The 55,417-nt window shown below is 72.0% G+C and carries 52 protein-coding genes and 1 tRNA gene (2 of these 53 only partly in view); 24 read left to right on the plus strand and 29 right to left on the minus strand.

Annotated elements, in window-relative coordinates:
• Positions 1–209 carry the beginning of a TetR/AcrR family transcriptional regulator gene (locus ACIP4O_RS03755; RefSeq protein ID WP_043255687.1) on the minus strand. Its footprint begins 394 nt before the window's first position, so 209 of the gene's 603 nt are visible here — the first part of the coding sequence; it begins with the start codon at positions 207–209; its stop codon lies beyond the left edge, outside the window.
• A gap of 85 nt (positions 210–294) precedes the next feature.
• Positions 295–1,275: an acyl-CoA desaturase gene (locus ACIP4O_RS03760; protein ID WP_361320170.1), complete on the minus strand. Its 981-nt coding sequence runs from the start codon at positions 1,273–1,275 to the stop codon at positions 295–297.
• A gap of 426 nt (positions 1,276–1,701) precedes the next feature.
• On the opposite strand from ACIP4O_RS03760, the gene ppc reads away from it, so the two are divergent.
• Positions 1,702–4,443, plus strand: a complete 2,742-nt coding sequence (ppc, locus tag ACIP4O_RS03765) for a phosphoenolpyruvate carboxylase (RefSeq protein ID WP_401571125.1) — start codon at positions 1,702–1,704, stop codon at positions 4,441–4,443.
• 151 nt (positions 4,444–4,594) lie between these two features.
• Here the strand turns inward: ppc and pth are convergent, their stop codons facing one another.
• The 6 genes from pth to ACIP4O_RS03795 form a co-directional block, all read right to left on the minus strand.
• On the minus strand, positions 4,595–5,203 hold the full coding sequence (gene pth / locus ACIP4O_RS03770) for an aminoacyl-tRNA hydrolase (RefSeq protein WP_401571128.1): 609 nt from the start codon (positions 5,201–5,203) through the stop codon (positions 4,595–4,597).
• A gap of 106 nt (positions 5,204–5,309) precedes the next feature.
• Positions 5,310–5,900, minus strand: a complete 591-nt coding sequence (locus tag ACIP4O_RS03775; RefSeq protein WP_401571130.1) for a 50S ribosomal protein L25/general stress protein Ctc — start codon at positions 5,898–5,900, stop codon at positions 5,310–5,312.
• A gap of 270 nt (positions 5,901–6,170) precedes the next feature.
• On the minus strand, positions 6,171–7,154 hold the full coding sequence (locus ACIP4O_RS03780; protein ID WP_007825819.1) for a ribose-phosphate diphosphokinase: 984 nt from the start codon (positions 7,152–7,154) through the stop codon (positions 6,171–6,173).
• Between the two features lie 141 nt (positions 7,155–7,295).
• Entirely contained in the window at positions 7,296–8,744 is a 1,449-nt protein-coding gene (gene glmU, locus ACIP4O_RS03785) for a bifunctional UDP-N-acetylglucosamine diphosphorylase/glucosamine-1-phosphate N-acetyltransferase GlmU (RefSeq protein WP_401571133.1), read from the minus strand.
• 129 nt (positions 8,745–8,873) lie between these two features.
• Positions 8,874–8,946: transfer RNA gene (locus ACIP4O_RS03790), tRNA-Gln, on the minus strand.
• Positions 8,932–9,678: a hypothetical protein gene (locus ACIP4O_RS03795; RefSeq protein WP_401571135.1), complete on the minus strand. Its 747-nt coding sequence runs from the start codon at positions 9,676–9,678 to the stop codon at positions 8,932–8,934. Before ACIP4O_RS03795 ends, ACIP4O_RS03790 begins: the two co-directional genes overlap by 15 nt.
• 145 nt (positions 9,679–9,823) lie before the next feature.
• Between ACIP4O_RS03795 and ACIP4O_RS03800 the strand changes: the two genes are divergently transcribed.
• The gene (locus ACIP4O_RS03800; protein ID WP_401571136.1) at positions 9,824–11,116 is read left to right on the plus strand and encodes a sensor histidine kinase; all 1,293 of its coding nucleotides are present in this window, start codon (positions 9,824–9,826) and stop codon (positions 11,114–11,116) included.
• Between the two features lie 7 nt (positions 11,117–11,123).
• Here ACIP4O_RS03800 and ACIP4O_RS03805 read toward each other — a convergent pair whose 3' ends face one another.
• Both ACIP4O_RS03805 and ACIP4O_RS03810 read right to left on the minus strand, forming a co-directional pair.
• Entirely contained in the window at positions 11,124–11,675 is a 552-nt protein-coding gene (locus ACIP4O_RS03805; protein ID WP_401571139.1) for an SUKH-3 domain-containing protein, read from the minus strand.
• A gap of 18 nt (positions 11,676–11,693) precedes the next feature.
• Positions 11,694–12,278, minus strand: coding sequence for a YwqJ-related putative deaminase (locus ACIP4O_RS03810; protein WP_401571141.1), 585 nt, complete (start codon positions 12,276–12,278; stop codon positions 11,694–11,696).
• Between the two features lie 439 nt (positions 12,279–12,717).
• Between ACIP4O_RS03810 and ACIP4O_RS03815 the strand changes: the two genes are divergently transcribed.
• The 4 genes from ACIP4O_RS03815 (at position 12,718) to ACIP4O_RS03830 (ending at position 17,992) form a co-directional block, all read left to right on the plus strand.
• The gene (locus tag ACIP4O_RS03815) at positions 12,718–13,737 is read left to right on the plus strand and encodes an HNH endonuclease (RefSeq protein WP_401573805.1); all 1,020 of its coding nucleotides are present in this window, start codon (positions 12,718–12,720) and stop codon (positions 13,735–13,737) included.
• A gap of 5 nt (positions 13,738–13,742) precedes the next feature.
• On the plus strand, positions 13,743–16,049 hold the full coding sequence (locus ACIP4O_RS03820; RefSeq protein WP_401571144.1) for an SUKH-4 family immunity protein: 2,307 nt from the start codon (positions 13,743–13,745) through the stop codon (positions 16,047–16,049).
• Positions 16,050–16,160: 111 nt separating this feature from the next.
• Positions 16,161–17,153, plus strand: a complete 993-nt coding sequence (locus ACIP4O_RS03825) for a response regulator receiver protein (RefSeq protein ID WP_401571147.1) — start codon at positions 16,161–16,163, stop codon at positions 17,151–17,153.
• Positions 17,154–17,326: 173 nt separating this feature from the next.
• On the plus strand, positions 17,327–17,992 hold the full coding sequence (locus tag ACIP4O_RS03830; RefSeq protein ID WP_401571149.1) for a vancomycin high temperature exclusion protein: 666 nt from the start codon (positions 17,327–17,329) through the stop codon (positions 17,990–17,992).
• A 164-nt stretch (positions 17,993–18,156) separates the two neighbouring features.
• Here the strand turns inward: ACIP4O_RS03830 and ACIP4O_RS03835 are convergent, their stop codons facing one another.
• Complete coding sequence (locus ACIP4O_RS03835; protein WP_401571151.1) at positions 18,157–19,011, minus strand: MerR family transcriptional regulator; 855 nt, start codon at positions 19,009–19,011, stop codon at positions 18,157–18,159.
• 133 nt (positions 19,012–19,144) lie between these two features.
• On the opposite strand from ACIP4O_RS03835, the gene ACIP4O_RS03840 reads away from it, so the two are divergent.
• A complete protein-coding gene (locus ACIP4O_RS03840; protein WP_401571154.1) occupies positions 19,145–19,534 on the plus strand; it encodes a nuclear transport factor 2 family protein in 390 nt (129 codons plus the stop codon).
• A gap of 88 nt (positions 19,535–19,622) precedes the next feature.
• On the opposite strand, the gene ACIP4O_RS03845 is transcribed toward ACIP4O_RS03840, so the two are convergent.
• Positions 19,623–21,278, minus strand: a complete 1,656-nt coding sequence (locus tag ACIP4O_RS03845; protein WP_401571156.1) for a penicillin-binding transpeptidase domain-containing protein — start codon at positions 21,276–21,278, stop codon at positions 19,623–19,625.
• 65 nt (positions 21,279–21,343) lie between these two features.
• Between ACIP4O_RS03845 and ACIP4O_RS03850 the strand changes: the two genes are divergently transcribed.
• The 3 genes from ACIP4O_RS03850 to ACIP4O_RS03860 all read left to right on the plus strand — a co-directional run bounded on the left by ACIP4O_RS03850 (position 21,344) and on the right by ACIP4O_RS03860 (position 23,745).
• On the plus strand, positions 21,344–22,387 hold the full coding sequence (locus ACIP4O_RS03850) for a LysR family transcriptional regulator (protein WP_401571159.1): 1,044 nt from the start codon (positions 21,344–21,346) through the stop codon (positions 22,385–22,387).
• On the plus strand, positions 22,384–23,295 hold the full coding sequence (locus ACIP4O_RS03855; RefSeq protein ID WP_401571161.1) for a serine hydrolase: 912 nt from the start codon (positions 22,384–22,386) through the stop codon (positions 23,293–23,295). The genes ACIP4O_RS03850 and ACIP4O_RS03855 overlap by 4 nt, the downstream gene beginning before the upstream one ends.
• Positions 23,296–23,421: 126 nt before the next feature.
• Positions 23,422–23,745, plus strand: coding sequence for a hypothetical protein (locus tag ACIP4O_RS03860; RefSeq protein ID WP_401571164.1), 324 nt, complete (start codon positions 23,422–23,424; stop codon positions 23,743–23,745).
• A gap of 74 nt (positions 23,746–23,819) precedes the next feature.
• Here ACIP4O_RS03860 and ACIP4O_RS03865 read toward each other — a convergent pair whose 3' ends face one another.
• The 3 genes from ACIP4O_RS03865 to ACIP4O_RS03875 all read right to left on the minus strand — a co-directional run bounded on the left by ACIP4O_RS03865 (position 23,820) and on the right by ACIP4O_RS03875 (position 26,249).
• Positions 23,820–24,839 (minus strand): sporulation-delaying protein SdpB family protein, encoded by a 1,020-nt coding sequence (locus ACIP4O_RS03865; RefSeq protein ID WP_401571167.1) that lies wholly within the window; start codon positions 24,837–24,839, stop codon positions 23,820–23,822.
• Positions 24,830–25,432, minus strand: a complete 603-nt coding sequence (locus ACIP4O_RS03870; protein ID WP_164288719.1) for an SdpA family antimicrobial peptide system protein — start codon at positions 25,430–25,432, stop codon at positions 24,830–24,832. The genes ACIP4O_RS03865 and ACIP4O_RS03870 overlap by 10 nt, the downstream gene beginning before the upstream one ends.
• 151 nt (positions 25,433–25,583) lie before the next feature.
• Positions 25,584–26,249 (minus strand): sporulation delaying protein family toxin, encoded by a 666-nt coding sequence (locus ACIP4O_RS03875; RefSeq protein WP_401571170.1) that lies wholly within the window; start codon positions 26,247–26,249, stop codon positions 25,584–25,586.
• Positions 26,250–27,375: 1,126 nt separating this feature from the next.
• Here ACIP4O_RS03875 and ACIP4O_RS03880 point away from each other — a divergent pair.
• Complete coding sequence (locus ACIP4O_RS03880) at positions 27,376–28,167, plus strand: ABC transporter ATP-binding protein (protein ID WP_361320220.1); 792 nt, start codon at positions 27,376–27,378, stop codon at positions 28,165–28,167.
• A complete protein-coding gene (locus ACIP4O_RS03885; protein WP_401571173.1) occupies positions 28,164–30,731 on the plus strand; it encodes an ABC transporter permease in 2,568 nt (855 codons plus the stop codon). The genes ACIP4O_RS03880 and ACIP4O_RS03885 overlap by 4 nt, the downstream gene beginning before the upstream one ends.
• A 258-nt stretch (positions 30,732–30,989) precedes the next feature.
• Here the strand turns inward: ACIP4O_RS03885 and ACIP4O_RS03890 are convergent, their stop codons facing one another.
• The gene (locus tag ACIP4O_RS03890) at positions 30,990–31,889 is read right to left on the minus strand and encodes an alpha/beta fold hydrolase (RefSeq protein ID WP_401571175.1); all 900 of its coding nucleotides are present in this window, start codon (positions 31,887–31,889) and stop codon (positions 30,990–30,992) included.
• An 85-nt stretch (positions 31,890–31,974) separates the two neighbouring features.
• On the opposite strand from ACIP4O_RS03890, the gene ACIP4O_RS03895 reads away from it, so the two are divergent.
• Entirely contained in the window at positions 31,975–32,589 is a 615-nt protein-coding gene (locus tag ACIP4O_RS03895; RefSeq protein ID WP_401571178.1) for a TetR/AcrR family transcriptional regulator, read from the plus strand.
• A 334-nt stretch (positions 32,590–32,923) separates the two neighbouring features.
• Here ACIP4O_RS03895 and ACIP4O_RS03900 read toward each other — a convergent pair whose 3' ends face one another.
• A complete protein-coding gene (locus ACIP4O_RS03900) occupies positions 32,924–33,421 on the minus strand; it encodes a winged helix-turn-helix transcriptional regulator (protein ID WP_401571180.1) in 498 nt (165 codons plus the stop codon).
• A gap of 101 nt (positions 33,422–33,522) precedes the next feature.
• On the opposite strand from ACIP4O_RS03900, the gene ACIP4O_RS03905 reads away from it, so the two are divergent.
• Positions 33,523–34,167 (plus strand): dihydrofolate reductase family protein, encoded by a 645-nt coding sequence (locus tag ACIP4O_RS03905; protein WP_401573807.1) that lies wholly within the window; start codon positions 33,523–33,525, stop codon positions 34,165–34,167.
• A gap of 94 nt (positions 34,168–34,261) precedes the next feature.
• Here the strand turns inward: ACIP4O_RS03905 and ACIP4O_RS03910 are convergent, their stop codons facing one another.
• Both ACIP4O_RS03910 and ACIP4O_RS03915 read right to left on the minus strand, forming a co-directional pair.
• Complete coding sequence (locus ACIP4O_RS03910) at positions 34,262–34,987, minus strand: hypothetical protein (protein WP_401571183.1); 726 nt, start codon at positions 34,985–34,987, stop codon at positions 34,262–34,264.
• 409 nt (positions 34,988–35,396) lie between these two features.
• Positions 35,397–36,227: a DUF6461 domain-containing protein gene (locus tag ACIP4O_RS03915; RefSeq protein ID WP_401571185.1), complete on the minus strand. Its 831-nt coding sequence runs from the start codon at positions 36,225–36,227 to the stop codon at positions 35,397–35,399.
• Between the two features lie 173 nt (positions 36,228–36,400).
• Between ACIP4O_RS03915 and ACIP4O_RS03920 the strand changes: the two genes are divergently transcribed.
• Positions 36,401–37,102: an alpha/beta fold hydrolase gene (locus ACIP4O_RS03920; RefSeq protein ID WP_401571188.1), complete on the plus strand. Its 702-nt coding sequence runs from the start codon at positions 36,401–36,403 to the stop codon at positions 37,100–37,102.
• Positions 37,103–37,147: 45 nt separating this feature from the next.
• Here the strand turns inward: ACIP4O_RS03920 and ACIP4O_RS03925 are convergent, their stop codons facing one another.
• From ACIP4O_RS03925 to ACIP4O_RS03940, 4 genes are all read right to left on the minus strand, one after another.
• Positions 37,148–37,336 carry a DUF397 domain-containing protein gene (locus ACIP4O_RS03925; RefSeq protein WP_401571190.1) on the minus strand — a complete coding sequence of 63 codons (189 nt, stop codon included), beginning with the start codon at positions 37,334–37,336 and terminating at the stop codon, positions 37,148–37,150.
• A gap of 118 nt (positions 37,337–37,454) precedes the next feature.
• Positions 37,455–37,646 (minus strand): DUF397 domain-containing protein, encoded by a 192-nt coding sequence (locus tag ACIP4O_RS03930; RefSeq protein WP_401571193.1) that lies wholly within the window; start codon positions 37,644–37,646, stop codon positions 37,455–37,457.
• 155 nt (positions 37,647–37,801) lie between these two features.
• Positions 37,802–37,996, minus strand: a complete 195-nt coding sequence (locus ACIP4O_RS03935) for a DUF397 domain-containing protein (protein ID WP_401571195.1) — start codon at positions 37,994–37,996, stop codon at positions 37,802–37,804.
• Entirely contained in the window at positions 37,993–38,814 is an 822-nt protein-coding gene (locus tag ACIP4O_RS03940; RefSeq protein WP_401571198.1) for a Scr1 family TA system antitoxin-like transcriptional regulator, read from the minus strand. The genes ACIP4O_RS03935 and ACIP4O_RS03940 overlap by 4 nt, the downstream gene beginning before the upstream one ends.
• Positions 38,815–38,936: 122 nt before the next feature.
• Here ACIP4O_RS03940 and ACIP4O_RS03945 point away from each other — a divergent pair, with 122 nt between their 5' ends.
• Both ACIP4O_RS03945 and ACIP4O_RS03950 read left to right on the plus strand, forming a co-directional pair.
• A complete protein-coding gene (locus ACIP4O_RS03945) occupies positions 38,937–39,131 on the plus strand; it encodes a hypothetical protein (RefSeq protein ID WP_401571200.1) in 195 nt (64 codons plus the stop codon).
• Positions 39,128–40,408, plus strand: a complete 1,281-nt coding sequence (locus tag ACIP4O_RS03950; protein ID WP_401571203.1) for a peptide deformylase — start codon at positions 39,128–39,130, stop codon at positions 40,406–40,408. Before ACIP4O_RS03945 ends, ACIP4O_RS03950 begins: the two co-directional genes overlap by 4 nt.
• 19 nt (positions 40,409–40,427) lie before the next feature.
• On the opposite strand, the gene ACIP4O_RS03955 is transcribed toward ACIP4O_RS03950, so the two are convergent.
• Positions 40,428–40,820 carry a VOC family protein gene (locus ACIP4O_RS03955; protein WP_401573809.1) on the minus strand — a complete coding sequence of 131 codons (393 nt, stop codon included), beginning with the start codon at positions 40,818–40,820 and terminating at the stop codon, positions 40,428–40,430.
• A 392-nt stretch (positions 40,821–41,212) separates the two neighbouring features.
• On the opposite strand from ACIP4O_RS03955, the gene ACIP4O_RS03960 reads away from it, so the two are divergent.
• A complete protein-coding gene (locus ACIP4O_RS03960; protein WP_401571206.1) occupies positions 41,213–42,454 on the plus strand; it encodes an MFS transporter in 1,242 nt (413 codons plus the stop codon).
• A 152-nt stretch (positions 42,455–42,606) separates the two neighbouring features.
• Here ACIP4O_RS03960 and ACIP4O_RS03965 read toward each other — a convergent pair whose 3' ends face one another.
• Positions 42,607–42,750 carry a hypothetical protein gene (locus ACIP4O_RS03965; protein WP_401571207.1) on the minus strand — a complete coding sequence of 48 codons (144 nt, stop codon included), beginning with the start codon at positions 42,748–42,750 and terminating at the stop codon, positions 42,607–42,609.
• Between the two features lie 309 nt (positions 42,751–43,059).
• On the opposite strand from ACIP4O_RS03965, the gene mfd reads away from it, so the two are divergent.
• The gene (gene mfd, locus ACIP4O_RS03970; protein WP_401571210.1) at positions 43,060–46,596 is read left to right on the plus strand and encodes a transcription-repair coupling factor; all 3,537 of its coding nucleotides are present in this window, start codon (positions 43,060–43,062) and stop codon (positions 46,594–46,596) included.
• A gap of 76 nt (positions 46,597–46,672) precedes the next feature.
• Here mfd and ACIP4O_RS03975 read toward each other — a convergent pair whose 3' ends face one another.
• Together ACIP4O_RS03975 and ACIP4O_RS03980 are read right to left on the minus strand one after the other, a co-directional pair.
• Positions 46,673–47,107: a VOC family protein gene (locus ACIP4O_RS03975; protein WP_401571212.1), complete on the minus strand. Its 435-nt coding sequence runs from the start codon at positions 47,105–47,107 to the stop codon at positions 46,673–46,675.
• A 136-nt stretch (positions 47,108–47,243) separates the two neighbouring features.
• On the minus strand, positions 47,244–47,510 hold the full coding sequence (locus ACIP4O_RS03980; RefSeq protein WP_401571215.1) for a DUF6199 family natural product biosynthesis protein: 267 nt from the start codon (positions 47,508–47,510) through the stop codon (positions 47,244–47,246).
• A 118-nt stretch (positions 47,511–47,628) separates the two neighbouring features.
• Here ACIP4O_RS03980 and ACIP4O_RS03985 point away from each other — a divergent pair, with 118 nt between their 5' ends.
• A complete protein-coding gene (locus tag ACIP4O_RS03985; RefSeq protein WP_401571216.1) occupies positions 47,629–48,384 on the plus strand; it encodes an HNH endonuclease family protein in 756 nt (251 codons plus the stop codon).
• A 217-nt stretch (positions 48,385–48,601) separates the two neighbouring features.
• Here the strand turns inward: ACIP4O_RS03985 and ACIP4O_RS03990 are convergent, their stop codons facing one another.
• Complete coding sequence (locus ACIP4O_RS03990) at positions 48,602–49,447, minus strand: SDR family oxidoreductase (RefSeq protein WP_401571218.1); 846 nt, start codon at positions 49,445–49,447, stop codon at positions 48,602–48,604.
• A gap of 144 nt (positions 49,448–49,591) precedes the next feature.
• On the opposite strand from ACIP4O_RS03990, the gene ACIP4O_RS03995 reads away from it, so the two are divergent.
• The 4 genes from ACIP4O_RS03995 (at position 49,592) to ACIP4O_RS04010 (ending at position 53,185) form a co-directional block, all read left to right on the plus strand.
• Positions 49,592–50,140, plus strand: coding sequence for a TetR/AcrR family transcriptional regulator (locus ACIP4O_RS03995; RefSeq protein WP_401573811.1), 549 nt, complete (start codon positions 49,592–49,594; stop codon positions 50,138–50,140).
• A 165-nt stretch (positions 50,141–50,305) separates the two neighbouring features.
• A complete protein-coding gene (locus ACIP4O_RS04000; protein WP_401571221.1) occupies positions 50,306–51,154 on the plus strand; it encodes a glycoside hydrolase domain-containing protein in 849 nt (282 codons plus the stop codon).
• Between the two features lie 198 nt (positions 51,155–51,352).
• On the plus strand, positions 51,353–52,096 hold the full coding sequence (locus tag ACIP4O_RS04005; protein WP_401571224.1) for a SurA N-terminal domain-containing protein: 744 nt from the start codon (positions 51,353–51,355) through the stop codon (positions 52,094–52,096).
• Between the two features lie 36 nt (positions 52,097–52,132).
• Positions 52,133–53,185 carry a nucleoside triphosphate pyrophosphohydrolase gene (locus ACIP4O_RS04010; protein ID WP_401571226.1) on the plus strand — a complete coding sequence of 351 codons (1,053 nt, stop codon included), beginning with the start codon at positions 52,133–52,135 and terminating at the stop codon, positions 53,183–53,185.
• 67 nt (positions 53,186–53,252) lie between these two features.
• Here ACIP4O_RS04010 and ACIP4O_RS04015 read toward each other — a convergent pair whose 3' ends face one another.
• A protein-coding gene (locus tag ACIP4O_RS04015; protein ID WP_401571228.1) for a GH92 family glycosyl hydrolase crosses the window boundary here: on the minus strand, positions 53,253–55,417 show its 3' portion. 205 nt of this gene lie beyond the right edge of the window; 2,165 of the gene's 2,370 nt are visible here — the last part of the coding sequence; the start codon falls outside the window, past its right edge; its stop codon occupies positions 53,253–53,255.

The raw sequence follows: 55,417 nt of genomic DNA on the forward strand, positions 1-55,417 counted from the left end.
CCCGTCACCATGTCCAGGAGCTGCCGCATCTCGCGGTCCACCACGACCGCGTACAGCCCCTCCTTGCCACCGAAGTGCTCGTAGACCACCGGCTTGGAGACCCCGGCCTTCGCCGCGATCTCCTCCACCGACGTCCCCTCGAAGCCCTTCGCCGCGAAGAGCGTGCGCCCGATGTCGAGCAACTGCTCCCTGCGTTGCGCACCCGTCATGCGGGTACGGCGCGAGCGCCGTGACTTCTCCGTACCCGAAGAACCACCAGAGACCCCTGAGACCGCATCCGTCGCCACGGCCCCATCATGCCGGTTCGGCCGCCTTGTCCCTGCGGCGGGAGCGAATGCGTTCCGCCGAGGGCCAGCGCACGTCGTGCACCCAGCCCAACTGCTCCATCCAGCGGATGACGCGCGCCGAGGAGTCGATCTGACCCCGCTCCACGCCGTGCCGCGCCGAGGTCGGGTCCGCGTGGTGCAGGTTGTGCCACGACTCCCCGCACGACAGCACCGCCAGCCACCACACGTTCCCCGAACGGTCCCGCGAACGGAAGGGGCGCTTGCCCACCGCGTGGCAGATCGAGTTGATCGACCACGTCACGTGGTGCAGGAGCGCGACCCGGACGAGCGACCCCCAGAAGAACGCGGTGAACGCCCCCCACCACGACCACGTCACCAGACCCCCGACCAGCGGCGGCGTCAGCAGCGAGACCAGCGTCCACAGCGCGAACTGCCGCGACACCCGGCGGATCGCCGGGTCCTTCACCAGATCGGGCGCGTACTTGTGCTGCGGCGTCTGCTCCTCGTCGAACATCCACCCCAGGTGCGCCCACCACAGCCCCTTCATCAGAGCCGGCAGCGTCTCCCCGTACCGCCACGGCGAGTGCGGATCGCCCTCCGCGTCGGAGAACTTGTGGTGCTTGCGGTGATCCGCCACCCAGCGCACCACCGGCCCCTCCACCGCCATGGACCCCGCGATCGCCAGCGTCACCCGCACCCACCGCTTCGCCTTGAACGAACCGTGCGTGAAGTACCGGTGGAACCCGATCGTGATCCCGTGGCAGCCCAGGAAGTAGAAGAAGACCATCAGGCCCACGTCGAGCCAGCTCAGCCCCCAGCCCCAGGCCAGCGGCACCGCCGCCACCACCGCCGCGAACGGCACCACGATGAAGGCCAGCAGCGCGAACTGCTCCACCGAACCCTTGCGGTCGCCCCCCATCGTCGCCACCGGAGCGGCGCCCGGCTTCTCTTCCGTCCCCGCCTCGGCGGGCGATGCGGTCGAGGTCATATGAGCCCCTTGAGTCTGTCGAGTCCTGTGTGTCCGGAGGGCCGTGTGCCGGGAGCCGGTACACGGCCCGCCCCCTACGTCTACCCACGGCGTGAACCGTGTGACGAGGTCGTGCGTGTGGGAAGCCGTGCGACCGGGAAGATCCCGTTCCGTAGACCCGTACACGTAGATACGCCCGAGCGACGGCAGACTCACGGCACCACGCCACGGCGCGGCCACGCACAGCTCCGCTCCTACGGATACGTAACCTACGGTGACGTAAGTATGGCAGCGCGCAGCGCTCCGGCAAGAGGCCGAACGCCCGTGCTACCACCGCGCCACCTATTGTGGGGACGGTCGGACAGCGCGGTCCGCTCGGAAACCCACCCGGGCCCCACCGCCCGGGTTCCCTCCTCTTCAGCCACCACACTGCAAGGAGCCGCACCTGTGAGCAGTGCCGACGACCACCGTCTTCCCGCCCCGGCCGCCGCGCCGGAACTGCGCGCCGACATCCGCAGGCTCGGCGACCTCCTCGGCGAGACCCTCGTCCGCCAGGAAGGCCCCGAACTCCTCGAACTCGTCGAACGCGTACGCCACCTCACCCGCAGCGACGGCGAAGCCGCGGCGCGTCTGCTCGGCGAAACCGAACTGGAGACCGCGGCGCGGCTCGTGCGCGCCTTCTCCACGTACTTCCACCTCGCGAACATCGCCGAGCAGGTCCACCGCGGACGCGAACTGCGCGAACGCCGCGCCGAGGAAGGCAGCCTCCTCGCCCGCACCGCCGACCGCCTCAAGGACGCCGACCCCGAACACCTGCGCGAGACGGTCGCCCACCTCAACGTCCGCCCCGTCTTCACCGCGCACCCCACCGAGGCCGCCCGCCGCAGCGTCCTCAACAAGCTCCGCCGCGTCGCCGAACTCCTCGACACCTCCGCGAACCCCACCGACCGCCGCCGCGTCGACACCCGCCTCGCCGAGAACATCGACCTCGTGTGGCAGACCGACGAACTCCGCGTCGTCCGCCCCGAACCCGCCGACGAGGCCCGCAACGCCATCTACTACCTCGACGAACTCCACGCCGACGCCGTGGGCGACGTCCTCGAAGACCTCAGCGCCGAACTGAGCCGCATCGGCGTCAAGATCCCCGACGACACCCGCCCCCTCACCTTCGGCACCTGGATCGGCGGCGACCGCGACGGCAACCCCAACGTCACCCCCCAGGTCACCTGGGACGTCCTGATCCTCCAGCACGAGCACGGCATAAACGACGCCCTCGAACAGATCGACTACCTCCGCGGCCTCCTCTCCAACTCCATCCGCTACACCGGCGTCACCGAGGAACTCACCGCATCCCTGGAGAACGACCTCGCGCACCTGCCCGAGATCAGCCCCCGCTACAAGCGACTCAACGCCGAGGAGCCCTACCGGCTCAAGGTCACCTGCGTCCGCCAGAAGCTGGAGAACACCAAGAACCGCCTCGCCAAGGGCACCCCCCACGAGCCCGGCCGCGACTACCTCGGCACCAGCGAACTCCTCACCGACCTCGCCCTCGTCCAGGACTCCCTGCGCGCCCACCGCGGCGGCCTCTTCGCCGACGGCCGCCTCAGCCGCATCATCCGCACCCTCGCCGCCTTCGGCCTCCAACTCGCCACCATGGACGTCCGCGAACACGCCGACGCCCACCACCACGCCCTCGGCCAGCTCTTCGACCGCCTCGGCGAGGAATCCTGGCGCTACGCCGACATGCCCCGCGAGTACCGAGCCAAGCTCCTCGCCAAGGAACTCCGCTCGCGCCGCCCCCTCGCCCCCACCCCCGCGCCCCTCGACGCGGCCGGCGAGAAGACCCTCGGCGTCTTCCACACCATCCACCGCGCACTCGACGTCTTCGGCCCCGAAGTCATCGAGTCCTACATCATCTCCATGTGCCAGGGCGCCGACGACGTCTTCGCCGCCGCCGTCCTCGCCCGCGAGGCCGGCCTCATGGACCTCCACTCCGGCTGGGCCAAGATCGGCATCGTCCCCCTCCTGGAGACCACCGACGAACTGCGCGCCGCCGACACCATCCTCGACGACATGCTCTCCGACCCCTCCTACCGCCGCCTCGTCTCCCTGCGCGGCGACGTCCAGGAGGTCATGCTCGGATACTCGGACTCCTCCAAGTTCGGCGGCATCACCACCAGCCAGTGGGAGATCCACCGCGCCCAGCGACGCCTGCGCGACGTCGCCCACCGCCACGGCGTACGCCTGCGCCTCTTCCACGGCCGCGGCGGCACCGTCGGCCGCGGCGGCGGCCCCAGCCACGACGCCATCCTCGCCCAGCCCTGGGGCACCCTCGAAGGCGAGATCAAGGTCACCGAACAGGGCGAGGTCATCTCCGACAAGTACCTCGTCCCCTCACTCGCCCGCGAGAACCTCGAACTCACCGTCGCCGCCACCCTCCAGGCCAGCGCCCTGCACACCGCACCGCGCCAGTCCGACGAGGCACTCGCCCGCTGGGACGCGGCCATGGACCTCGTCTCCGAGGCCGCCCACACCACCTACCGCGACCTCGTCTCCGACCCCGACCTCTCCGCCTACTTCCTCGCCTCCACCCCCGTCGACCAGCTCGGCGACCTCCACCTCGGCTCCCGCCCCTCGCGCCGCCCCGACTCCAGCGGCGGCCTCGACGGACTGCGCGCCATCCCCTGGGTCTTCGGCTGGACCCAGTCCCGCCAGATCGTCCCCGGCTGGTACGGCGTCGGCTCCGGCCTCAAGGCCCTGCGCGAAGCCGGGCTCGACGGCGTGCTCGACGAGATGCACGAGCACTGGCACTTCTTCCGCAACTTCCTCTCCAACGTCGAGATGACGCTGGCCAAGACGGACCTGCGGATCGCCCAGCACTACGTCGACACCCTCGTCCCCGACGAGCTGAAGCACATCTTCGACCTCATCAAGGCCGAACACGACCTCACCGTCGCCGAAGTCCTCAAGATCACCGGCGGCGAGCAACTCCTCGACTCCAACAAGCCCCTCCAGCAGACCTTCAACATCCGCGACGCCTACCTCGACCCGATCTCCTACCTCCAGGTCACCCTCCTCGCCCGCCAGCGCGCCGCCGCCGAGGCCGGCGAGGAACCCGACCCGCTCCTCGCCCGCGCCCTCCTCCTCACCGTCAACGGCGTGGCCGCGGGCCTCAAGAACACGGGCTGAGCGGGGACATACGGGCACGAGCGCGCGTCAGGCACGAGCGCGCACACGGGTACGGGCCCGCCCCGCACACGGGCAGCACCCCGCCCCGCACAAGAAGCCGGCCCCGGCGACACCACGTCGCCGGGGCCGGCCCCGTACCCGCAACAGCTCCTCAGGAGTGATACGAACCCTGCGCCCGCTCCAGCCCCTGCGTCACCAGCGCCTCCACCGCGTCCGCCGCCCGGTCCACGAAGTAGTCCAGCTCCTTGCGCTCGGCCGACGAGAAGTCCTTCAGCACGAAATCAGCGACCTGCATCCGCCCCGGCGGCCGACCGATCCCGAACCGCACCCGGTGGTACGCCGGACCCATCGCCTTCGTCATCGACTTCAGCCCGTTGTGCCCGTTGTCCCCGCCCCCCAGCTTCAGCCGCAGCACCCCGTAGTCGATGTCCAGCTCGTCGTGCACCGCCACGACCCGCTCCAGCGGCACCTTGTAGAAATCACGCAGCGCCGTCACCGGACCACCCGAGAGATTCATGTACGAGAGCGGCTTCGCGATCACCACCCGCGTACTCGACACCCCCGGCACCCCGAGCCGCCCCTCCACCACCTGCGCCTGCGCCCGCGCCGCGCGCTTGAAGCGCCCGCCCACCCGCGCCGCGAGGAGATCGGCGACCATGAACCCCACGTTGTGCCGGTTGCCCGCGTACTCGGGGCCCGGATTGCCGAGCCCCGCCACCAGCCACGGCGCGTTCTCGTCCGCGCCCGCGTTCGCTGCCATTGCGTCCTCCACCGCTGTTCGTACGTACGACGGCGGGGTGGCACGCCCACCGGACGCACCACCCCGCCACAACGATCCGAGAGAGCCCCGAGGCCCTCGCGAAGGCTCAGCCCTCCTCGGAGGTCTCCTCCTCGGCACCCTCGGCCGGGGCCTCCTCGGCCTGCGCGGCCAGGACCTGGATGACGACCGCGTCGGGCTCGACGGCGAGCGAGACACCGTTGGGGAGCTTGATGTCCTTCGCCTCGATCGAGGCACCGGCCTCCAGGCCCTGCACCGACACGGTGACGGACTCGGGGATGTGCGTCGCCTCGGCCTCGACGGGCAGCGCGTTGAGCACGTGCTCCAGGAGGAACTGGCCCGGGGCCAGCTCGCCCTCGGTCATGACCGGGACCTCGACCTGGACCTTCTCGCCACGCTTCACGAGGAGGAGGTCGACGTGCTCCAGGAAGCCCTTCAGCGGGTCGCGCTGCACGGCCTTCGGGATGACCAGCTCGTTCTTGCCGTTCAGCTCGATGGCGAGCAGCACGTTCGAGGTCTTCAGGGCCATCATCAGCTCGTGACCCGGGACGGTCACGTGGACGGGCTCGGTGCCGTGACCGTAGACAACGGCGGGCACCTTGCTCTCGCGGCGGATACGGCGGGCCGCACCCTTGCCGAACTCCGAGCGGGTCTCTACGGCGAGCTTGACCTCGGCCATGGCTCTTCTCCTCAACAGACGGTTCACAGGGGTGGTCACCCGGCCACGAACGGCCTGCTACGAAGAGCGCGTCGATAACGGAGCGCCGGACCCGCGTCCGAGAAACGGACGGGGCGGCCTCCCTCGCCGAGCAACTCTCGCGAGTCTACCCGGCCAGGGGGCCGCCCCAGAAATCGATCACCACGCGCGTGCAGAACCGTTCCTGCACGCCGTTCGGCAACAGCGGTCACACCGCACCGGGGGCCTCGGCCCGCCGGGCACCAGAGGGCCTCAGCCCACCGGCTCCTCCTCGAACAGGCTCGTCACCGAACCGTCCTCGAAGACCTCACGCACCGCACGCGCGATCGTCGGCGCGATCGACAGCACCGTGATCTTGTCCAGCTCCAGCTCACCCGGCGTCGGCAGCGTGTTCGTCAGCACGAACTCACTCACCTTCGAGTTCTTCAGCCGGTCCGCCGCCGGACCCGACAGCACCCCGTGCGTCGCCGTCACGATGACATCCGCCGCACCGTGCGCGTACAGCGCGTCCGCCGCCGCGCAGATCGTCCCGCCCGTGTCGATCATGTCGTCCACCAGGACACACACACGGTCCTTCACGTCACCCACGACCTCGTGCACCGTCACCTGGTTCGCGACGTCCTTGTCACGCCGCTTGTGCACGATCGCCAGCGGCGCCCCCAGCCGGTCGCACCACCGGTCCGCGACCCGCACCCGGCCCGCGTCGGGCGACACGATCGTCAGCTTCGAACGGTCCACCTTCGCACCCACGTAGTCCGCCAGGATCGGCAGCGCGAACAGGTGGTCCACCGGACCGTCGAAGAACCCCTGGATCTGGTCCGTGTGCAGGTCCACGGTGAGAATCCGCGTCGCCCCCGCCGTCTTCAGCAGGTCCGCCATCAGACGCGCCGAGATCGGTTCACGACCCCGATGCTTCTTGTCCTGCCGCGCGTAACCGTAGAACGGCACGATCACCGTGATGGAACGCGCGGAAGCCCGCTTCAGCGCGTCCACCATGATCAGCTGCTCCATGATCCACTTGTTGATCGGAGCCGTGTGGCTCTGGATCACGAAGCAGTCCGCACCGCGCGCGGACTCACGGAACCGCACGTAGATCTCGCCGTTGGCGAAATCGAAGGCCTTGGTCGGAACTATGCCGACACCCAGCTGGTGCGCCACTTCCTCCGCCAGCTCCGGGTGGGCGCGGCCGGAGAAGAACATGAGCTTCTTCTCGCCGGTCGTCTTGATTCCGGTCACAGCACTTGTCTCCTCGGACGAGTTCTATCGCTGCTGCACCCGTCGGGCATCCCGGACCCCATCACGACACCCAGAACCAACGAGCCAGCCGAATCGCGTGCATCTATCACGGTACGCCGTGAAGGACGCACCTGTTTTCGGTCAGCTTTCGCTTTCCGACCCCTGGGAAGAGTCCTCAGCGGCCTTCGCCGCCGCGCTCCCAGGACGCTTACGGGCCACCCAGCCCTCGATATTCCTTTGCTGGCCACGGGCCACGGCGAGCGCACCCGCCGGCACGTCCTTCGTGATCACCGAACCCGCCGCCGTGTACACGCCGTCCCCGATCGTGACCGGTGCCACAAACATATTGTCCGAACCGGTACGGCAGTGAGAGCCGATCGTCGTGTGGTGCTTGTTCACCCCGTCGTAGTTCACGAAGACACTCGCCGCCCCGATGTTCGTGTGGTCCCCGATCGTCGCGTCCCCCACGTACGACAGGTGCGGCACCTTCGTCCCCGCACCCACGGTCGCGTTCTTCATCTCCACGTACGTCCCCGCCTTCGCGCCCGTCCCCAGCCGCGTCCCCGGCCGCAGGTAAGCGAACGGCCCCACGCTCGCCTCGGCACCGATCTCCGCCCCGAGGGCCACCGTGTTGTCCACCCGCGCGCCCGCACCCACGACCGTGTCCGTCAGCCGCGAGTTCGGCCCCACCTCGGCACCGTCCTCGACCCGCGTCGCGCCGAGCAGCTGCGTCCCCGGGTGCAGGACCACGTCCCGCCCGAAACCGACCGTCACGTCCACGAAGACGCTCGCCGGGTCGATCACCGTCACGCCCCCCAGCATCGCCGCCTCGAGCAGCCTCTCGTTGAGCACCCGGCCCGCCTGCGCGAGCTGCACCCGGTTGTTGATCCCCGCGATCTCCCGGTGATCACCCGCGAGCGCCGCCCCGACGCGGTGGCCCGCCCCGCGCAGGATGCCCAGCACATCGGTCAGGTACTCCTCGCCCTGCGCGTTGTCGGTGCGGACCTGCCCCAGCGCCTCGGCGAGCAGCCGCCCGTCGAAGGCGAAGACCCCCGAGTTGATCTCCCGGATCGCCAGCTCCTCCGGGCTCGCGTCCTTGTGCTCCACGATCGCGGTGACGGCGCCCGAGCCGTCCCGCACGATGCGCCCGTAGCCGCTCGCGTCGGGCATCTCGGCGGTGAGAACGGTGACGGCGTTGCCGTCGGAGGTGTGCGTACGGCACAGGGCGTCCAGCGTCGCGGCGGTGAGCAGCGGGGTGTCGCCGCACAGCACGACGACCGTGCCCTCGACGGTGCCGCCCAACTCGGCGAGCGCGGTGCGGACCGCGTGGCCGGTGCCGCGCTGCTCCTCCTGCACGGCGGTACGGACGGCCGCGTCGCTCTCGGCGAGGTGCGCGGTGACCTGCTCGCGGCCGTGCCCGACGACGACCACGACCTCCTTGGGCTCCAGCTCGCTCGCGGCCTGGAGCACGTGACCGACGAGGGTGCGGCCCGCGAGGCGGTGCAGGACCTTGGGCGTGGCGGACTTCATGCGGGTGCCCTCACCCGCTGCGAGGACGACGACGGCTGCCGGGCGATTGGTGGCACTCACGAGCGGGCCCTTCGGCTTCGGTGCGGATGACACCGGAACAATACCGGGGGGTGTGCGGGGGAACGCGGAGAAGGCCCTGACCTGGGGTGGTCAGGGCCTCGGGGTGGTGCGGGGTGTCATTCGAACCTGCTCCCCCGCCAGGACTCGAACCTGGACAATCAGAGTCAAAGTCTGACGTGCTGCCTGATTACACCACAGGGGATTGCATAGCGGGCCAATCGGACATCCTGTCCGCCCGCCATTGTGCGCCCCCTACTATGCCGTACCAAGCTCCTTCCACGCGACGGTACAAGTCGGCGCTCTTGGCGACTTTCACGACAAGGCAGCCGCGATATGCCTCGCCGGTGTTCTTGCGGACCGTGAGCGGGTTGTGACGCTTGAGTGTGGTCTTGAGGAAGTCCGAGCGCGGGATGCCGGTGATCTCCGCCCAGAAGGCTTCGGCGCCCTCCACGTCGGCCGACTCGTGGATCATCAGGGACAGGCGGCGATCCGCGCGGGGGACGTCGAGCAGGTCGAGCCACCTCATGAAGAGCCCGATCATGTCCGGGTCGCTGTTGACGAAGACGAGTCGCTCGCGCCGTGCGTATGCCTTGTCCTTCGTTCCCTCGGCCCAGTACAGCCCCACTCCCACCAGGAACAGCTCCCTGTCGCTGAGCTGCCCGACTTCGGCCCGCGCCTCCTCCTTCACCCGCTTCCGGTGTTCCTCGCGCTCCGCGAGGACCGGGTCCCAGCGGGTCCGGGCCGCCTTGCGGGCGCGCTCGGCGGAAGTGAAGTTCGGCGCCGGTCTCGGCAAGTCCCTCACCCACAGCGACACCGAGCTCTTCGCGCACCCCACCTCCTCCACGATCTGGTCATAAGTCCACCCCTTCAGGCGAAGCTCTCGCGCTCTGTCTCGTGCGTCTGTGCGTGCCGCGACCATGGGGACGATCTTCATGGCGGAATCACAGGTTCCGGTGTGGTTCGGAGGGGTTTCGCCTGATCGGGTGAAGGGTGGGGGGTGTGCGCGGCGCGCCGGTGGCGCGTTGTGGGGTGCCGCACTCCCCCGGGATTCGGGACGGATCGCCCGTACGCTGGGGGCCATGACCACGACGGGGGAAGAGCGCCGGACGGCCGGGGGGCCGTGGTGGTGGCAGCGGCGGCGCAGTGCCGTGCTTGATGTGGGGCTGGCGGGGGTCTCGGCGCTGGAGTGCTGTGTCGAGGGGGCGGTGTTCACGGACCGGGTGGGGCTCGGCGCGTTGCTCGGGGTGGTGCTCGGGCTCGTGGTCGGTTCCGTGCTCGTCCTGCGGCGACGGTGGCCCGTGGCCGTCGTGCTCGTGGCGCTGGCGGTCTCGCCCGCCGAGATGGGGCTGGTCCTCGGCTTCGTGGGGCTCTACACGCTCGCCGCCTCGGATGTGCCGCGCCGGATCACCGCTGTGCTCGCGTCGATGTCGGGCCTCGGCTCGCTCGTCGTCTCGCTCGTGCGCATGGGGCAGCACGTGGACGGGAACGGCTCGCCGATGACGCCGTGGTTCACGCCGTCGATGGCGGTGCTGATGGCGCTGGGGATGACCGCGCCGCCGGTCCTGCTCGGCCTCTATGTCGGGGCGCGGCGGCGGTTGATGGAGAGTTTGCGGGAGCGCGCGGATTCGCTCGAACGGGAGCTTCAGCTGCTCGCGGAGCGGGCGGAGGAGCGTGCGGAGTGGGCGCGGGGTGAGGAGCGGCGGCGGATCGCGCGCGAGATGCACGACGTGGTGGCGCACCGGGTGAGTCTGATGGTGGTGCATTCGACGGCTTTGCAGGCGGTGGCGCTGAAGGACCCGGAGAAGGCGGCGAAGAACGCGGCGCTCGTGGGGGACATGGGGCGGCAGGCGTTGACGGAGTTGCGGGAGATGCTCGGGGTGATGCGGGCGTCGTCGGGGGTGCCGGTGGCGCGGGCGGCGGAGCCGGAGCCGGTGGTGGCGGTGCCAAAGCCGCGTGCGGTGCTCGTGGAGGAGGAGCAGGGGCCTTCGCTGGCGGAGCTGGACGAGTTGGTGGGGCAGTCGCGGGCGGCCGGGATGGCGGTGGAGTTCTCGGTGGAGGGGGAGGGTTCGGGGTACGGGGCGCGGGTGGAGCGTGTGGCGTACCGGGTGGTGCAGGAGGCGTTGACGAACGCGCACAAGCACGCGGCGGGCGCGGCGACGCGGGTGCGGCTCGCGCGGCGGCCGGAGGAGGTCGCGATGCAGGTGGAGAACGGTCCGCCGCCGGAGGGTGGTGTGGACGCGCATCTGCCGAGTGGGGGGAACGGGCTCGTGGGGATGCGGGAGCGGGTGCTGGCGCTCGGCGGGGTGTTCGTGGCGGGGCCGACGGACGCGGGGGGTTTCCGGGTGTCGGCGGTGCTGCCGGTGGGGGAGTAGGGGCGGTTCAGTCGTCGGTGACGGTGAGGCGTTCGGGGGCGGTGCCGGTCAGGAGGGTGGTGAGGCCCTGGTCGATGTCGGTGCCGAGGTACCAGTCGCCGGTGTGGTCGAGGGCGTAGACGCGGCCTTCGTCGTCGATGGCGAGGGCGGCGTGGGTGGTGGTGTCGAGGCCGAGGGGGCACAGGTGGGTGCCGAGGGCGTGGCCGAGGTCGCCGAGGGTGCGGGCGAGGTGGAGGCCGTGGAGGGGGTCGAGGTCGAGGGCGGCGGGGGCGAGGTGGCGGCCCTTGGTGGTGGGGTGCGGGGTGAGTCCGCCGAATTCGGCCCAGGCCTCGACGGCGGCGGGGGAGACGTGGTGCCGGTGGCCGGCGGGTGAGGTGTGGGCGCGCAGGGTGTCGGCCCAGATCTCGGCCTGGGCGATGTCCCAGCGGCCGGGGGTCCAGCCGGCGGTGCGCAGGGCGGTGTCGGCGGCTTCGGGGAAGCGTCCGGTGGGGGCTTCGCCGAGGGCGTCGAGTCCTTCGAGGCGGGTGAGTTCTTCGAGGGGGTGGGGTGGAGTCTTCATGGGTTCGCCGGTCCGGGTTCAGTCCTGGAGGGTGGGGTCGATGACGGTGACGCCGAAGTGTTCGGCGAGGGCGGTGCAGGAGCGGCAGGGCGGGGCGAAGGCGCCGTGGAGCGGGTCGCCGTCCTCGCGGATGTGCCGGGTGGTGAGTTTGGCGCCTTTGAGTGCTTTGCGGGCTTCGCCGGGGGTCATGGGGCGGCGGGCGGCGCGTTTGGAGCGGGCGGTGCGGGCGGCGTCGGCCTCGGTGAGGTGGCGGGAGAGGAGGACGGCTTCGGCGCAGCGTCCGGTGAAGCGTTCGCGTCTGTCGCTGGTGAGGGTGTCGAGGAAGTCCTGTACGAGGGGGTGCAGGGTGGGTGGCTGGTCGCCGCGGGCGCCGGTTCCGGTGAGGGTGGTGCCGCGTACGGAGAGTGCGGCGGCGACGGCGGGGAGGATGCCGTCGCGGCGGTGGCGCAGGGCGGGGGGCCGGTTGCCGTCGTGGCTCCAGTCGACGCGGGGGTCGTGGGCGGGGAGGAGGGAGGAGGGGCGCGGGGTGCGGGGGCCGGGGGGTGTGGGGGCCTCGGGGGCGGTGTGCGCGGTGGCCTCGGGGCCTGGTTGTGCGGTGTGCATGGCGGTGCTTTCCCCTCCGTACCTTCCCCCGTGTCGTTCTCCCGGGTGGACCGTGGTGTGCCCTGGCCGGCCCTGGAGAGCGCTGACAGCCTGCCAAACGCGCGCTTCCGGGTGGTGGTGGGGGTGTCCTGCCGGGGTTACAGCTTCGCACGTGGTGGCTGCGGGAACGGTTCGGCGCGGGTGGGGGCGGGCGCGTACGGCGGGTGGGGGCGGGCGCGTACCGCGGGTGGTACCGGGCTCGTGCGGTGGGTGGCGCCGGGCTCGTACCGTCGTCGGCCCTGTGTGCGTGCCGGGGCCACCGCATAGGCTGTGGCGACCGCTTGCGGCGCGGTGCGCGTGTGTCGCGGCGGGGCCCGCGGGGTGGCGAGCGGGTGTGGTGTCCGGTTGGTGTCCATTGGTGTCAGTGTTGGTGTCAGCGAGGGTGCAGGGGGCTACCGCCATGACGACAGGTCGGCTCGGTGAGGGGGTGCCCGCGCAGGGTTTCCCGGTGCGGGCGGCGTCTTCGGACCGCGTGCCGCCGAACGCGGCGTACGCGGGGCAGTCGGTGCGTTTCCCGGACCCGGTGCGGGCCGCGCGTTATCCGGCGGGTGTCGCGGTGGACGGTGGGGGGCGGCCGGTGTTCACGCCGTACGCGCGGGCCGCTGTGGAGATCGCGGAGCCGCCCTCGGGTTTCGGTGTGGACGAGTTGCGGCTGACGGACTACGTGTCGGCGAACGCGGCGATGGCGGCTTCGGGTGACGAGTTGTGGGAGGGCCTGCCCGCGGTGGCGACTCCGCACGGCTGGACGTGGCATCACGTGGCGGATTCGCGGCGGCTCGAACTCGTGCCCGTGGAGGTGAAGGCCCTGCTGCGGCATCACGGGGGACTGGCGACGGCGCGGGTGGAGCACGGGCGGCGCGGGACGCGTCCGCTTCAGCAGACGAGGCCGGCGCATTTCGGTCTGCCGCGGGAGCTGGTGGCGGTGGAAGAGCGGCAGGTGCTGGCGCTGGAGGAGGACTTGGGGTACCGCTTGCCGGGTGCGTACCGCTCGTTCCTGAAGGCGGGTGGCGGGTGTGCGCCGGTGGGGGTGGCGCTGGACGCGGAGCTGGGGCTGCTCGTGGATCAGCCGTTCTTCACGGTGCGTGAGGAGGCGGCGGTCAACGACCTCGCGTACATCAACAAGTGCTTGCGTGATCATGTGACGAAGGACTACCTGGGGGTGGCCTTCGTGCAGGGCGGGCTCCTGGTGGTGAAGGTGAGGGGTGAGGCGCCGGGGTCGGTGTGGTTCTGCCCGTACGACGACGCGCGGGACCGGGACGGGTTCGATGTGGCGGCGCGGGTGCGGGAGTTGCTGCTGCCGTGCGGTGCGGATTTCGACGCGTTCCTCTCAAGGCTGGCGGGGAGTCCGCCGGAGCTGGAGACGGTGGCGCGGTTGATGGTGGACGGTGGGTTCGCGCGTGTGGTCCCGGTGGGGGAGTGAGTGACGTGGTGACGTTCGCGCAGGCGCAGGAGCGCGGGGAGCGCTGGATCAACGGGGACGTGCCGCGCTATCTGCACCGTGAGGTGCGGGTGCGGGAGTTCGGGCTCGGTTTCGTGGTGTGGGCGGAGGACCGTGCGGAGGCGGGGCCCTCGGACGGTGGCGGGCAGCGGGCCGTGATCGCGCGGGACGGGCGTGCGGTGACGTTGTGGCCGGATCTGCCGGTGGCGGAGGTGATCCGGCGGTACGAGGAGGAGTACGGCGTGGCGGCGGACGAGGCGCCGCCGGAGCCGGCGGAGCGGATCGACCTGAACCAGACGTCGTTCCTGTTGTCGCCGCCGGAGTGGTTGCAGGAGGCGGCGGACCAGCTGGGCATTCCGGGCGGGCGCGGGGACGCTTCGCGGGGCGGGGACGGTGCGTCCGGCGGGGAGGTTGCGTCCGGCGGGGATGCGGCCGCGGGTGGTTCCTCCGCCGCGGGCGGTGCGCGGCCCCCCGAGCCGGTCGCGGGTGCGGGCACGTGGGAGGCGGCGGACACGACGGGGGCGGCGCAGGGCCGTGTGGTCGTACCGCCGGACACGGTGTACACGCAGGGCGACGAGGAGACGGCGGCGGGTGGACCGGGTGCCGCGGCGTCCGAGGCGCGGACGCGGTTGCTGGACGGGACCGTGCCGGCGCCGCCCGGTTTCCCGGAGGCGTCGGGTGCGCCCGCGAGTCCGGGCGTGCCCGCGCCCGGTGTGCCGCCCCGTCCCGCTCCGGGGGCGGAGGACCTGAGCGAGGTCGCGACGAGCAAGGCGACGCCGCGGCGTTCCGGTCGGGGCCCGGTGCCGCCACCCGGTCCGGCCCCGGCGGGCCCGGGCACCGGTCCCGGCGGTACGGCTGGAGGCGGTGCCGATCAGGGCGCTACGGGCCAGGGTGATCCTACGGGCCAGGGCGCCGGTACGGGTCAGGGTGCCGGTACGGGTCAGGGTGCCCCCGGTGCCGGGGTGCACCACGCCCCCACCGTCTTCGCGCCCCCGCCTCCCGGCCCCGTCGGCGGCACCCCGTCGACACCGCCGCCCCCGCCGGCGCCCACCACCCCGCCGGACGGCGTCGCGCACGCGGCCACCGTCCTGTCGCGCCCCTCGGGCCCGGCCACGCCCCCGCCGCCCCCGGGACCCGCCCCGCAGGCGCCCGCCGCCCCCGTACCCCCGCGCAGCGCGACCCCGCAGACCCCGCCGCCCCCGCCGGGCCCCGTACCGCAGACCCCGCCGGGCCCGCCCGGTCCCGTACCGCAGAACCCGCCCGGTCCCGTCCCGCCGCCCCAGCCCCCGCAGGGGTACGGCTATCCGCGCCCGGGTGTGCCGACGGTCGGGCCGGGTTACCAGGCGGTGCTGCGGTTCCGGGCACCGGACGGTTCCGAGCAGCAGCTCATCCGGCGTTCGGCGCCGGGGCTGCCGCACCCGGAGTGGCAGATCCTGCACGAGCTGCGGGCGAGGAACGTGCCGCCGCAGCAGGTGCTCGAACTCCACACGGAGCTGGAGTCGTGCGAGCTGCCCGGGGCGTACTGCGCGCGGATGATCAGGGAGACGTTCCCGCGGGCGCGGATCACGTCGATCGCGCCGTACGGCACCGATCACGCGAGCAGGCAGCACGGCATGGCGCAGTTGCTCGCGCACCAGGGCGAGCTGCACCAGGTCGCGGACGGTCCGGCGCGTCCGGCGCCCGTGCGGGTGCCGCTGCCGCAGGTGCCGCAGGCGCCCGCCGTGCCGCCGCAGGAGGTGGCGCGGGAGCTGGCCGGGGCCTTCGGGCCGCAGGGCGTGTTCCGTTTCGAGCCGCAGGCGGTGGCGCGGGCCGGGGTGCCCGAGGTGGTCGCGGCCTCGCTGACGACGGCGGGGCTGCCGTTCGACATGGGACCGTTCTTCTGGGCGCAGGCGCAGCCGGGCCGCCCGGTGCCGACGCTCGCGGAGCTGGCGGCGGAGCGGGGTGTCGCGGCGGCTTCGGACGCGGGGACGTACCTCGTCGTGGGCAGCGATTTCGGCAAGGCCCTGTGCGTGCAGTACGGGACGGGGCACATCGTCGCGGTACCGGTGGAGGCCGGACCCGGCGGGGCCCCGGTGCCGCCGCAGTTCGTGAACTCGGGGCTCGTCGAGTTCACGCGGTGCCTGGCGATGCTGGGCCGCATGTGGCGGCTGCGCTACGGCCTCACGCAGGAGCAGGCGGGCCGCTGGACGGTCGATTTCCAGGCGGAGCTGGCGACGCTGGACCCGGCGGCGCTGGCCTCGGCGGAGTCGTGGTGGTCGGTGGTCCTGGAGCAGTTGTGGGACGGCCTGCTGTAGGGCAGGCCACAGGTCTCGCGGTGTGCCGTGGGGCTCACTCGCCCGGGGCGCTTCCGCCGCCCTGATGACGCATCCTTGGAGGTGTCATCAGTGGAGACGGAGGCCCCAGGCGTGAGCAGCGACGAGTACGGTTTCCCGCCCGCGCCTCCCTCCGTCCGCCCCCGCGCCTACCGCCCCGCCGAGGTCGAGGCGTATCTCGCGCGTCTCACCGACGAGTACGCCTTGGCGCGCGCCCGCGTCGAGGCGCTGGAGGCGCGGGCCGCGCGGCTCGGTGCGGAGGCCGAGTCGCTGCGCGAGGCGGTCGCGGGGCTCGCGCCCGCGGACTACGCCGAGCTGGGCGGCGGCGCGGTGGATCTGCTCGGCCTGGTCGAGGCGGAGGCGGCCGAGCTGGCGGAGGCGGCGCGTGCGGAGGCCGACGCGCTCGACGAGCGGGCGCGCGCGCAGGCGGTGCGGCTCGCGGCGGCGGCGCACGAGGCGGCGACGGCGGTACGTACCGGGGCCGACGCGCACGCGCGGTCGCGGCGTGCGGCGGCGGTGGCCGAGGCCGAGGCGATACGGACGGCGGGGCGCGCGGACGCGGAGCGGGTGCGGGGCGACGCGGGGGCGGCGCTGCGCGAGGTGAAGGAGGCGACCGCGGCGCACCTCGCGGCCGTCGAGCGGGAGCACGGCGAGCGCGCGGCGGCCTTCGCGCGCGAGTCGGAGGCGGCGCGCACGGAGGCGGCCGAGGCGGCGGGCGCGCGCCTGAACACGGCGGAGTCGGCGCTCGCGGCGGCGCGCAGGGCGCGTGCGGAGGCGGAGGAGACGGCACGCCACCGGCAGGAGGACAGCGAGGCGCGGGCGGCGGCGCTGCGCGCGGAGGCGACGGCGCGCGCGTCGACGGTGCTGCGCGAGGCGGAGCGGTACGCGGCGGCGCGGGCGGAGCGCAGCGAGCAGGTGCGGGCGCATCTGCGCCACATCAGGGGCGCGCTGGCGGGGCTGACGGGGCGGGGCGGCGCGACGGGGGACGGAGCTGCGGACGGGGCTGCGAGTGGGGCGGCGCGCGGGGCTGCGGGCGAGGCCGGGCAGGCGGCTGCGGGCGAGGCGGTGGCGGACGCGCACGGGTGAGCGGGAACCGGTCGGGTGTCGGTGCGCGTTCTCGCTGGTGGCGGCCGGTGAGGTCGTGGGGGCGGGGCGGGGCGGGTCGGGTCGGCGGTGGGCCGGTGGCCGGGCGGGAGAGGGGTGCGGCGGTGGCGGGGTGGCGGTCCCGGGTGCGGGCGTGGACACCGGGGTGGGTACGGGTGCCGGGGTGGTCGCGGACGCGGCGGGGGCAGCGGCGGGCGCTGTGGGCGGTGGTGGGGCTGTGCGTGCTCGCGCTGCTGCCCTCGGCGTGGATACGGGTGGCGAGCGACGACGGCGTACGGGCCGAGGCGGACGTGGAGCGGGCCCCGGTCGCGGTGGTCTTCGGCGCGGGGCTGTGGGACGGGAAGCCGTCGCCGTACCTGGCGCACCGCCTCGACGCGGCGGCGCGACTCTACGCGGCGGGACGGGTCACGGCGGTACTCGTGACGGGCGACAACAGCCGTACGTCCTACGACGAACCGACGGCGATGCGTGACTACTTGGCGCGCGCGGGCGTCCCGAGGCGCCAAGTCGTCCGGGACTACGCGGGGTTCGACACGTGGGACTCGTGCGTGCGGGCGCACCGGGTCTTCGGCGTGGACAGGGCGGTGCTGGTCAGCCAGGGCTTCCACATCCGCCGGGCGGTGGCGCTGTGCCGCGCGGCGGGCATCGACGCGCAGGGCGTCGCGGCCCGCGACCCGCACGACGTGACCTGGTACTACGGCGCGACGCGCGAGATCCTCGCGGCCCCGAAGGCGGCCCTGGACGCGCTGTTCCACCGGACGCCGACGCTGGGGCCCCGGGAGACGGGGGTAAGGGACGCGGTGGCGCGCGGCAGGGGGTAGAGGCGCAGGGGGGAGCTCAGCCGGTCGCGGCGTTCCGGTCCGTCTCGCGCGTCCCGGCGGGCGCCGCGCCTGCCTCGGTGTCCGACCAGCGGGCTACGGTGTCCGCCGGGTGCGCCTCGGCCGCCATGGCTCGCGCGGAGCGCGCCCGCCATCACCCAGCGGCATCAGGGCCGTTCGTCCCGTCGCGGCTCGTGAAACGCCTCGACGGTGGAGAAGACCGGCCAGCCGATCTCCGTGCGCCAGCGGGCCGGCTCCGGGGTGTCGTGGAAGCTCACCGGGTAGAACTCGTGGATCGGGCCCGCCACCGCGAGAGCGTGGCGGGTGACGTACGTGGCGAGGGCGCCGTACGCGCGGTCGATGCCCGCCTCGGGGCCGTCGTGCGTGATCACCGCGAGTTCCACCGGGGGGAGTTCGGCCGTCCGGACCCGTCCGGCGGGGCGCGGCTCGGTGGCGGTCGGCACGTAGACCGTGGCGCGGCCGTGTTCGAGGGTGAACAGGGACTCCGCGTAGACGCCTCCCGCCGGGCCCGAGGGCGGTACGCCCTGGCTGCCGAGCGTCGCGAAGAGTTCGCCGAGGGCTCCGTGGTACCAGGCGCCGATGTCGGCGACGTCGAGGTCTTCGGCGGTGACGGCGGCGACGCGGCGTGCGGGGAGGTGGCGGTGGGTGATCGGGGCGGCCGCCTCGGGGTGCTCCAGGAGGTCGCGCAGTGAGGCGACGGCGTCGCGCGTACGGACGAGCTGGTCTTCGAGCCGTCGCAGGTGCCGGGCGATGAGCGCGTTGCGGGCGGCCGGGTCGGGGGTGCGCAGGATCTCGCGGATCTCGGCGAGCGGCATGTCCAGGTCGCGGAAACGGTGGATGATCTGCGCGGTGGGGATCTGGGCGAGGTCGTACCGCCGGTAGCCGGACACCTCGTCGGTCTCGGCGGGCTCCAGGAGGCCCTGCTCCTGGTAGTGGCGCAGCGCCTTCACGCTGAGGTGGGTGGCGCGGGCGAAATCCCCGATCGACAGCAACTCCGGCATCCCCCCAGTCTGGACCCTCCCCCAGGGGGAGACACCAGGAGCGGCGCGCGCTTGCGTCTGCCCGAGGGGGAGCGCCCACGGTGGAGCCGAGCCCGGACGGGCCGGGACGAGAAGAGGAACGGGAGCAGACCCCATGCCCACCACCGAGATCCCCCTGAGCGGCGTCGTCGCGGAGCACTTCCGCGCGGTCAACGCCTTCGACGTCGACGCGATCGTGTCCACCTTCGCCCCGGACGCGTACGTCAACGACAACCGGCGCGAGATCCGGGGCGCCGCCGCGATCCGCCGCTGGGTGGAGAAGGAGATGGTCGCCGAGCACGTGAGCGTCGAGCCCGTGGAGGTCCTGGATCACTACGGGGACGTCATCGTCCGGGGCCGCTACGACGGCGACTTCGACCGCTCCGGCCTCCCGGACGAGCTGATCATGAGCAACTACTTCTCGCTCAGGGACGGGAGGATCGTGTCGCTCGCGGTCGTCCTGAACCAGCCGAGCGAGTACGGGGACGGAGCGGACGCGGCCTAACCGCCAAGCCACAGCCACAGCCACAGCCACAGCCGCCCCGCCCCGCCCCGCCCCGCCCCGTACCGCCCCGCCCCGGAGCCCCGCCCCCCTACTCCCCGTCCCCCGGCACCCGCGACAGCAACTCGTGGAGGATCGGCCCCGCCGAGCCGCTGCCCGTGACGCCGCCCTCGACCACGCACGCGAGGGCGACGTTGCCCCGGTGGGCGACCATCCAGCCGTTGTTGGGGGCGTCGTCGGAGACCTCCGCCGTGCCGGTCTTGCCGCCGATCTCGCCGGGGAGGTCGGAGAGTATGCGGGCCGTGCCCTCGGTGACCGTGGCGCGCATGAGGGTGCGCAGGTCGGTGCTGACCTGTCCCGGGAGCGGGGTCGTCTTCGTCGTGTCCTCGGGGTCGGGGACGAGGTGCGGCATGCGGAAGCGGCCCGTCGCCGCCGTCGCCGTGACCGAGGCCATGATCAAGGGGTTCGCCTGGAGGCGGGCCTGGCCGATCATCGAGGCGGCCTTCTCGGTCTCGTCCTTCGGGGCGGGGATCGATCCGTCGTAGGACGGAACGCCGATGTGCCACTCCTGGCCGATGCCGTAGTACTCGCGGGCGACGTCGCCGAGGGCGGTCGGGGCGAGTTTGTCGCGCAGGCTGATGAAGGCCGTGTTGCACGACTCGGTGAAGTCCTTGCGGAAGGTCGCGTCCGGGAAGGACGACGTCTCGACGTTGTGGAACTCCTTGCCGACGACGAGGTGCTTGGGGCAGTCCACGACCGTGTCGGGGCGCACGACGCCCTTCATCAACAGGGCGCTGCTCGTGACGAGTTTGAAGGTCGAGCCGGGTGCGTACGTACCGGAGACGGCCCGGTTGAAGCCGGTGGCGGGGGAGTTGGCGACGGCGAGGATCTCGCCCGTGTCGGCGCGGAGGGCGACGAGCGAGGCGTTGCGGTGTTCGGGCTCGGCCGCGAGCGCGTGTTCGGCGGCGGACTGCCACGTGCTGTCGAGCGTCGTACCGGCGGGCTCGTCCGTCACCTCCTTCGCGCCGAACCGCGCCTCCGTGCGCAGGACTTCACCGCTCGCGCGGTCGACGAGGCGGATCGCGCCGCGCGGTCCCTGACCGCCGTTGCCGAGCTGGGCGAGGACGGGGGCGAGGGAGGGGAAGTCGGCCGAGGTGAGCGCCTTGCCGTGGCGGTCCTTCGCCTTCGGCTCGCTCGTGTCCTCGCGGTCGAGGCGGAACTTCGCGACGTCGCTCAGGCGCGGGTGGACGAGGCCGAGTCTCCAGTCGATGGTCCAGCGGTCGTCCTTGCCGGATCTGAGCGTCATCCGTGAGGTGTACGTCCACGTGCCGAGGCCCTTGACCGGCATCCGGGCCGTGAAGGGGACCTCCACCGCGCCGTCCTCCGCCTCGCGGGGGACCCCGGCGGTGAGGTGCGGGCGTGTGATCTCCAGGCCCGAGGTGAAGCTGCCGAGGATGCGGCTCGCGTCGCCGGGGTGCGTCGTGCGGGCACCGGCCGCGTCCAGGCGGTCGTGCGACCAGTCGGCGAGGAAGTCGCGCGCCTGCGCGGTCGCCGCCGGGTCGGGTCCGTCCGCGCCGTCCCGCGCGAAGGGGCCCGACTTCGCCACGTACAGCCCCAGCGCCGTCAGCGCGAGGACGAGGAGGACGACGAGGATCGCTCGCAGCGCGGTACGGGAGCGGCGCGGCGGGCCCTGCGGGGAATCCCAGGGGGCGAGCGGCGGACCGGAGGTGCCGTGGTGGGTCGTCATACGCCGAGCAGACCAGCGCGGCACCCACTCTGTCCAAGTTCGCTATCAATCATTCATCCATACTGATGTGCGTATCATTGCTGCTCGTGGACCTGATCCGGCACCTGGAGTGCTTCTTGGCTGTTGCCGAAGAGTCACACTTCGGCCGTGCCGCGCGCCGGCTCGGCATGGCGCAGCCGCCGCTCTCGCAGCGCGTGCAGCGGCTCGAAAGGGAACTGGGCGTACGGCTCTTCGAGCGCACGAGCCGCCGGGTCGCGCTCACCAGGGCCGGTCAGCTCCTGCTGCCGGAGGCGCGTACGCTCCTCGACCGGCACGAGGCGCTGCGTGCCCTCGCGCGGCGCGTGCGCGAGGGCGGCAGCGGCCTCCTGCGGGCCGGGCTGCCGCCCGACCTCGCCGGGCCGACGGTCGCGGCGCTCCTCGAAGGTTTCCGCCGGGCGGACACCGGAGTCGAGCTGGAGGTACGGGAGTTGACGACGGCCGAACAGCTCGTGGCCCTGCGCGCACGGGAACTCGACGTCGGTCTCGTCCATCACCCCTGCGCACTGCAGGGCTTGGCGCTCGGCCCCGTGCTGCGGCGCGAACTCGGCGTGCTGCTCGCCGAGTCGGCGGACGTGGCCGGGGGCGAGGCGGTGCCGCTCGCGGCGCTCGGCGACCGCGAACTCGTCCTCTTCCCGCGCGCGGGAGCGCCCGCGCTCTACGACGAACTCCTCAACTCCTGTGCCCGCGAGGGCTGGACGCCCCGCGCCGTGCGGCACGGCCGGGGCGAGAACTTCGTCCGGGGCCTCGTCCTGTCCGGGCAGGCCGTCGCCTTCGTGCCGCGCGCGGAGGCGGTGGACGTGCCGGGGCTGGTGTGGCGCCCGCTCGCCGGGGCGCCGCTGGCCCGCCGCCACTCGGCGGCCTGGCCCGCCGGTCGCGAGGACGCGGCCGTCACCGCGTTCGCCGAGGCGGTGACGGTGGCGCTGCGCGAGCGGGAGGGGGCCGTGGTGGACGGGGGCGGGACGCGCGCCGGGGGAGGGGGAGCCGGCCGGGACGAGGACCCGGCGGCCGCGGGGCCCGTCACCCCCGTACGACCTTTGCACCTACGTCCAGCGGCGGAGTACTGGCTGTGAAAGACGCACCCGAGGACCCGACCACGCACGCCGGTACGGCCGTCGCGGACCGTATCGCCGCCGCCTTCGCCGACGCCGGGGTGGACGGCGTCGTCCACGCGGTGGACATCGATCGCGGGACGGAGGCGGGGTACGGCGCGGACCGGCTCGTGCCCACGGCGAGCGTCCACAAGCTGTGCCTGCTGCTCGCGCTGCACCGGCTCGCGGTGGCGGGGCGGATCGACCTGACGGAGCAGGTCGAGTGCGCCGTCGAAGGGCGGACGCCCGGTGGGACGGGGCTCGCGGCGATGCTCGACGCGCCGCGCGTGTCGCTGCGTGACCTCGCCTACCTCATGATCGCCGTGAGCGACAACGCGGCGGCCGATCTGCTTCTCGCGCGGGTCGGCCTGGAGGAGGTCAATCGCACGACGGAGGCGCTGGGGCTGCGCCTCACCCGCGCGGTGGAGAGCTTCGCCGCCACGCAGGAGGGGATGCGGGCGGACGCGGGCCCGGCGGGGGCCCGCGCGCTCACCGACCCGGTCGTGCTCGCGCGCCTGCGGGCCCTGGACCCCACCCACGGCAACCGCTCCACCCCGCGCGAACTCACGAGCCTGCTCCGGGCGTTGTGGCGGGACGAGTTCCTGCCCGAGGCGCACGGGGCGGCGGTACGAAGGCTGCTCGGCCTCCAGGTCTGGCCGCACCGCCTCGCCTCCGGCTTCCCCTTCGACGACGTCCGCGTCTCCGGCAAGACGGGCACGCTCCCGACCCTGCGCGCCGAGGTCGGCGTCGTGGAGTATCCGGACGGGGGCCGCTACGCGGTGGCCGTCTTCACCCGCGCCGCCGACACCCGGCACGTCCTCCCCGCGGCGGACGCGGTGATCGGGGTGGTGGGACGGATCGCGGTGGAGGGGCTGCGGGGAGCCTCGTAGCGCCCTGCCTGTCCGTACCCGAGGGCAATGGCAGGTCTCGCGATATCTGTACGTGGTAACAGGATTGAGGAAATGGATGAATGTGCGGCCTGTCAGGGGTGAGGGCCCGTTGATAACCTCCGGGGTATGGCAGAGCAATCGGCGAACGTAATAATCGATGTCAAGCCGTCTTTGATCGCTGCTTGGTTTCACCATATTTTCACGGTCCCGGTCGTCGAAATCGACGATTCCCGTACCGAAGTCGCTTCCTGGGGACGCTCTACGGTTTCCGCAGGGCCGGGAAAGCACCGCGTCAGCGTGTACTTCCGATATCGCGGCCAGAAAACAGCGCGACTGGGGGAGTCCTCGGCGGAGTTCGAGGTGATCGACGGCGAAAGCGCGCACGTCGAGGCCAGACTGGGACCGCGCAACGGCAGCAGCTTCCACGTCCGGACGTCTCCGGCCTCCTGAGACGGCGGGAGAGGCCGACCTCCTGAGACGGGCGGGAGAGGCCGGCCCTCCTGGGCCGCCCTCTCCCGCCCCTTTCACGTCCCGGCGGGCGCGGGGACCGCGCCGGGCGCGGCCGTGGGCGCGTCCACGGTGCCCGGCGTCTCCGCGTCGCCCAGCGCATCCGTGCCCGTGCCGCCGGCCGTGCCCGTACTCCGTGGCACCGCCTCGCGCGGACGGCCCCGACCCGGAGTGGCGCACAGCACGGAGGAGCCGATCATGACGAAGGCGAAACTCCACAGGCCCATCGTCAGCACGATGCTGCCGTGAAGGAGGATGTCGAGCGCCATCCCGGCCTTCCGCCAGGGCCCCTTGAGAAGGACGCAGACGCCGATGGCGATCTCGATCAGCAGGGCGCCCCACGTGAGCGCCACCACGATGATCGCGTACTTGGAGACCCCCAGGGCGAGCGCGCTCCACGGCTGCCCGACCCCGAACATGTTGTCCCGCAGGAAGTAGTACTCGGCGGTTCCGTTGGCCCAGTCGGCGACGCCGAACTTGCTGATGGCGCTGTCCAGGTAGAGGTACGCGATCTGCGCGCGCAGCGCAAGGAAACAGACGTACGCGACGATGCGGAACGAGGGGTTCTGCTCCGTCTCCGGGCGCGTCCAGTGCCAGGTGCGGTCGTCGGCGAGGGCGATCGGGACGAGCAGGAACGAGACGATCATCCCGATGGACTCACCGCCGTCCGGCACCGAGATGCTGACGGCGACGGAGTAGGCCACCCACGCGTGCGGCAGCGCCGTCCAGCGCGGCCGGTAGCCGCTCACGACGAGGAGGAGGATCGCGACCATCACCCAACGCCGGACTTCGTCGCCGACGGAGCCGCCGCCGACGCACACGGCTGAGGCGGCCCGCACTCCGTCGCAGCGCGGGTAGTGCCCCATGCCCAGGACGGGGACGAGCAGGGCCTTGAGCGGGGTGAACAGCAGGACGCTGAGCTGGGCGGAGGCGAGGACGGTGCGGCCGACGCCGAACCATCTGTTGCGCAGGTCGAAGCGGGCCGTACGGCCTGTGACCCACTGGGTGGCGGTGTTGAGCAGCGGGGTCAGTGACATCGGACATCCACGTGGGCGACTCGGTCGACGTGCTTCTGGTAGGGGACTTCGTTCCGGAAGGCCCACGGCACGGTCTTCTCCTGGGTGAGGACGAGGTCACCGCAGAGGGTGGGGAGCGGGCTCGTGTTGGTGACCTTCACCGGGGCCCGCTTCGCGCTCTCCTCGACGCAGTCCGCGAGGTAGGCGGAGCACTTGGCGTAGTGCCCCGTCACGTGAGCGTTGAGAAAACCGAGTTCGGGGCCCTGGGCGCGCTGCGTGCGGGAGAGGCCGAAGAGGTTGGACGGGGCGCCCTGCGGGGTGTGCAGCAGATCGCTGACCTCGCCGTCGTGACCGAGGCGGTAGGCACCGGTCTGGCCCGTCTCCGGGTTCCTGGTGAAGAAGGCCCAGTTCTGAGGGACGAGGGTGTTGAACGCGGTGCGGGCACCGGCGGAGTGCCGGCTGCTGAGGGCGTTGCTGGGCAACGTGTAGAAGAGGCCAAGAGCCAGGTATCCGAAGACGCAGACGCAGACGAGGACGAACAGGATCAGTGGCCTGGTGGACCCGGCCTGTACTTCCTTGTCGGTGCGCCCGTCTCCGCCCGTACTGGGATTCATGGGAACGCGACCTTCGGGGAGTCGGTGTCGAGGATCGGGGGCGCGGGGAGCTGCCGCGCCGCCCCGGGGGACGAGGGGCGCGCGGTCCCTGGGACGGCGCCTGTCCCGCGGGAGCGGCGCGGCAGCGGTACCGCGGGGTGTCAGGCCGGACTCACAGGGTGTGGGCCACGGCGGCCACCATGGTGTCCTCGTCGAGACCGTTGGGCTGACGCATGTCGAAGCCGTAGCTGACGGCCGAGGGGACGACGACCAGCGCGACGACCGCTTCGGTGGCACCCGCCACGTTGGCGTAGCCGATCGCGTTGATGGCTCCCGCGACGTTCAGCTCGATGACGATGTTCGCGTCGTGCCAGAAGGCGCCCTGCGGGTTCACCGTGTCGGCACTGGCCTCCCTGGTCTTGCTCAGGAACTTGTCGATGTCCTGGTTCAGCCGCTCCATGCCGGACTTGGCCTGGAAGGGGTCGTCGATCTGCACCGCCACGGTGATCTTGTCGTGGAAGTCGGCGTCGAGAGCCTTGAGCGCGGTGGTGAACTGGTCGATCTGCTCCAGCGTCACCTTCTCGTTGTTCTCGTTGTTCGACTTGTGCGACTTGATGGCGTCCGCGAGCTCGGGGTGGTCGTCCGCAGCCTTGCCCTTGGCGAAGACGAGGAGGCCGACGATGTCCGCGTCCGAGTACGTGACGTGGTGTTCTGCCGCTGCCTGCCGTACGTGGGCGGGGCCGTCGGAGGGCGAGGCCCAGGCCGCGGCGCCGGAGGCGCCACCGAGGGCGAGGACGGCCCCCGCGCAGACGAGCGCGGCCGGTCTTTTCAGCTTCATGGGATACCTTTGCGCGTTGTGATGGATGCACGCCGGGCCAAAGCCCCTGCTGGCGTGCCGAGTTGAGTGGCACGCGAGAGGAGTGGGGGCTCACGTTCCCGGGCGTGCGGCGGACCGCCGGCCTACTCTCGGGCAGCTGGCACTGCCCCGGCCTGCGGAGTCATGTCCCCCGGGGGCCACCGGCCCTCGGGGGCCGTGTCGTGATGCGCTCGCTCGTGGTGGCGGCGAGGGTCTCCCGGAGCGCCGTCCCGGTGTTCTCGGACGGGAGGCCGCAGGGGCCGTCCGGCCCGAGTGGCAGGGCGATGTGCATGCGTCGGCTCCCCCCTCGGGTGAGGCGACGGCTTCCCCCGTGGAGCCGTTTCAGCGCACGTCACCCGCTGTGCGATCGCCCGGCCAAACTTCCATGCGTCCCGGCGACGTTCAAGCCTTTTCCGGTCCGCTCCCCCGGGTCAGCGGCCGACCCGCTCGGACCGGATGCATTCCGCTTACACGATTCGCGCCTGGCGGGCCTGCGGATATCCGGCTGCGACGGTATTCGCGTTCACTACTTCAATTGACCTGGAATTTGCCTGACTTTCCGTTCTGTTGGTGTGAATTCTCGCGCCATTATTGAGGGAATGGCCAGAGGAATGCGGCCCCTGTGTCATGAATCCGGATATACCGCGCGCCACCCGCTGATCCTCTTTAGTCCGGATCGGTCGCCGGGCCCGTACCCCGAGTCGTCCCCTAGGGGATTCCCCCGAGTGGGGTCGGGGGCCGGTGGTACCGGCGGAGGAGGTGGGCAATCCCGGTCGCTGCCCAGCCTGGCGGAGCGAGGCTGGCCGCAGCATCGCAGGGGGGCTAACCGCCCTGCGGATTGTGTGCTCAGCCGCACTGCGCGGGGGCACGGGGGACGGGAAGTATGGAGCACGTAAGCAGGTAGGGGAGCGGGGCGCGGGCCACCACGTACGGCCGACGTGGTGTGCGACGTACCGACGGCGCGCTCCGACCGCACAGGACTTCCGCACCGGACTTCCGCAAGGGGACTTCCGCACAGGACTTCCGCTCCGCGAGCCGCCCCCGGGGGGAACGGCGGGCGGCGCGGGGCGCGCTCACGCGCCTTGATGACCGACATAGGAGACATGACGTGACAACGGCACTGACCACACACCCGCGTCAGGGTGGCGCGGGCGGGCAGGCGGCAGTGGCCGCGCGGGCCCGGGGGCTCGTCAAGGCGTACGGCTCGGGGGAGACGCGCGTACGGGCGCTCGACGGCGTCGACGTGGACATCGCGAAAGGACGATTCACCGCGATCATGGGCCCCTCGGGCTCCGGCAAGTCCACGCTGATGCACTGCCTCGCCGGGCTCGACACCGTGAGCGAGGGGCGCGTGCACCTCGGCGAGGACGAGATCACGGGCCTCAAGGACAAGCGGCTCACGCGCCTGCGCCGGGACCGGATCGGCTTCATCTTCCAGGCGTTCAACCTCATTCCGACGCTCAACGCCCTGGAGAACATCACACTCCCCATGGACATAGCGGGCCGCAAGCCGGACCGCGCCTGGCTCGACCAGGTCGTCGAGACGGTCGGTCTCGCGGGCCGCCTCAAGCACCGCCCCAACCAGCTCTCGGGCGGCCAGCAGCAGCGCGTCGCCGTGGCCCGCGCGCTCGCCGCGCGGCCCGAGATCATCTTCGGTGACGAGCCGACGGGGAACCTCGACTCGCGGGCGGGCGCCGAGGTGCTCGGCTTCCTCCGCACCTCCGTCGACCGTTTCGGGCAGACCATCGTCATGGTCACGCACGACCCGGTCGCCGCCTCGTACGCCGACCGCGTCCTCTACCTCGCGGACGGCCGGATCGTCGACGAGATGTACGAGCCGACCGCCGAGCAGGTCCTCGACCGCATGAAGGACTTCGACGCGCGGGGGCGGACCTCGTGACCGTCTTCCGTACCTCCCTGCGCAACTTCTGGGCGCACAAGGGCCGCATGGCGCTCTCCGCCGTGGCCGTGCTGCTCTCCGTCGCCTTCGTGTGCGGCACCCTCGTCTTCACCGACACGATGACGACGACCTTCGACAAGCTCTTCGCGAAGTCGGCGGCCGACGTCACCGTCAGCCCGAGCAAGGCCGCGCAGGACCGCGCGCAGACCGAGAACGGCGCCACGCTGCCCGCCGCCGAGGTCGCCAAGCTCGCCCGCGTCAACGGGGTGGCGCGGGCCGAGGGCGCGGTCAGCACGCAGTCCGTCACCGTCGTCGGCGCGGACGACAAGAGCCTCGGCGCCTCGACGGGCGCCCCCACGCTCGCGGGCAACTGGACCCGTACCGACGAGCGGTCCATGAAGCTGACCTCCGGGCACCTGCCCCGCTCGCGCGCCGAGGTCGTCGTGGACGCCGACACGGCGGCAAAGCACCACCTGAAGGCCGGCGACGAGCTCCGCACGATCACCGCGCACGGCGACTTCACCTCGCACGTCAGCGGCATAGCGACGTTCACCGTGACCAACCCGGGCGCGGCCGTCTTCTACTACGACACGGCGACCGCGCAGCGCGAACTCATCGACGCGCCTGGCCGGTTCACGCAGATCAACCTCACCGCCGCGAAGGGCGTGAGCGACACCGCGCTGAAGGCGGACGCGAGCGCCGTCCTCGACAGGGCCGGGCACAAGCTGCTCACGCGGCAGGAGTCCGCCGACGAGTACAGCAAGGACACCGCCTCCTTCCTCGACGTCATGAAGTACGCGCTGCTCGGCTTCGCCGGGATCGCCTTCCTCGTCGGGATCTTCCTCATCGTCAACACCTTCTCCATGCTCGTCGCCCAACGCACCCGTGAACTCGGGCTGTTGCGGGCGGTCGGCTCCTCGCGCCGCCAGGTCAACCGCTCGGTGCTCGTGGAAGCGCTGCTGCTCGGGGTGGTCGGCTCGGTGCTCGGCGCGGGCGCGGGGGTCGGGCTCGCGGTCGGGCTCATGAAGCTCATGAGCGCGGCCGGGATGAACCTGTCGACCAGCGACCTCACGATCGCCTGGACCACGCCCGTCATCGGGCTCGTCCTCGGCATCGCGGTGACCGTGCTCGCCGCGTACCTCCCGGCCCGGCGCGCCGGGCGGGTCTCGCCGATGGCGGCGCTGCGCGAGACGGGCAGTCCCACGGACCGCCGTGCGGGCGCGGTGCGTTCGGCGCTGGGCGCGCTCCTCACCCTGGGCGGGGCGGCCGCGCTGTACCAGGTCTCGACCGTCGACAAGGCGGGGGACGGGGCGCCGTGGCTCGGCGGCGGGATCTTCCTGAGCCTGCTCGGGCTGATCCTGGTGGGGCCGCTGCTCGCGGGGCTCGTGGTGCGGGTCATCGGCGCGGTCGTGCTGCGGGTCTTCGGGCCCATGGGCCGCCTCGCCGAGCGCAACGCGCTGCGCAACCCGCGCCGGACGGGCGCGACCGGGGCCGCGCTGATGATCGGCCTCGCGCTCGTCGCCTGCCTCTCCGTCGTCGGCTCCTCGATGGTCACCTCCGCGAGCAAGCAGCTCGACGAGTCGGTCGGCGCGGACTTCATCGTCGACACGATGAGCCAGCCGCTCGTACCGAAGGCGGAGAAGGCGATCGCGGGCATCGACGGCATCGCGCACGTCTCGCACCTCAAGCGGGTCGGGGCGACGGTGACCTTCCCGGACGGTACGAAGAAGCGCGACGGGGTCTCGGCGACCGAGCCGACGTACATGGAGGACGTGCACCAGAAGACCGTCGCGGGCAGCCTGGCCGCCGCCTACGAGAAGGACGGCATCAGCCTCAACGAGGGCACCGCCGAGAAGCACGGCGTGAAGGTCGGCGACAAGCTGACCGTCGCCTTCCACGAGGGCGATACGGTGCCGCTCACCGTCCGCGCGATCACCTCGGACGAGACGGTCTTCGACAAGGGCGCCTGGTACGTCTCGCTCGCCACCGCCCGCGCGCACCTCCCGGCCGGAAAGGTCCCGCCGTCCGTCGCGCTCTTCGCGAAGGCCGACGACGGCAAGGAGAAGGCGGCGTACGCGCGGCTCAAGAAGGTCATGGACCCGTATCCGCAGTACGAGGTCGCCAACCAGGCCGACTACAAGCAGCTCCTGAAGGACCAGGTCGGCCAGCTCCTCAACATGATCTACGGGCTCCTCGCCCTCGCGATCGTCGTCGCCGTCCTGGGCGTCGTGAACACGCTCGCCCTGTCGGTCGTCGAACGCACCAGGGAGATCGGTCTCATGCGGGCCATCGGCCTCTCACGCCGACAGCTGCGCCGCATGATCCGCCTCGAATCGGTCGTCATCGCCCTCTTCGGCGCGGCACTGGGCCTGGGCCTGGGCCTCGGCTGGGGCGCGAGCGCCCAGTCCCTCCTGGCGCTGGAGGGCCTGAAGGTCCTGGACATCCCCTGGCCGACGATCGGCGGCGTCTTCGCCGGCTCGGCCCTGGTGGGGCTGCTCGCGGCGCTGGTCCCGGCCTTCAGGGCGGGGCGTATGAACGTACTGGGGGCGATCGCGACGGAGTGACGAGACCTGCGGCGGGACCGGGGGAGGGGGAGCGGGGGAGCGGGGGCGGGGCCCGGAGCGCAGCACGTCGTCAAGGCCCCGCCCCGCCCGTCAAGCCCGCCCCCCGTCCCGCCCGTCAAGCCCCGCCCCCGCCCCGCCGTCAGCCCGCTTGCGCCGCCCCCGCTTCCTCGTACGCCTGCCGCAGGCGCTCGGAAGCGGTCGGGCCGCCGGTCGTCTGCCGGGCGATCCCGGGACGGGCGCCTCCCACCGGCCGGAGCGCTAACGGCCGCTGAAGAAGTCGGTGAGGGCGGCCGCGACGGCCTCGGGCTGCTCCTCGGGGATGTAGTGACCGGAGTCGGGCACGATGACGCCGGTCACGTTCTCGGCCCACGGGCTGAGGGAGGCGGCCATGTCCGGGATCGAGCCGTGGCTGCCGGAGATGCCGAGGACGGGCGTGGCCAGTCGCCGTTGCTCGAGTGCCGTGCGGTTCTTGCGCGCGGACTCGGCGGCGTCGCGGTAGTAGGCGAGGCCGGCGCGCAGGCCGCCATCGGCGGCGAGTGCCGCGCTGTAGTGGTCGAGCTCCGCTTCCTCGAACGTGCCGGGCGCGAAGGACTTGGTCTTCAGGAACCAGCTGACGTACTCCCGCTCGCGACCGGCTATCAGCGTCTCGGGAAGACCGGGCACCAGGTGGAAGGCGAAGTGCCAGGTCTTGAACGCCAGAGCCGGGTCGAGAGTGATCGCTTCCGGCATGGTGATACCGGGAATCCCGGCGTCGAGCAGCGCGAGCCCGTGCAGTCGGCTCTCGTGGTGCAGCGCGAGGGAGAAGGCGACCCAGGCGCCGATGTCGTGCCCGGCGAGCCAGTACTCGCGCACGCCGAGAGCGTCCACGGCGGCCTGGGTGTGCGCGGCGACCGTGTGCGTGTCGTAGCTGAGCTCCGGATGCTCGGAACCGCCCTGGCCCGGCCGGTCGATCGCGATGACCCGGAACCGGTCGGCGAGAGCGGGCATGACCTTCCGCCAGGCCCACCACGTCTGCGGGAACCCGGTGAGCAGGACGACGGCCGGTCCGTCCGGCCGACCGCCTTCGACGGCGTGCACGCGGACGCCGTCGGCATCGACCCAGCGGTGCGTGAACCCGGCCAGGTCATGCGGGGGCAGGGCGGCGACGGGGTTGGTCATGGGAATCCTCCATCGAGGCGAGTGGGCCGGGATGCGACGCTAGCACATCTTGAACCAACCAGTTCAAGATGAGAGGATGGGGCGCATGGCAGGCAAGAAGCAGTTCGACATGGACACGGTGCTCGACGCCGCGATGATCCAGTTCTGGCGCTCCGGCTACGCGGACACCTCGCTCGACGACCTGTCCCGGGCGACCGGCCTGAACCGGAGCTCGATCTACTCCTCGCTCGGCGACAAGGACGCGCTCTTCCTTCGCTGTCTGGACCGCTACGCCACGCGCTACGGCGACAAGTTCGACGCCGCCCTCTCGTGCGCGGCCGAGGACCCCGTCGCCGCCGTCCGCGCGTTCTTCGACGTCACCCTGGGGCGCATAGCCGACCCCGCCGTGCCCGACGGATGCCTGATGGCCCAGTCGGTCATGGCCGGTCCGGCGCTGAGCCCGAGCGTCGCGGAGCATGTCAAGGAGTTGTTCGCCCAACAGTGCCCGCGCCTGCGCGCCGCGCTGAGGGCCGGTGGAATGTCCGAGGAGAACGCCGGGGACTTCGCCGTACACGTAGCGGCCGTGAACCAGTCCCTCGCGGTGATGGGCAGGTCCGGGTCGAGCCCGGAGCAGCTCCGGGCGATCGTCGGGGTGACCGTCGACGCGCTCGCGAGGACGCTGAGACCGGTCGGGCCGCAGGAGTCGTCCCTCCGGGAGTGACGGAAACCGGGAGCCCGTGCCGGTCCGCGGCTCTCGCCACCACCTCGGCTCCCCTGCTCGCTCTGTGCCTGGTCGCCGTGCCCGGCGGAACCAGGCCCCTGGCCGCTGTCGCCGCTTCGCCGCCGACACCGACTCCAGCCCGCGAACAGCTCGGGCTCGCCTCCAGCGCGCCGAACGCCTCCGCACCGGGACGGCTCCTGGCCCGTCCGGACGGCGACGCCTCGGACGACATCGTGGGCGCCCGGCGCGCCGGGTACGCCGCCGGTCCGGCGGCCTCGCCCCGCCCGTCAAGCCCCCGTTCCCGCCTCGCCCCGCCCGTCAAGCCCCCGCCCCGTCAGCCCGCTTGCGCGGCCCGCGCCTCCTCGTACGCCTGCCGCAGGCGCTCGGAAGCGGTCGGGCCGCCGGTCCTCTGCCGGGCGATCCCGAGATGGGCCTCCCGCAGCTCGTCCATCAACTCGCCCACCAGTGCCGGGTCTTCCGCGAGGAGGCGGGCGCGGATGGCCAGTTCCGGGGTCGTGGGCCGGTGTGCCAGCCCCCAGGCGCCGAGCGCGGCCATCACGGGGAGCGTCTGGATACCGGCCTCGGTGAGGGTGTACGTGGCTTTCCGGCCGCGCGGGGCGTCCTCGCGCGTCAGGAGGCCCGTCGCGACGAGCTTGCGCAGGCGGTCGGCGAGGATGTTGGACGCGATGCCCTCGTCGTTCCGGCTCAGCAGCTCACGGAAGTGGCGACGACCGCCGAAGACCACATCACGCAGCACGATCAGTGTCCACGGGTCTCCCAGGACCTCCACGGCGGCGTTGATCGCGCAACCCGAGCGCGGCTCCTCACGCATCGCGACGCGACACCTCCTGACTGATTGCGACTCGCAACCCCGTCATCGTAGGGTTCGCAGGCCGGTTGCAGTTCGCAATCACTCACGGGAGGCGGTTCGTCATCAGCAAGGTCCGTGTACACAACTTCCATGTCTCGCTGGACGGTTACAGTGCGGGCGAGACGATCACGATCGAGAGCCCCATGGGGGGCGCCGAGAGGATGTTCACACGCTTCGACGGCCGGGTGATCGACGGCATCCAGGCGATCGAGGACCCGATCACGCTCGACCGCGCGCTCGCGAGCACGTGGAGTCAGGGCATCGGGGCGGAGATCATGGGCCGGGGCAAGTTCGGCCCGCAGACCGGTGAGTGGCCCGAGGACGGCTGGCGCGGCTGGTGGGGCGAGGAACCGCCCTTCGGCACGCCCGTGGTCGTCCTCACCCACCACGCCCACGAACCCATGCACTTCGACAACGGCACGAGCTTCCACTTCCTGGACGCGGGTCCCAAGGAAGCGCTCGAATACGCGCAGGGGCTCGCGGACGGGAAGGACATCCGCCTCGGCGGCGGCCCCTCCACCATCCGGCAGTTCCTCGCCGCCGACCTCGTCGACTTCCTGCACCTGATCACCGTGCCGATGATCCTGGGCGGCGGCGTCTCGATGTGGGACGGACTGGCCGACGTCCAGGAGCGTTTCACCATCGAGTCCACGTCCTCCGCGAGCGGCCTCACCCACCACTTCTGGAACCGGGCCACCACGGCGTAACCCCGGCACGGCCGGCCTCTGACGGCGGCTCCACGGGCCCGCTCCCGCCACCCGGCGGGAGCGGGCCCATGGCGTTCGCCTCCGGCGGAGCGCCCTAAACGGAAACGGTGAAAGTTCTGTCGGCCACCTCGGCGGAAATCCGCATTTCGGTCGCCCCCGTGTCCGGGGTGGTCAGGGCGACGAGGCTGCCGTCCAGTTCGTCGAGGAACTGCCGGTCGAATTCACCGTCCAGCATTACCCCGGATCTGCGAAAGCTTGAAGAGAGAGGGGTGTCCATGTCACGCCACTCCGGTGCGGCGTCCCCTTGCGCGCGTAATCCTGACACGCAGAAAAGACCCGCACCTGACTGAATGACCCCGCCATGCCAGATGGTCGGCCCAGGCCCTGCGTGGAGAATTTCAGGGGTTCGGCGGTAACGCAGAAGCGAGTTACCGTCGCCTTCCTCGGTCAGCCACGCTCTGTAGGTGACTTTCAGAGCCGGTAGGTAGACCTGGAGAAGCCACTCCTGCTGGGGATCGAGCAGCGTGCCCGAGCCGATGAAGTGGCCGTAATGAGCCCTGGGTGTCGAAATCTCAAGCGGCAGAAGAAGCGTTCCGCTGGACGAACCTCTCGCGAAAACCGCAGCGATGAGGACCGACCCCCACGGCCCCTCGTCATCGTGCAGGACCTCCGCCATACGCCCCTCAGCCTGAGTCTCGACGCACACGGTGAATTCAGCCCCCAACGGGCTGACGTTCGTCGCGAGCCAGCAGGCGAAACCCTCGGCCGGGCGGCCGAGGAGGCGCAGGCTGTACGTTCCTAGTTGCCGCAATGCAGCCAAGCCCCCTCACCCCAACCCCTCGTCTTGCGTCCGTCCACGTAGCTGTTTCCCTCCACAACGAAAAAGCGCTTCCCCTTCGACTTCTTACACTTGGGCTGGACCCACGCTCGGCTCACGCGCTTCAGATCGTCCCTGCGGGCACTCCGCTTGTAGGTGGCTGCGATCCGATTGGGGCATTTCTCCTCGTCTTCGCACTTCCTGCTGAGAAGGCGAGCCGTGATGTATTTGCTCGAAAACTTCCCGTTGCAGGTGGGGTCCGCGTACCCATAGACTCGCTTTTCCGTGTCCACATAGGGCCTCTTTTCCGAAGCCGTCGGCTGAAAGAGCATCGTGCACCACGCGCTCGCCAACATCCCGGCCTTAGTGCATCGCCGTCACCTGAGCAGGCTATTCTGATGGAATAGCTCATTTAATCGCGCGTCCGTGGCGTTCGGTCCGGTGGTTCGCCGTGCGTGATCACGACCGGCCCGTTCGCCTGCCTTCGTGCGCGCTCCGAGGCCGCGGCGACCTCCTCGTACGTCCACTTCTTGTGCAGGCGCTCGCCGTACGCGTCGGTGATGTCGATGATCAGCTCGGACCATTCCTCGGCGGGCTGTTCGGGGACGAGTCCGAGCGTGTACGTGGCGTCCCCGAGAAGCGATTCGGTGAGGCGTACGCCCGTGAGACGCTCGGCCAGGGCGAGGACCGCCGCCTTGCCGTCGACGTCCGGGGCGTCCTCGTCGTGCTCGCCCTCCGGCGTCAGCGGGAAGCCGACCTCGCGCAGCTCGGGGAGGAGCGCGTCGGGGGTGCTGCCGTCGCGCCAGAGGGGCCACTCGAAGACCGTGCGCAGCACGCCGTCCTCGTACCACTGGAAGAGGTCGATGGGCTTGCCGCCGTTGGTCGAGTGCACGACGACCCGGCCGCCCGCCGACAGCGCCTCGACGCACGCGTCCCCGAGCCCCAGGCCACCGTCGTAGCCGAGGACGAGTGTCCAGTCGCCGCCCGCGCCCGCCGCGCTGAAGGCGCCGACGACGTAGGACTCGTCCCACAGGTCGTCGCTCTCGTCGCGGTGCGCGTTCTCCGCGTCGATCAGTCCGTCCGTGCCCTCCCCGCGGCCGCGCGGCTCCGCGCCCGCCGCGCGCAGCACCTCGTCCGGGGTCCGCCCCCGTATCAGCGTGAGCGTGTACCCCACCTCCTGCGCGTGCCGGAAGAACGGCGAGGTGCGAATCCAGGCGTAGTCGTCTGCGGTCACCGAGTTCATGCGGGCCAGTGTGGACGACCCCTCTGACAACGGGGCGCCGTGCCGACGGAGCGTGCGGCCCGCCCGCCGCCCGGGCCTCCGGACTCCCTTGCCGTGCCGGCCGGAACGGGCACGATGGACCGGTCCCGGCCGGCCGGGCCGGGCCACCGGTTCACCCGATGGAGGTACATGTGATGCGGAAGTTGCGCAAGGTCGTCCCCGCCGCGCGTCGGCACGAGGTGGTCGAGGGCGAGGCCGCTCCTGCCGACGTCCTCTCGTATCTCCTCCACCTGCCCGAGGACTACGACTCCGACCCGGCCCGTACGTGGCCGCTCGTGCTGTTCCTGCACGGCGCGGGCGAGCGCGGCGCCGACCTGGAGGCGGTCGAGCGGCACGGGATACCGAAGCTGGCCGAGGCCGGTCAGGAGTTCCCTTTCGTCGTCGCCTCCCCGCAGTGTCCCGCGTCGAGTCAGTGGGTTCCCGAAGTCACCACGCTCGCGCGGTTGTTGGACGAGGTCGAGGCCGAGTACCGCATCGATCCCTCGCGTATCTACGTCACGGGCCTGAGCATGGGCGGCTACGCCACCTGGAGCCTCGCCGTCCGCTACCCCGAGCGCTTCGCCGCCGTCGCCCCCGTCTGCGGCGGCCTGTGGATGCAAAGCCCGGAGCCCATCCGTGACGTGCCCGTCTGGGCCTTCCACGGCGAAGAGGACGACGTCGTCCCGATCAGCCGCTCCGAGGAGATCGTGACGGTCCTCGAAGCCCTCGGCGCCGACGTCCGTTTCACGCGCTATCCGGGCGTCGGCCACGACTCCTGGACCGCCACCTACGACGACCCCGCCCTCTACGACTGGCTCCTCTCCCACCGCCGCACCGACAAGGCTCCGGCAAGCTGACCGCAGCGGCGGCGCACGGCAGTTGACCGCGCGGTCAGCGTCCGCTCAGGCCGTCCGTACGGAGTCCAGGAACCTCCCGAACGCTTCGCGGCCGAAGGTGACCACGGGGCTCTGCCCGGCGCGCTTGCTGTCGCGTACGGGTACGGCGGTCTCGCCGGGGGCGATCTCGACGCAATCGCCGTTGTCGCCGCCGCTGTAGCTGCTCTTGACCCACGTGCGGGGCTGGTTCGTCATGGGGTTGCTCCCTCGTCGCGCGTACGGGCTAGGAGCATGCCCAGCCGGGCGTACGGCGAAGCCCGCCGGGCCCCCTGGGCGGGGAGCGGCGGGCTTCGGGTTCGCGTGGGGGGGGGCTTTAGCGGTTGTTCGTGACGGACCCGAGGAAGGTGGTGAACGCTTCGCGGCCGAACGCGATCACGGGGCTCTCCTCGGCGCGCTTGCTGTCGCGTACGGGCACGGCCGTCTCGCCGACCGCGATCTCGACGCAATTGCCGTTGTCGGCGCCGCTGTAGCTGCTCTTGACCCACGTGCGCGTCTGGTTCGTCATCGGGACGCTCCCTCGTCTCGTGTACGGGCTTGAAGCCTGCCCACCCGCACGCAAGGCGAAGCCCGCCGCGCTCCCTGGTCCGGGGAGCACGGCGGGCTTCGGGGTCGCGTGGAGGGGTTGCCACCGAGGGGGGGAAGTGGCAGTCACGCGACGTCTTAACGGTCCGTTGTCACGGACCCGAGGAAGGCGGCGAACGCCTCACGACCGAATTCAACCACGGGGCCGGACTCGGCACGCTTGCTGTCACGGACGGGAATGACCGGCTCGCCGAACGCGATCTCAATGCAAGAGCCGTTGTTGCCCCCGCTGTAGCTGCTCTTGACCCACGTGCGGGCGGGATTGTTCGTCATTCGTCTGCTCCTTGTTGCTTTGCCATGCTGCGGAGTAGGTCCAGCGAATCCTGGGCGGACGCCGCCATCATGCGCAGATGATCACACACCTCCGCCGTCTGTGCGATTGTCTCGGGCGAACGGTCCACGGAACCACCGCCCACCCACGATTCTGAGTAAGCCACCTGCTGACCGTCCACGGTGAGGAAGATAAACGGCATATCCGTGGGTGGGGCGCCGTCACGCGCGCGAAGAATCTGAAGGGTGACAGTGGGGCGCTCGGCCAGCTCCGCGAGGTAGGTCAGTTGTTCGCGCATGGTTGCCGGTCCGCCGACACTCATGCGGAGAACGCTTTCCGCCACGATCATCCACAGGCGCGGGGGGTTCTCCCGGTTGAGGATCTGCTGTCGCTGGACGCGGAGTTCGATACGGGCCCTGACCTCGTCCTCGGTCTCTGTAGGGTTCGCTGCGCGGAACACTGCCGCTGCGTACGCCTCCGTCTGGGCAAGGCCCTCGACCAGCACTGAGCTGTAGCTGACTATCGCCGTCGCGCTCTGCTCAAGATCCGCATACGGCTTGAACCAGTCCGGGTAGTCCTGGCGGAACAACTCGCCATGCAGCCGGACGTACACCCCGCCGGTCTTCCCCGCCTTGTCCATCGCCCGCGCGAACTCCGGACTCGCCGGAACCTCGCCCCGTTCGACTTTCGAAACCAACGGCTGCGAGAAGATGAGCAAATTGGCATATGCCGTTTGACTAAGCCCCAAATGCTGCCGCTGGCTCCGTACTTCTTCGGCGAAGGCGGCAATCGCCCTGCTTCGCCGAGAGGATTCGCTCACGCGTGCTAACTCCCCTCTCCTATCTGCGATTTGAATAATGCTCCCCCCGCAGGAATCGGGCTACCCCTGCCTTCATGGGGTTTTGGCTTTGGAGTCCCGCCCTGGTGACGCACTGTAGAGGCATGAACACAGCCGCACAGTGTCGTTCCGGGCTTTCGGTCACGGACTGCCCCAGGTGTCTCGAACTGCTGCGCGAGGAGCGGGCCGCGCGTGCGCGGGGTGACTACTCGGCCGAGACGGACTGCCGCGTCCTGCGCAAACGGCACCCGCACAGGGCGGGCGCGGGGGCGGTGCGGGGCGCCGAGGGCGGGCGGTGACGGTGGTGGACGGCCGTCCGGAGCGGCCCGGGGGGCGGGCCGTGCGGGGCTTCGCCGTATGGGCCAGGGGCGGGGACGCGCGCGGGGCGTGGCTGCTCGCTGCGGGGGAGGTGCGGGACGCGGGGGAGTGCGGGGCGTGGCTGCGGGCGACGGCGTTGCGGCTCGCGGTGCGGCTCGACCCGGGGCCGCGTACGCGGTGGGCGCCGCGCGGCCTCGTACGGCCGACGTACGCGCCGGGACCGGACGCGCCGACGGCGCTGCGGGAGTGGGCGGAGGACGGGGGACGGCAGACGGCGGTGGCCGAACTGCTGGCGGGCGGGGGGTCGTTCGGGGCGCGGTTCCCGGACGTGGGTGGTGCGTGGTTGGAGCTGGCCGCCGTGCCGGTGCCCGTACCGGCCGAAGCGAGTGAACGGAAACCTGGAGCCCCGATGAGTGACACGACCCTGCCCGGCCCGGCCCTGGCGCCCGCGCGGTGCGACGCGGAGACGGACGTACCGCACTTGATGCGGATCTTCGCGAAACGGCTGAGCATCCACACGCTGGGCGGGGAACCGGCGAGCCGGACGCGGTGCGCGCTGGAGGCGCACGAGGGCGTCGAACACATGGGCAAGGTGCGGGAGTTGAGAGAGGGGGCGGTGTGGGTGACGTTCACGCGCGAGATGCCGCCGTATCAGGCGAGGTTGCTGCCGCCGTGCGGGCGCGGGGGGAGGTGTGGGCTGTACGAGGGGCATCCGGGCCGGTGCGTCGTGGAGGAGCCGGCGTCGCCGGGGGCGGAACGGATGCGGGAGGCGGGGGTGTTGCTGGAGTGTGCGCCGGAACTGGCGGTGACGGCGCGGCCGTTCGACCTGCCGGGGGAGAGGGAGGAGGCGATGAGGACGGTGCGGGCGATCGAGGCGACGCTCGATCGTGTGCTGCGGGCGTTCGCGTTCCCGGAGGGGGTGGGGCTGTCGGCGCCGCAGATCGGCGTGCCGCGCGCGGCGGCGCTGGTGCAGCCGCCGTGGGGTGCCCCGGCGGTGATCCTGCTGAACCCCCGTGTCACGGGGGCCTCGGCCGAGACGGACGAGAGCTACGAGACGTGCCCGAGCCGACCCGCCGCCCGTACCCCGGTCCGCCGCCCCCGCGAGATCACGGTGGAGACCACGACCCTGACCGGCCACCCCCTCACGGCGACCTACACCCCGCCCCTCTCCCGCCTGATCCACCACGAGATCACCCACCTGGAGGGCGAGGCCCAGCCGCCCCGCCTCCCGGTACGGACGAGCCGTTCGGGGGTGTGAGGGCGGCTGGACGACGGGACTACTTGGCGATCTCCCAGATGTGCCCACCCGGGTCCCGGAAGCTGGCCGTCCGAATCCCCCAGGGGCGGTCGACGGGCCCGTTGAGCAACGTGACACCCCGCGCCTTCAGCTCCTCGCACATCGCGTCCACGTCGTCGACGGGCAGCGTGAGCTGGAGCCGCGACCCGGCCTCGGGCGCGGCGACGCGCGCGGGCCCGATCAGCGCGGGGGCCTCGGTGTCCCGCAGCAGATTGATGAGGGTGTTCCCGAACTCGAAGACGGCCGAGTTCTCATCCTCGAAGGCCACGGGCAACCCGAACACCTCCCGATAGAAGCGCTTCGTGGCACCGAGATCGCCAACGAACAACGTGATGGCGCTGATGCCCTTGGTCCAGGGCGAGTTACCCGTCATGTCAGTCACCCCCAGAGCATCCCCGACCGCCCGGCCGCCGTACAGGGAAAAGCCGCCCGGAAGCACCGGCCGACTCCGCCTCACGCCACCTCCACCGGCATCACCCCGCACCGCTCCGGCACCCACCCCGCCCGCCGCAAGGTCTCCCGCACGTCCTCCGCGATGATCTCGCCCGTCATACCCGCTCTCTTCCCGCGCGAGGAGCGCCGCTCGCGCCACCTTCGCCGCGCGGGCAAGTAGGACCCCCTCGCGATATATGGACAGCAGCTGGTCGGCGCACGATCTGACGCCGACGTTCCTCAATCTCTTGCCCGGCCGCCACCGCACCGACGGGCCAGGGCGGTTGTCCCGAACTGGATTCACCGGTGTGCCTCGTGTGGTCGGCTTGGACCATGGACGTCCTGCGCGTGGCCCAGTTCCGCCGATACCTCTTGGGGCAGGCTGCCTCCCAGTTCGGCGACAGTCTGGTGCCTCTCACGATCGCCTTTGCGGCGCTCGATGTCGCCGGCCCCAAGGGAATCGGGCTCGTGCTCGCCGCCAACCGGCTTCCGATCGCCGTGCTCGTTCTGGTCGGTGGCGCTCTGGGCGACCGGTGGCCGCGCCGTGCGCTCATGGTGGGAGCGGACGTGCTTCGCTGCATGGTCCAGGCGGCCTGCGGCGTGCTCCTGCTGACCGGGCACGCGGGGCTGATGCCGCTGATCGTTTTGCAGGCACTCGCCGGGGTGGGGACGGCGCTGTTCGTTCCGGCTGCCTCCGGTCTCGTGCCGTCTCTGGTCGGCAAGGAGCGGGTCCAGGAGGCGAACGCGTTGCTCGGCCTGGTCGGCAACGCCAACAAGGTCGCCTCGATCTCCGTGGCCGGGGTGCTCGTTGCCTGGGCCGGGACGGGCACGGCGCTCCTCGTGGACGGCGCGACGTTCGCGCTCAGTGCCCTGGCGCTGGCCGGGCTTCGCCTGCCCGCGCTCGCTCGGTCCACCGGCGGGCGGCCGGGGCTGTGGCGGGAGATTCGGGACGGGGCGCGGCTGGTCGCCTCCATGCCGTGGCTGTCGGTGCTTCTCGTGTACGGGGCGCTGCTCCAGGCACTGGTGATCGGCCCGCACATGGTCGCAGGACCCTTGCTGGCGGAAGGGGCGTACGGGGGTGCGGCGGGGTGGGCCGTGATCGGGGTGGTGCAGGCGGTCGGGTCGATCGCCGGGGGGATTGTCGCGCTGCGCTGGCGTCCGGGGCAGCCATTGGTCGCGGCGTGCGCGGTGGGCCTGCTGATGGCCCCGTACCTGCTCGTCCTGGGCCTGGGGGGCCCGCTGTGGCTGGTGTGCGTGCTGGCCGTGCTGATGGGCGGGCAGGGCTCGGTGTGCATGGTGGTGCAGACGGCGCAGGTCCAGCAGCGGGTCCCCGAGGACGCGCGCTCCCGGGTGGCGGCCTGGTCCCAGCTCGGCAACCTCGTCGCCCTCCCGGCCAGTCTCGCCCTGGCGGGCCCCCTCGCCACGCACTGGGGCGGCGGACCGGTTCTTCTGGCCGCTGCGGGCTGGCTGACCGTCTCCACCGCCCTGGTCCTCGCCAGCAGGGTGCTGGCGCTGCCGACGAGGACCGTATCGGGCGCGGACGCCCCGTCAGAGGCATCCGCGCCCGCCGGGTAGCGGCCGGGCTCGCCCCCCGGGGCGGGCCTCGCGCCTGCGGCCGGTGTCCTGCGGGTGGGGTGCCTCCGCGGGGAAGAGGTTCTTCCACATGTCGGCGGGGTCGGGCACGCGCACGACCAGTGCTCGCCTCAAGGCCCCCCGCAGGGGACTCATCAGGTGTGCCGGATCGGCAGGTCGCGCAGGGTCACGAGCTGCTGGCCCTGGGCGGTCATGGCCCGGTGCCAGTGCGCGTACGTCCGGTTCCCCGTGGCCGAGCACCCTGGCGGCCCCGTTACCTGCGGCAAGGTGTTGGGCACCGGGTTCCCCGGGTCGTTGTTCCTCGTCCCCGCTCGACAGCCGAAAACCAGCCCCCGGGCCGCGCTCGTGTCCCCCGTCCCGTCCCGTCCGAAGTCGTCACCCGTCCCGTCCGGTTCCCCACGGAGGGTGACCGCCCCGCCCGTCTCGGGCTTTCGCGTCGTACGCTGGAAGACCCCCGGCCCGTACCGCGTGCCGGTCTTTCGCGCTGCCCCGGGCCGCTGCTGCCCGCGGGCTCAGGGCGAACCCCCCGGCCCACGTACGGACCCCCGGGGCCCGCACGGACCCCCGGTCAAGGACGGATGGCATTCATGAGTCTGCACGGTCTTCTCGACGCGGTGCTCGACGACCCGGCGCTCGCCGAGGCGGTCAAGGCCGCGGGCGACGGGCACCGCACCCAGGCGGATGTCGTCGGGCCGCCCGCCGCGCGGCCCTTCGTCGTGGCCGCGCTCGCGCGCGAGGCGCGCCGTACCGTCCTCGCCGTCACCGCGACCGGCCGCGAGGCCGAGGACCTGGCCGCCGCGCTCCGTACGCTCATCCCCGCCGAGGGCGTCGTCGAGTTCCCCTCCTGGGAGACGCTGCCGCACGAGCGCCTCTCGCCCCGCTCCGACACCGTCGGCCGCCGCCTCGCCGTGCTGCGCCGCCTCGCGCACCCCGACGCGGACGACCCCGAGGCCGGGCCCGTCTCCGTCGTCGTCGCGCCGATCCGTTCCGTGCTCCAGCCGCAGGTCAAGGGGCTCGGGGACCTGGAGCCCGTCGCGCTGAGGCAGGGGCAGAGCGTCGACCTCCAGGAGATCGTCGAAGCGCTCGCCGCCGCCGCGTACGCGCGCGTGGAGCTGGTCGAGAAGCGCGGCGAGTTCGCCGTACGAGGCGGCATCCTCGACGTCTTCCCGCCGACAGAGGAACACCCGCTGCGCGTCGAGTTCTGGGGCGACGAGGTCGAGGAGGTCCGCTACTTCAAGGTCGCCGACCAGCGCTCCCTGGAGATCGCCGAGCACGGGCTGTGGGCCCCGCCCTGCCGCGAGCTCCTCCTCACCGACGAGGTGCGCCGCCGCGCCGCCGTGCTCGCCGAGGAACACCCCGAGCTGCGCGAACTGCTCGGCAAGATCGCCGAGGGCATCGCCGTCGAGGGCATGGAATCGCTCGCGCCCGTCCTCGTCGACGACATGGAGCTGCTGCTCGACGTCATGCCCGAGCGCTCGCTCACCCTCGTGTGCGACCCCGAGCGGGTCCGTACCCGCGCCGCCGACCTCGTCGCGACGAGCCAGGAGTTCCTGCAAGCCTCCTGGGCCGCCTCCGCGACCGGCGGTGAGGCCCCCATCGACGTCGGCGCGGCCTCGCTGTGGTCGCTCGCCGACGTGCGCGAGCACGCCGTGCACGACCTCGGCACGCCGTGGTGGTCCGTCTCGCCGTTCGCCGTGGACGAGGAGCTGGACGGCGACACGATCAGCCTCGCGATGCACGCGCCCGAGACCTACCGGGGCGACACCGCGCGCGCCCTCGCCGACACGAAGCGCTGGGTCAGCGAGGGCTGGCGCACGGTGTACGTCACGGAGGCGCAGGGCCCCGCCTCCCGTACCGCCGAAGTCCTCGGCACCGAGGGCATCCCGGCCCGCCTCGACCCTGAACTCGGCGCCATCGAGCCGGGGTTGGTGCATGTCTCCTGCGGCTCCATCGATCACGGCTTCATCGACCCGGCGCGCAGGCTCGCCGTCCTCACCGAGACGGACCTCTCCGGGCAGAAGGCGGCGGGCAAGGAAGGCGCCCGGATGCCGGTGCGCCGCCGCAAGTCCATCGACCCGCTCACGCTGGAGACGGGCGACTACATCGTCCACGAGCAGCACGGCGTGGGCCGCTACATCGAGATGGTCCAGCGCACGGTGCAGGGCGCGACGCGCGAGTACCTCGTGGTCGAGTACGCGCCCGCCAAGCGCGGCCAGCCCGGCGACCGGCTCTACATCCCGACCGACCAGCTGGAGCAGATCACGAAGTACGTGGGCGGCGAGGCCCCCACGCTGCACCGCCTCGGCGGCGCCGACTGGACCAAGACGAAGGCGCGCGCCAAGAAGGCCGTCAAGGAGATCGCCGCCGACCTCATCAAGCTCTACTCCGCGCGCATGGCGGCCCCCGGGCACGCCTTCGGGCCCGACACGCCGTGGCAGCGCGAGCTGGAGGACGCCTTCCCGTACGCCGAGACGCCCGACCAGCTGACCACGATCAGCGAGGTCAAGTCCGACATGGAGAAGACGGTCCCGATGGACCGCCTGATCTGCGGCGACGTCGGCTACGGCAAGACGGAGATCGCGGTACGGGCCGCCTTCAAGGCCGTCCAGGAGGGCAAGCAGGTCGCCGTGCTCGTCCCGACGACGCTCCTCGTGCAGCAGCACTTCTCGACGTTCTCGGAGCGGTACGCCCAGTTCCCCGTCACGATCCGCGCGCTCTCCCGCTTCCAGAGCGACACCGAGTCGAAGGCGACCCTGGAGGGGCTGCGGGACGGGTCCGTCGACCTCGTCATCGGCACGCACCGGCTCTTCTCCTCCGAGACGAAGTTCAAGGACCTCGGGCTCGTCATCGTGGACGAGGAGCAGCGCTTCGGCGTCGAGCACAAGGAGCAGCTGAAGAAGCTCCGGGCGAACGTGGACGTCCTCACCATGTCCGCGACCCCGATCCCGCGCACGCTGGAGATGGCCGTCACCGGCATCCGCGAAATGTCCACCATCACCACCCCGCCCGAGGAGCGGCACCCCGTCCTCACCTTCGTCGGCCCCTACGACGAGAAGCAGATCGGCGCCGCGATCCGCCGCGAACTCCTGCGCGAGGGCCAGGTGTTCTACATCCACAACCGCGTCGACTCGATCGACCGGGCGGCGGCCAGGCTGCGCGCCGTCGTCCCCGAGGCGCGCATCGCGACAGCGCACGGGCAGATGAGCGAACAGGCCCTGGAACAAGTCGTCGTGGACTTCTGGGAGAAGAAGTTCGACGTGCTCGTCTCCACGACGATCGTGGAGTCCGGTATCGATATCTCGAACGCCAACACGCTGATCGTGGAGCGCGGCGACAACTTCGGCCTGTCCCAACTCCACCAGTTGCGCGGCCGAGTGGGACGTGGCCGCGAGCGCGGGTACGCGTACTTCCTCTACCCGCCGGAGAAGCCGCTCACCGAGACCGCGCACGAACGCCTCGCGACCATCGCGCAGCACACCGAGATGGGCGCGGGCATGTACGTCGCGATGAAGGACCTGGAGATCCGCGGCGCGGGCAACCTGCTCGGCGGCGAGCAGTCCGGGCACATCGCGGGCGTCGGCTTCGACCTGTACGTACGGATGGTGGGCGAGGCCGTCGCCGACTACCGGGCGCAGCTCGACGGCACGTCCGAGGAGGAGCTGCCGCCCGAGGTCAAGATCGAACTCCCGGTGGACGCGCACGTCCCCCACGAGTACGCCCCGGGTGAGCGCCTCCGCCTCCAGGCGTACCGCGCGATCGCTGCGGCCACCTCGGAGGAGGACATCACGGCGGTACGGGAGGAGCTGACCGACCGGTACGGGCCGCTGCCCGAGCCCGTCGAGAACCTGCTGCTCGTCGCCGGGCTGCGGCTGCTCGCGCGGGCGTGCGGGGTCGGTGAGATCGTCCTCCAGGGCAACAACGTGCGCTTCGCACCGCTGCCCGAGCTGCGCGAGTCGCAGGAGCTGCGACTCAACCGGCTCTACCCGGGCACGGTGCTCAAGCCGGCGCAGCGGTCGGCGCTCGTGCCGCGGCCGAAGACGGCGAAGATCGGCGGGAAGCCGCTCGCGAACCGCGAACTGCTCGCGTGGGTCGGGGAGTTCCTGACGTCGATCGTGGGGTCGTAGGCGGGAGGGAGCGGGCGGTCCACCGGTACGTGGGCGGGGGGCCTCCCCCCGTACCGGCGTCGGTGCCCGCCCCGCCTCAGCCGATCTGCTCGGCCAGCGCCACGATGATGCCCGCCGGGCCGCGCAGGTAGCACAGGCGGTAGCTGTCCCCGTACCGCGCCACCTCGCCGAGGAGTTCGGCGCCGTGCGGGCGCAGGCGGGCGATCGTGTCGTCGAGATCGTCCACGGCGAACATGAGGCGGTGCAGGCCGAGCGTGTTGGGGGCGGGCGGCGCGGCCTCGATCGCCACCGGGTGGTGGTACGTGGTCAGCTCCAGCCTGCCGCGGCCGTCCGGGGTCCGCATCATCGCGATGGCGCTGCGGACGCCGTCGAGCCCCACGGTGTGGTCCGCGAAGAGCCCCTCGATCTCCGCCTCGCCCTCCAGTTCGAGCCCGAGCTCGAGGAAGTAGGCGACAGCCGCGGCGAGGTCGTCGACGACGACGGCGACGTTGTCCAGTCGTTGCACAGTCATGGGGCCGACCTTAAGCGGGGCGGCGGTACGGGCCAGGCCGGGGACACGACAAGGACGGCGGTACGGGCCGGACGACACCGGGGCCGGACCCGTCGCGGAGGTAGGGGGCGGCTGGGGGCGGGGGCTTTCCGCGGGGTCAGCGCAGCGCCGTCACCAGGAAGACGACGCAGGCCGCCGCGACGATCCCCGCGGTGAGGCGCATGGCCGCGTAGCCCTTCGCGGAGGGCTCCGTGGCGTCGTAGTCCTTCACAAAGGGCCGCTGGAAGGGGCGGTTGGCGCGCCAGAACAGCCGGGGGTTGAGGAGCTGGGTGACGGACAGCGTGAAGATGATCGCGAGGAAGACGAAGGAGAGGGGCGAGGGATGGTGCGCCTCGGCGAGCGGGAGTACGTGATGCGACGTCATGGCCGCCGGGTTCCCGTACGCCCCCGGGCGTACGCCACCCCGCCGGGCATCCCGGCACCGGGCCCGGGTACACAGAGGGGGCGGCCGGAGGGACCGGTGGCGGGCGAGGGGTGGCGAGATGCGGTACGGGGTGCGGCGGGGCGCGAGCGGAGTGGTGGGCGCGGTGGCGCTGGGCGGGCTGCTGCTCGGTGCGGCGGGGTGCAAGGACGTCGAGGTGTCGGGCGCGGGCGGGGGCGGCGGCGCGGCGAGCGAGCCCGCGCGGGGCGCGGAGGGTTCGGCGCTCAAGGCCGTGGACGGGCTCACGGTCAAGGGCCGCGCCCCGAAGACCGGTTACGACCGCGACAAGTTCGGCTCCGCGTGGGCCGACACGGACTCCAACCACTGCGACACCCGCAACGACGTCCTCAAGCGCGACCTGAAGGACGTGAAGTTCAAGTCCGGGGACTGCGTCATCGCGAGCGGCGTCCTCAACGACGACCCGTACTCCGGCGACGACGTCCGCTTCACGCGCGGCGCGAGCAAGATAGACATCGACCACCTCGTCTCGCTCTCCGACGCCTGGCAGAAGGGCGCGTCGAAGTGGGAGCCGAGCAAGCGCATCGCCCTCGCCAACGACCCCCTCAACCTCCTCGCGGTGAGCGCCGGCCCCAACCGCAGCAAGGGCGAGGGCGACACGGCGACCTGGCTCCCCGCGAACAAGGGCTACCGCTGTACGTACGTGGCGGGCCAGGTCGCGGTGAAGGCGAAGTACGGGCTGTGGGTCACGTCCGCCGAGAAGGCCGCGATGAAGAAGGTCCTCGCGACCTGCCCCGACCAGAAACTCCCCGAGGGCACGGCCCCGACGAAGGCCCCGGCACGATTCCGGGCGAGGTGAGCCGTCCGGAATCGCGCCGGGAGGCGGCCCCTGCCGCCGAGTGGCCGAGGCCCGGGCGCGGGTAGCCGAGGCCGGTACCCCGCCGATCCCCGTACGCGGCCGGGCCCGCCGCCCCCCGTACGCGGCCGGGCCCGCCGCCCCCCCGTACGCGGCCGGGCCCGCCGCCCCCCCCGTACGCGGCCGGCCCCACCGGCCACCGGATGGCCGGCCCCACCGGCTACCGGAATGCCGCCAGATTGCGCGCGGCCCACCGCCCGAAGGAGCCGGCCGGGCGGTGCAGGACGGTCTCCACGTCGGCGCTGATCCGCTGCTCCGAGGGGAGCGGGGCCCCGAGGACCTCCAGCGTGCCGGTGGCGACCTGCTCCGGCATGAACCGCGTCATCCGCTCCAGCGCCTGCGCGTGTGACAGCTCCACGAAAGCCACCGCCTCGCCCAACGCCCCGGCGAGCGTCTTCGCCTGCTGCCGCGGGCTGATCAGCTCGGGGCCGGTCAGTTCGTACGTACGCCCGGCGTGCCCGTCCTCGCGCAGCGCGGCCGCGGCGACGGCCGCGATGTCCGCCGGGTCGACGACGGGCAGCGCCACGTCCCCGAACGGGGCGAAGACGGTGCGCCGAGTGCGTACCGTCTCGGCCCAGGCGAAGGCGTTGGAGGCGAAACCGCCGGGGCGCAGGATGGTGAAGTCGCCGCCGAAGGCGCGTACCGCCGCCTCGAACTCCCGCAGACGGGCGTGCGAGAGCGCCTCGGGGCGGGTGGCGCTGACCTGCGAGGAGACCAGGACGAGCCGTTCGACCCCGGCGGCCGCGGCGGCACCGAGCAGCGCCTCGGGAGCCTCGCCCCGGCTGTTGAGTTCGCCGCCGAGCAGGAGGAACAGTGCGCGGGCCCCGTCGAGCGCGGGGCGCAGGCTCCCGGCATTGCCCGTATCGGCCCGTACCCAGCGGACGCCCGGCACGGAGTGGGCCGTCTGGGGACGCCGTGACACGGCCACGACCTCCTCACCCGCCTCGGCGAGCAGTTCCACCAGCGTCCGCCCGATGTTGCCCGTTGCCCCCGTCACGGTGATCATCGCGACCTCCTGAAAGTAAGTGAGTTGACTGACTCAGTAGCGGGGGTGACGCTAACACGCTGCTCCCTGGGGCTGTCTATAGTCAGTCGGGTGACCAACTCAGTGAACCGGCGCGTACGGGCCTCGCAGAAGCGGCAGCGGCTCATGGCGGCGGCGGCCCGGGTGCTGCACGAGCAGGGGGTCGAACGGACGACTCTCGCCGATATCGCGCGCGAGGCCGAGGTCCCGGTGGGGAACGTCTACTACTACTTCAAGACCAAGGACGAACTGGTCCTGGCGGCACTGGTCGAGCACAGCGCCCACCTGGACGAACTCGTGGGCGAGCTGGACCGGTTGGCCGACCCGCGCGAGCGACTCAAGGCGCTGGTCGAAGGCTGGATCGAGCAGCGCGGGACCGCCGCCCGCCACGGCTGCCCCACCGGCACCCTGGCCGTCGAACTCGACAAGCGTGCCGACGGAACGCTCGACGCGGAGGCCGGCGCCGTTCTCCGCCGCCTGCTGGACTGGGCAGCGGGCCAGTTCCGCGAACTGGGCCTGCCCGACCCGGACGACCTGGCACTCACCCTGGTCTCCGCCTACCAGGGCATGTCCCTCCTGGCCAACGCCCTGCGCGAGCCGGACGTCATGACCCGTGAGGGCGGCCGCCTCCTGCGCTGGCTCGACTCGCTCGGGGTGCGGGACGCGGGGCGCTGACCGGCGGCTCGTCACCTGCCGGACGGGGGAATGGCGAGCGGCCCCGCGGGGTGAGCGGCCCCGCGGGGTGAGCGGCCCGCCCCGCACCCTCCGCACGACGCGCGATATCTTGCGATGCTCGCGTTGCGGGCGAACTCGGCAGGTAAGTCAAGGGTGGGGAAAAAGATGACCAAGTCCGGTCAGCAGGGCGGTAGTCACAGACGGTCGAAGCGGGGGCGGTGGATCGCGCTCGGGACGAGTGCGGCCGTTGTCGCGGGGGTGGGGGTCTTCGCGGCGACGCAGGCGGGGGCCAGCACGGTGTGGCCCGCGCAGAAGACCTTCAAGGGGCGCGCCTTCGACACGTGCACCGCGCCGTCGAGCGCCGCCATGAAGGCGTGGCACACCGGCTTCTACGGGGCCGCCGCCGTCTACATCGGCGGCAAGAACCGCGGTTGCGCGCAGCCGCAGCTCACCGCCTCCTGGGTCAAGACCGTGAGCGCGCAGGGCTGGAAGCTCGTCCCGCTGTACGTGGGCGCGCAGCCCCCGTGCCAGAAGAGCGCCAACCCCGAGAAGATGACGACGTCCAACGCGGCCTCGCTCGGCGCGAAGGACGGCGCCGACGCGGTCGCCAAGGCCGCCGCGCTCGGCATGAGGAAGGGAAGCCCGATCTTCCTCGACATGGAGCCGTACGACACGAAGAACGCCTCCTGCGCCAAGGCGGTCCTCTCCTACACGCGCGCCTTCACCAAGACCCTGCGCGGCAAGATCTACCGCGGCGGCTTCTACGGCTTCAGCAGCTCCAGCGCCGCCGCGATCGCCACCGCGAAGGACCGCACCGACCTCCCCGGCAACCTCTGGTACGCCAAGTGGGACAAGGTCAACACCACGACGAGCGACTGGCCCTGGTCCAAGAGCCTCTACACGGACCACAGCCGGGGCCACCAGTACATGGTCAACAGCAAGGAGAAGCGCGGCAGTTACACCATCACGGTGGACCGCAGCGCCTGGGACGGCCCGGTCGCGATCACCGGCTGACGGCAGGGGGCGCCGCCCGGCGGGCGGCGCCCCGTACCCGTCCCCCCCGCAGGTCCCCCGTACCGCCCCGAAGACCCCCGTACCGCCTCCCCCTCCCGACTCGTTGCTCCAAGGTGGTGGCCCTCCGCCCGGCCACCTCCTACGATCGACCCCGGACTTTGTGCATCGACGCACAAACTGCTCGCAGGGAGGCCCACCTTGCACCGCCGCTCCACCGCATACGCCCTGTCCGCCCTCGCCCTCGCCGCCGCGCCGCTGCTCAGCGCCTGCGGCGGCACCCCGCACCCGGGCGCCGCCGCCGTCGTGGGCAGCACCCGGATCACCGAGGCGCAGCTTCAGCACCGCGTCGGCGAACTCCACGACGCCGTACGGGAACTCAGCTCCGACGCGCAGACCTCCGAGCGCATCATCTCGGGCAGCGGCAGTCTCGCCCGGCCCACCCTCCAGGGCATGGTGCGCGACCGCGTCGTCGCCCGCGCCGCCGCCGACAAGGGCGTCACCGTCAGCCGCGCCGAGGTCCAGAGCGCCCGCGCGCAGCTCACCCAGCAGGCGGGCGGCGAGCAGGGCCTCAAGGTCGAATGGCTCACCCGTTACGGCGTGCCGCCGTCCCGCCTCGACGACGCGCTGCGCGAGAACATCGCCGAGCAGAAGCTGTACGAGGCGCTCGGCGCCGACCCGTCGAGCCCCGAGGGCAAGGCGACCGTCGACAAGACGCTCGCCGCGACCGCGAAGAAGCTCAAGGTCGACGTCAACCCGCGCTACGGCACGTGGGACGCCGCGAAGGCCACCCGCGCCGACGCCCGCCCGGCATGGCTGCACGAGGTGAGCCGCGCCCCCTCGGGCCAGGCGGCGGGCGCCGAGGCGGGCGCGGGCGCCGACGCGGGCGCGGGCGGGGACGCGGGTGCCGCCGACGGCACCGGCGCAGAAACGGGGCAGGGCTGACCAAGGACGCGGCCCCGCCTGGGTTACGTTGCCGTGGTGAACGAAACCAGCCACGGAAACGGCCCGGAAGACCGCCCCGACAGCCCCGGGGGCAGCGGGGGCACAGGTCGCATCGTCCTGCTGACCACGAGTCACCGGGTCGCGCCGGGGCTGCTGTCCTGGCGCGCCTGGCAGACCCTGCGCGGCGCGGCCCGCGTGCTGTGCGCGGACCCGGAGCACCCCCAGCTCCCGTACCTGCGCGAGGCCGGGGTCGCGGTCGAGGCCGGGGTCCCGGCCGCCGAGGAGCTCGTCGCGGCCTGCGCGGACGGCTCCACGGTCGTCGTCGTGGCGGGCGAGGGCGCCGACGAGCACAAGCTCACCGACCGCCTCGCCGCGCTCGCGGGCTCCGGGCGCCACGCCATGCCCGAGCTGGAACTCCTTCCCGCCTCGTACGACCTGCCGGGCGCCCGGCTCATCGACCTCGTGCAGGTCATGGACCACATCCGCCTGGACTGCCCCTGGTCGAGCCGCCAGACCCACGAGGGCCTCGCGAAGTACGCGCTCGAAGAGGTCTACGAGCTGGTCGAGGCGATCGAGGACGGGGACCGGCACGAGCTGCGCGAGGAGCTGGGGGACGTCCTGCTCCAGGTCGTCTTCCACTCCCGTATCGCCGAGGACGACCCCGAGGCCCCCTTCTCGATCGACGACGTCGCGGGCGCGCTCGTCGAGAAGCTGATCCGCCGCCACCCGCACGTCTTCGGCGACGAGAGCGCCGAGACCCCCGACGAGGTCCGCACGCTGTGGCTCGCCGCCAAGGCCGACGAGAAGCAGCGCGCCTCCGTCACCGAGGGCATCCCGCTCGCGCAGCCCGCGCTCTCGCTCGCCGCGAAGCTCGCGGCCCGGGCCCGTACGGCCGGGCTCCCCGTCCCCGTCCCCGAGCCGGGCGCCGACTGGGGCCCCGCACTCCTCGCGCTCGCGGCCCGCGCCGACGCGGCGGGCGTCGACCCGGAGGCGTCCCTGCGCGCCTCCGCCCGCGCCTACCGCGACGCGATCCGCCGGGCGGAGGCGGCGAAGGGGAGCGCGGCGGAGGACGCGGTGGAGGAGGAGTAGGGCGTACGCACGGGGGCGGGTCCACCGGCGCGCTGCCGGTGGACCCGCCCCGTACCGTTTCCCCCGCCTACGGCTGCGAGGGCGTCACCGCCGGCGGTGCGTCGCCCGCCGCCGTGCCCCACGCCGAGGGCTCGGTGCCCACCGCGAAGTCGAGCCGGTGGCTCTCGCGCAGGTCGTCCGTCGTCAGGTACGTACGGTCCCACGCCTTGCCGTCGAGCCGGACCGACCGCGTGTACCGCTGGTCCGCCGACGTGCCCGGCGCCGTGACCGTGAACCGGCCCGCGGGGTAGTAGCGCTTGTCCAGCGTGAGGTCGACCCGGTCGAAGACGGGCGTGGACAGGCTCCACGTGTCGGTCCCCGGCTGCACCGGGTACACGCCGATCGCCGAGAGCACCATCCAGGCCGACATCGTGCCGAGGTCGTCGTTGCCGGTCATGCCGGTCGGGGTGTCGGTGAAGAGCGTCAGCGCCGCGTGCACGACGTCGGTGGTCTTCCACGGCTGCCCCGTGGAGAGGTACGTGTACGGGGCGATGAGGTCGGGCTCGTTCTGCGGGTTGTACTTGTCCGCGTTGTAGTAGTCGTACGGGCCGTTGACCCACACCTCGCGGGCCGTCTTCGCCGGGTCGGCCACGAGCTGGTCGTAGGCGAAGAAGGAGTCGAGGCGCTGCCGCGCCGCGTCCTGGCCGCCGATCAGGCCGATCATCCCGGGCAGGTCCTGCGGCACCATCCACTGGTACTGCCACGCCGTGCCCTCGTGGAAGCCCTCGCTCTGCGCCGGGTCGGCCGGGCCCGCGAAGGCGCCCGAGGCGTCGCGGGAGCGGAAGAAGCCGGTCGAGGGGTCGAAGATCTTCCGGTAGTTCTGGGCGCGCTCCGCGTAGCGGCGCGCGTCCGCGTCGTGCCCGAGGTCCTTCGCCATCCGGCTCAGCATGCCGTCGGACAGCGCGTATTCGAGCGTCGCCGAGCCGCCGTGGTCGAAGTCCGAGTCACCGGGCTTGGCGTGCGGGCGGTCCTTGATGTACGGCGCGAAACCGTCCTTCAGGTACTGGGCGTTGGCCTCGCGGCCGACCGCCGGGGAGTCCGTGGGCGGCACCCCGTCCGCGTTCTTCTTCAGCGCCCGGTACGCCTCCTCCTCGTGGCCCTTGAGCAGCCCCTGCTGGTAGGCGTTGGTGAGGAACGGCGTGACGGGGTCGCCCGTCATGATGTTCGTCTCGACCGTCCCGTACCCCCACTTGGGCAGCCAGCCGCTCTCCGCGTCCACGCGCAGCACCGACAGCGCCATGTCGCGCGCCTCGTGCGGGGCGAGCAGCGACAGGAGCTGGGTCTGCGTGCGGTACGTGTCCCACAGCGACCAGTTCTGGTAGTACGTGAAGCCCTCGGAGCGGTGCTTCCTCTGGTCCCAGCCGGTGTAGCGGCCGTCCACGTCCTCGCCCACGTTCGGGGCGAGGAAGGACCGGTAGAGCGAGGAGTAGAAGGTGCGGCGCAGCGTCTCGTCACCGCCCTGCGCCGCGACCGTGCCGAGCCGCTTCTCCCACGTCGCGTCGGCCGCGCGGCGCGCCCGGTCGAAGGAGCCGCCGCCCTCGGCCTTGAGGTTGCGGGCCGCGCCCGCCGCGTCGACGTACGAAAGGGCGGTCGTCGCCTCGACCGTACGGTCCTTGCGGGTGTCGAAGCGTACGTAGGCGCCGTTGCCGCCCTCCTTCGCGGCCGAGGACTTCGAACCGGCCGTCACCTTGCCGTCCGCCCAGGTGCCGTACGAGGCGAAGGGCCGGTCGAAGCGCGTGATCGTGTAGACCGTGTACGGCACGGTGTCCTGGCAGAAGCCCCGGCCGGTGATGGCGGTGCGGATCGTGCGGGAGTCGAGGACCTCGACCTTCGTGGAGACCGTGCGGTGCAGCGACTGCCCCGCGTTGAACAGGACGTTCGCCTTGTCCGTCGCGGGGAACGTGTACCGCTGCTTGCCGGTCCGCTCGGTCGCGGTCGCCTCGGCCCGCACGCCGTACGTCTTGAGACCGACGCGGTAGTACCCGGGGTGGGCCTCCTCGTCGTCGTGGCTGTACGCGGAGGCGTACTTCGCGTCGTCCGTCTCGGTGATGTCCCCCGTCGTGGGCAGGACGGGCAGATCGCCGCCGAGCCCGCAGCCGACGCCCGAGATGTGGGTGAGGCTCAGCCCCCTGATGTGGTCCTGCTGGTAGTCGTAGCCGGTCGTGTGACCGGTGTCGGGGGAGAGCTGCACCA

The organism is Streptomyces sp. NPDC088923 (genome assembly GCF_044749745.1).
Taxonomy (GTDB): domain Bacteria; phylum Actinomycetota; class Actinomycetes; order Streptomycetales; family Streptomycetaceae; genus Streptomyces.

Excerpts from the sequence above, each read along its gene's own strand:
- ACIP4O_RS03935 (WP_401571195.1), bottom strand. The coding sequence starts at position 37,996 with ATGACGAACAATCCCGCCCGCACGTGGGTCAAGAGCAGCTACAGCGGG.
- ACIP4O_RS03945 (WP_401571200.1), top strand. The coding sequence starts at position 38,937 with ATGAACACAGCCGCACAGTGTCGTTCCGGGCTTTCGGTCACGGACTGC.
- mfd (WP_401571210.1), top strand. The coding sequence starts at position 43,060 with ATGAGTCTGCACGGTCTTCTCGACGCGGTGCTCGACGACCCGGCGCTC.
- ACIP4O_RS03930 (WP_401571193.1), bottom strand. The coding sequence starts at position 37,646 with ATGACGAACCAGACGCGCACGTGGGTCAAGAGCAGCTACAGCGGCGCC.
- ACIP4O_RS03960 (WP_401571206.1), top strand. The coding sequence starts at position 41,213 with ATGGACGTCCTGCGCGTGGCCCAGTTCCGCCGATACCTCTTGGGGCAG.
- ACIP4O_RS03995 (WP_401573811.1), top strand. The coding sequence starts at position 49,592 with ATGGCGGCGGCGGCCCGGGTGCTGCACGAGCAGGGGGTCGAACGGACG.
- ACIP4O_RS03870 (WP_164288719.1), bottom strand. The coding sequence starts at position 25,432 with ATGAATCCCAGTACGGGCGGAGACGGGCGCACCGACAAGGAAGTACAG.
- ACIP4O_RS03805 (WP_401571139.1), bottom strand. The coding sequence starts at position 11,675 with ATGAAGACTCCACCCCACCCCCTCGAAGAACTCACCCGCCTCGAAGGA.
- ACIP4O_RS03840 (WP_401571154.1), top strand. The coding sequence starts at position 19,145 with ATGCCCACCACCGAGATCCCCCTGAGCGGCGTCGTCGCGGAGCACTTC.
- ACIP4O_RS03925 (WP_401571190.1), bottom strand. The coding sequence starts at position 37,336 with ATGACGAACCAGCCCCGCACGTGGGTCAAGAGCAGCTACAGCGGCGGC.
- ACIP4O_RS03835 (WP_401571151.1), bottom strand. The coding sequence starts at position 19,011 with ATGCCGGAGTTGCTGTCGATCGGGGATTTCGCCCGCGCCACCCACCTC.
- ACIP4O_RS03815 (WP_401573805.1), top strand. The coding sequence starts at position 12,718 with ATGACGACAGGTCGGCTCGGTGAGGGGGTGCCCGCGCAGGGTTTCCCG.
- ACIP4O_RS03900 (WP_401571180.1), bottom strand. The coding sequence starts at position 33,421 with ATGCGTGAGGAGCCGCGCTCGGGTTGCGCGATCAACGCCGCCGTGGAG.
- ACIP4O_RS03775 (WP_401571130.1), bottom strand. The coding sequence starts at position 5,900 with ATGGCCGAGGTCAAGCTCGCCGTAGAGACCCGCTCGGAGTTCGGCAAG.
- ACIP4O_RS04000 (WP_401571221.1), top strand. The coding sequence starts at position 50,306 with ATGACCAAGTCCGGTCAGCAGGGCGGTAGTCACAGACGGTCGAAGCGG.
- ACIP4O_RS03975 (WP_401571212.1), bottom strand. The coding sequence starts at position 47,107 with ATGACTGTGCAACGACTGGACAACGTCGCCGTCGTCGTCGACGACCTC.
- ACIP4O_RS03955 (WP_401573809.1), bottom strand. The coding sequence starts at position 40,820 with ATGACGGGTAACTCGCCCTGGACCAAGGGCATCAGCGCCATCACGTTG.
- ACIP4O_RS03865 (WP_401571167.1), bottom strand. The coding sequence starts at position 24,839 with ATGTCACTGACCCCGCTGCTCAACACCGCCACCCAGTGGGTCACAGGC.
- ACIP4O_RS03860 (WP_401571164.1), top strand. The coding sequence starts at position 23,422 with ATGGCAGAGCAATCGGCGAACGTAATAATCGATGTCAAGCCGTCTTTG.
- ACIP4O_RS03875 (WP_401571170.1), bottom strand. The coding sequence starts at position 26,249 with ATGAAGCTGAAAAGACCGGCCGCGCTCGTCTGCGCGGGGGCCGTCCTC.
- ACIP4O_RS03990 (WP_401571218.1), bottom strand. The coding sequence starts at position 49,447 with ATGATCACCGTGACGGGGGCAACGGGCAACATCGGGCGGACGCTGGTG.
- ACIP4O_RS03795 (WP_401571135.1), bottom strand. The coding sequence starts at position 9,678 with ATGAAGATCGTCCCCATGGTCGCGGCACGCACAGACGCACGAGACAGA.
- pth (WP_401571128.1), bottom strand. The coding sequence starts at position 5,203 with ATGGCAGCGAACGCGGGCGCGGACGAGAACGCGCCGTGGCTGGTGGCG.
- ACIP4O_RS03980 (WP_401571215.1), bottom strand. The coding sequence starts at position 47,510 with ATGACGTCGCATCACGTACTCCCGCTCGCCGAGGCGCACCATCCCTCG.
- ACIP4O_RS03985 (WP_401571216.1), top strand. The coding sequence starts at position 47,629 with ATGCGGTACGGGGTGCGGCGGGGCGCGAGCGGAGTGGTGGGCGCGGTG.
- ACIP4O_RS03845 (WP_401571156.1), bottom strand. The coding sequence starts at position 21,278 with ATGACGACCCACCACGGCACCTCCGGTCCGCCGCTCGCCCCCTGGGAT.
- ACIP4O_RS03895 (WP_401571178.1), top strand. The coding sequence starts at position 31,975 with ATGGCAGGCAAGAAGCAGTTCGACATGGACACGGTGCTCGACGCCGCG.
- ACIP4O_RS03760 (WP_361320170.1), bottom strand. The coding sequence starts at position 1,275 with ATGACCTCGACCGCATCGCCCGCCGAGGCGGGGACGGAAGAGAAGCCG.
- ACIP4O_RS03810 (WP_401571141.1), bottom strand. The coding sequence starts at position 12,278 with ATGCACACCGCACAACCAGGCCCCGAGGCCACCGCGCACACCGCCCCC.
- ACIP4O_RS03915 (WP_401571185.1), bottom strand. The coding sequence starts at position 36,227 with ATGAACTCGGTGACCGCAGACGACTACGCCTGGATTCGCACCTCGCCG.
- ACIP4O_RS03920 (WP_401571188.1), top strand. The coding sequence starts at position 36,401 with ATGCGGAAGTTGCGCAAGGTCGTCCCCGCCGCGCGTCGGCACGAGGTG.
- ACIP4O_RS03800 (WP_401571136.1), top strand. The coding sequence starts at position 9,824 with ATGACCACGACGGGGGAAGAGCGCCGGACGGCCGGGGGGCCGTGGTGG.
- ACIP4O_RS03890 (WP_401571175.1), bottom strand. The coding sequence starts at position 31,889 with ATGACCAACCCCGTCGCCGCCCTGCCCCCGCATGACCTGGCCGGGTTC.
- ACIP4O_RS03850 (WP_401571159.1), top strand. The coding sequence starts at position 21,344 with ATGTGCGTATCATTGCTGCTCGTGGACCTGATCCGGCACCTGGAGTGC.